41 protein-coding genes (1 of these 41 cut by a window edge) are annotated in these 46,871 nt (G+C 44.9%); 9 read left to right on the top strand and 32 right to left on the bottom strand.

Annotated features, from left to right (window positions below):
* Nucleotides 1–22: 22 nt before the first annotated feature.
* Both BW716_RS04995 and BW716_RS04990 read right to left on the bottom strand, forming a co-directional pair.
* Nucleotides 23–844, bottom strand: a complete 822-nt coding sequence (locus BW716_RS04995) for a prephenate dehydratase (RefSeq protein ID WP_083721423.1) — start codon at nucleotides 842–844, stop codon at nucleotides 23–25.
* 554 nt (nucleotides 845–1,398) lie between these two features.
* Entirely contained in the window at nucleotides 1,399–1,626 is a 228-nt protein-coding gene (locus tag BW716_RS04990) for a hypothetical protein (RefSeq protein WP_083721422.1), read from the bottom strand.
* 252 nt (nucleotides 1,627–1,878) lie between these two features.
* Between BW716_RS04990 and BW716_RS04985 the strand changes: the two genes are divergently transcribed.
* Together BW716_RS04985 and BW716_RS04980 are read left to right on the top strand one after the other, a co-directional pair.
* A complete protein-coding gene (locus BW716_RS04985) occupies nucleotides 1,879–2,448 on the top strand; it encodes an RNA polymerase sigma factor (protein WP_083721421.1) in 570 nt (189 codons plus the stop codon).
* A 35-nt stretch (nucleotides 2,449–2,483) separates the two neighbouring features.
* Nucleotides 2,484–3,563: a S1C family serine protease gene (locus tag BW716_RS04980; RefSeq protein ID WP_083721420.1), complete on the top strand. Its 1,080-nt coding sequence runs from the start codon at nucleotides 2,484–2,486 to the stop codon at nucleotides 3,561–3,563.
* Between the two features lie 127 nt (nucleotides 3,564–3,690).
* Here the strand turns inward: BW716_RS04980 and BW716_RS04975 are convergent, their stop codons facing one another.
* From BW716_RS04975 to BW716_RS04910, 15 genes are all read right to left on the bottom strand, one after another.
* Nucleotides 3,691–4,401 (bottom strand): carboxypeptidase-like regulatory domain-containing protein, encoded by a 711-nt coding sequence (locus tag BW716_RS04975; RefSeq protein ID WP_083721419.1) that lies wholly within the window; start codon nucleotides 4,399–4,401, stop codon nucleotides 3,691–3,693.
* Between the two features lie 105 nt (nucleotides 4,402–4,506).
* On the bottom strand, nucleotides 4,507–4,656 hold the full coding sequence (locus BW716_RS36040) for a lmo0937 family membrane protein (protein ID WP_143708720.1): 150 nt from the start codon (nucleotides 4,654–4,656) through the stop codon (nucleotides 4,507–4,509).
* A gap of 1 nt (nucleotide 4,657) precedes the next feature.
* The gene (locus tag BW716_RS04970) at nucleotides 4,658–4,843 is read right to left on the bottom strand and encodes a CsbD family protein (RefSeq protein ID WP_083721418.1); all 186 of its coding nucleotides are present in this window, start codon (nucleotides 4,841–4,843) and stop codon (nucleotides 4,658–4,660) included.
* A 68-nt stretch (nucleotides 4,844–4,911) separates the two neighbouring features.
* Nucleotides 4,912–5,862 (bottom strand): aldose 1-epimerase, encoded by a 951-nt coding sequence (locus BW716_RS04965; protein WP_179090995.1) that lies wholly within the window; start codon nucleotides 5,860–5,862, stop codon nucleotides 4,912–4,914.
* Between the two features lie 80 nt (nucleotides 5,863–5,942).
* Nucleotides 5,943–7,271: a xylose isomerase gene (gene xylA / locus BW716_RS04960; RefSeq protein WP_083721416.1), complete on the bottom strand. Its 1,329-nt coding sequence runs from the start codon at nucleotides 7,269–7,271 to the stop codon at nucleotides 5,943–5,945.
* Between the two features lie 45 nt (nucleotides 7,272–7,316).
* Nucleotides 7,317–8,783 (bottom strand): xylulokinase, encoded by a 1,467-nt coding sequence (locus BW716_RS04955; protein WP_083721415.1) that lies wholly within the window; start codon nucleotides 8,781–8,783, stop codon nucleotides 7,317–7,319.
* A 72-nt stretch (nucleotides 8,784–8,855) separates the two neighbouring features.
* On the bottom strand, nucleotides 8,856–10,553 hold the full coding sequence (locus BW716_RS04950) for a sodium/sugar symporter (protein ID WP_083721414.1): 1,698 nt from the start codon (nucleotides 10,551–10,553) through the stop codon (nucleotides 8,856–8,858).
* Between the two features lie 103 nt (nucleotides 10,554–10,656).
* Entirely contained in the window at nucleotides 10,657–11,766 is a 1,110-nt protein-coding gene (locus tag BW716_RS04945; protein ID WP_083721413.1) for an FAD-binding oxidoreductase, read from the bottom strand.
* A 10-nt stretch (nucleotides 11,767–11,776) separates the two neighbouring features.
* On the bottom strand, nucleotides 11,777–12,733 hold the full coding sequence (locus tag BW716_RS04940; protein ID WP_083721412.1) for an NADP-dependent oxidoreductase: 957 nt from the start codon (nucleotides 12,731–12,733) through the stop codon (nucleotides 11,777–11,779).
* A gap of 101 nt (nucleotides 12,734–12,834) precedes the next feature.
* Entirely contained in the window at nucleotides 12,835–14,091 is a 1,257-nt protein-coding gene (gene ilvA / locus BW716_RS04935) for a threonine ammonia-lyase IlvA (protein WP_083721411.1), read from the bottom strand.
* Nucleotides 14,092–14,153: 62 nt separating this feature from the next.
* The gene (gene ilvN, locus BW716_RS04930) at nucleotides 14,154–14,744 is read right to left on the bottom strand and encodes an acetolactate synthase small subunit (RefSeq protein ID WP_083721410.1); all 591 of its coding nucleotides are present in this window, start codon (nucleotides 14,742–14,744) and stop codon (nucleotides 14,154–14,156) included.
* A 28-nt stretch (nucleotides 14,745–14,772) separates the two neighbouring features.
* A complete protein-coding gene (ilvB, locus tag BW716_RS04925) occupies nucleotides 14,773–16,530 on the bottom strand; it encodes a biosynthetic-type acetolactate synthase large subunit (protein WP_306460908.1) in 1,758 nt (585 codons plus the stop codon).
* Entirely contained in the window at nucleotides 16,496–18,175 is a 1,680-nt protein-coding gene (gene ilvD / locus BW716_RS04920) for a dihydroxy-acid dehydratase (RefSeq protein ID WP_083721409.1), read from the bottom strand. The genes ilvB and ilvD overlap by 35 nt, the downstream gene beginning before the upstream one ends.
* A gap of 448 nt (nucleotides 18,176–18,623) precedes the next feature.
* A complete protein-coding gene (locus tag BW716_RS04915; protein WP_083721408.1) occupies nucleotides 18,624–19,529 on the bottom strand; it encodes a branched-chain amino acid transaminase in 906 nt (301 codons plus the stop codon).
* Nucleotides 19,530–19,945: 416 nt separating this feature from the next.
* Entirely contained in the window at nucleotides 19,946–20,848 is a 903-nt protein-coding gene (locus tag BW716_RS04910; RefSeq protein ID WP_083721407.1) for a sugar phosphate nucleotidyltransferase, read from the bottom strand.
* A 232-nt stretch (nucleotides 20,849–21,080) separates the two neighbouring features.
* Here BW716_RS04910 and BW716_RS04905 point away from each other — a divergent pair, with 232 nt between their 5' ends.
* From BW716_RS04905 to BW716_RS04890, 4 genes are all read left to right on the top strand, one after another.
* Nucleotides 21,081–22,424, top strand: coding sequence for an alpha-L-fucosidase (locus BW716_RS04905; RefSeq protein WP_083721406.1), 1,344 nt, complete (start codon nucleotides 21,081–21,083; stop codon nucleotides 22,422–22,424).
* A gap of 82 nt (nucleotides 22,425–22,506) precedes the next feature.
* Entirely contained in the window at nucleotides 22,507–24,783 is a 2,277-nt protein-coding gene (locus BW716_RS04900; protein WP_083721405.1) for a family 20 glycosylhydrolase, read from the top strand.
* Entirely contained in the window at nucleotides 24,783–25,670 is an 888-nt protein-coding gene (locus BW716_RS04895) for a 1-aminocyclopropane-1-carboxylate deaminase/D-cysteine desulfhydrase (RefSeq protein ID WP_083721404.1), read from the top strand. The genes BW716_RS04900 and BW716_RS04895 overlap by 1 nt, the downstream gene beginning before the upstream one ends.
* Before the next feature lie 106 nt (nucleotides 25,671–25,776).
* Entirely contained in the window at nucleotides 25,777–26,583 is an 807-nt protein-coding gene (locus BW716_RS04890) for a hypothetical protein (protein WP_083721403.1), read from the top strand.
* A gap of 137 nt (nucleotides 26,584–26,720) precedes the next feature.
* Here the strand turns inward: BW716_RS04890 and lipB are convergent, their stop codons facing one another.
* Nucleotides 26,721–27,434 (bottom strand): lipoyl(octanoyl) transferase LipB, encoded by a 714-nt coding sequence (gene lipB / locus BW716_RS04885; RefSeq protein ID WP_083721402.1) that lies wholly within the window; start codon nucleotides 27,432–27,434, stop codon nucleotides 26,721–26,723.
* 285 nt (nucleotides 27,435–27,719) lie between these two features.
* Here lipB and BW716_RS04880 point away from each other — a divergent pair, with 285 nt between their 5' ends.
* Nucleotides 27,720–28,808 carry an RluA family pseudouridine synthase gene (locus tag BW716_RS04880; protein WP_235643479.1) on the top strand — a complete coding sequence of 363 codons (1,089 nt, stop codon included), beginning with the start codon at nucleotides 27,720–27,722 and terminating at the stop codon, nucleotides 28,806–28,808.
* A gap of 125 nt (nucleotides 28,809–28,933) precedes the next feature.
* Complete coding sequence (locus BW716_RS04875; protein ID WP_083721400.1) at nucleotides 28,934–30,595, top strand: gliding motility-associated C-terminal domain-containing protein; 1,662 nt, start codon at nucleotides 28,934–28,936, stop codon at nucleotides 30,593–30,595.
* A gap of 57 nt (nucleotides 30,596–30,652) precedes the next feature.
* Here the strand turns inward: BW716_RS04875 and BW716_RS04870 are convergent, their stop codons facing one another.
* From BW716_RS04870 to BW716_RS04830, 9 genes are all read right to left on the bottom strand, one after another.
* On the bottom strand, nucleotides 30,653–31,579 hold the full coding sequence (locus BW716_RS04870) for a hypothetical protein (RefSeq protein WP_083721399.1): 927 nt from the start codon (nucleotides 31,577–31,579) through the stop codon (nucleotides 30,653–30,655).
* Between the two features lie 27 nt (nucleotides 31,580–31,606).
* Nucleotides 31,607–32,437, bottom strand: a complete 831-nt coding sequence (locus BW716_RS04865) for an anti-sigma factor (protein WP_083721398.1) — start codon at nucleotides 32,435–32,437, stop codon at nucleotides 31,607–31,609.
* A gap of 3 nt (nucleotides 32,438–32,440) precedes the next feature.
* On the bottom strand, nucleotides 32,441–32,992 hold the full coding sequence (locus tag BW716_RS04860) for an RNA polymerase sigma factor (protein ID WP_083721397.1): 552 nt from the start codon (nucleotides 32,990–32,992) through the stop codon (nucleotides 32,441–32,443).
* Nucleotides 32,993–33,208: 216 nt separating this feature from the next.
* Complete coding sequence (locus BW716_RS04855) at nucleotides 33,209–34,024, bottom strand: anti-sigma factor (RefSeq protein WP_220388713.1); 816 nt, start codon at nucleotides 34,022–34,024, stop codon at nucleotides 33,209–33,211.
* 49 nt (nucleotides 34,025–34,073) lie between these two features.
* Nucleotides 34,074–34,622 carry an RNA polymerase sigma factor gene (locus tag BW716_RS04850; RefSeq protein ID WP_083721395.1) on the bottom strand — a complete coding sequence of 183 codons (549 nt, stop codon included), beginning with the start codon at nucleotides 34,620–34,622 and terminating at the stop codon, nucleotides 34,074–34,076.
* A gap of 68 nt (nucleotides 34,623–34,690) precedes the next feature.
* Complete coding sequence (gene def, locus BW716_RS04845) at nucleotides 34,691–35,269, bottom strand: peptide deformylase (protein ID WP_083721394.1); 579 nt, start codon at nucleotides 35,267–35,269, stop codon at nucleotides 34,691–34,693.
* A 106-nt stretch (nucleotides 35,270–35,375) separates the two neighbouring features.
* Complete coding sequence (gene ruvX, locus BW716_RS04840) at nucleotides 35,376–35,786, bottom strand: Holliday junction resolvase RuvX (protein ID WP_083721393.1); 411 nt, start codon at nucleotides 35,784–35,786, stop codon at nucleotides 35,376–35,378.
* The gene (locus BW716_RS04835; RefSeq protein ID WP_083721392.1) at nucleotides 35,786–36,652 is read right to left on the bottom strand and encodes a UbiA-like polyprenyltransferase; all 867 of its coding nucleotides are present in this window, start codon (nucleotides 36,650–36,652) and stop codon (nucleotides 35,786–35,788) included. Before BW716_RS04835 ends, ruvX begins: the two co-directional genes overlap by 1 nt.
* A gap of 6 nt (nucleotides 36,653–36,658) precedes the next feature.
* Nucleotides 36,659–37,189, bottom strand: a complete 531-nt coding sequence (locus BW716_RS04830) for an RNA methyltransferase (protein WP_179090994.1) — start codon at nucleotides 37,187–37,189, stop codon at nucleotides 36,659–36,661.
* A 54-nt stretch (nucleotides 37,190–37,243) separates the two neighbouring features.
* Here BW716_RS04830 and mutS point away from each other — a divergent pair, with 54 nt between their 5' ends.
* Nucleotides 37,244–39,850 (top strand): DNA mismatch repair protein MutS, encoded by a 2,607-nt coding sequence (gene mutS, locus BW716_RS04825; protein ID WP_083721390.1) that lies wholly within the window; start codon nucleotides 37,244–37,246, stop codon nucleotides 39,848–39,850.
* A gap of 90 nt (nucleotides 39,851–39,940) precedes the next feature.
* On the opposite strand, the gene BW716_RS04820 is transcribed toward mutS, so the two are convergent.
* From BW716_RS04820 to BW716_RS04800, 5 genes are all read right to left on the bottom strand, one after another.
* Nucleotides 39,941–41,242 (bottom strand): cytochrome c, encoded by a 1,302-nt coding sequence (locus BW716_RS04820; RefSeq protein WP_143708719.1) that lies wholly within the window; start codon nucleotides 41,240–41,242, stop codon nucleotides 39,941–39,943.
* Between the two features lie 3 nt (nucleotides 41,243–41,245).
* A complete protein-coding gene (locus tag BW716_RS04815; protein ID WP_083721388.1) occupies nucleotides 41,246–41,800 on the bottom strand; it encodes a redoxin family protein in 555 nt (184 codons plus the stop codon).
* Between the two features lie 132 nt (nucleotides 41,801–41,932).
* Complete coding sequence (locus BW716_RS04810; RefSeq protein ID WP_083721387.1) at nucleotides 41,933–43,228, bottom strand: cytochrome c; 1,296 nt, start codon at nucleotides 43,226–43,228, stop codon at nucleotides 41,933–41,935.
* A 119-nt stretch (nucleotides 43,229–43,347) separates the two neighbouring features.
* Complete coding sequence (locus BW716_RS04805; protein WP_179090993.1) at nucleotides 43,348–44,922, bottom strand: SusD/RagB family nutrient-binding outer membrane lipoprotein; 1,575 nt, start codon at nucleotides 44,920–44,922, stop codon at nucleotides 43,348–43,350.
* Nucleotides 44,923–44,959: 37 nt separating this feature from the next.
* Nucleotides 44,960–46,871, bottom strand: partial view of a SusC/RagA family TonB-linked outer membrane protein gene (locus tag BW716_RS04800; RefSeq protein ID WP_083721385.1) — the 3' portion only. Its footprint extends 1,385 nt past the window's final position; only the last 1,912 of its 3,297 coding nucleotides appear in the window; its start codon lies beyond the right edge, outside the window; the stop codon is at nucleotides 44,960–44,962.

Here is a 46,871-nt window from a genome sequence, read left to right as displayed (position 1 = left end):
AATAAAGACTAAACAACTTCGATTATAATGTTTTGCCTTTTTTGTAGATACCGAGCACTTTCAGATGTTCAGTCAGCGGTGTGATTTTGCTGATGCCTTTCTGGAAAGTAGCCAGATCTTCGAATTCGAAATCGGCGTGGAAATAATAGTTCCACTCTTTGGTTGGCATTGGGAAAGACTGCAGTTTGCTCAGGTTAATACCTGTACTTGCTACCTGTGTCAGCACCTTTGCCAGACTACCAGATTCGTGAGATGTCTGGAAATATACAGATGCTTTGTTGGAATCTGCCGCAGGTTCTACACCATTTGGAGAAATAACCAGAAAGCGGGTATAGTTGTTTTTGATGGTATGGATGTTGGGTGCAATGATTTCCAGACCATAAATTTCAGCTGCCAGTTTGCCCGCGATGGCAGCTGTTGTTTTCAGTTTCTTGGTAGCCACATGTTTTGCACTCAGGGCGGTATCTTCAGTTTCCACCAGTTTCATTTGCGGATATTTATCCAGGAAGTCAGTACACTGCAACAGCGCCATATGATGACTGTGTACTTCTCTGATATCTTCCAATGGCGTACCGGGCAGCGCCATCAAATGTTGTTTGATATGCAGGTATACTTCTCCGATTACATGCAGGTTCGAGTTTTTCAGCAGGGTGTAGTTTGGAAGTATACTTCCGGCAATCGAGTTTTCGATGGCCATCACACCTGCATCGGCTACCTGCGTTTTTACTTTTTTAATCAATTCCGCGAATGAAGCACAACATTCGATCGTTATATCCTTTCCATAGTATCCTTGTGCCGCTATTTGGTGAAAACACCCTTCGAATCCCTGAATTGCGATGTGCATCTTTAATTTGATTTGTTTGTATTTGATAGTTGCTACAACAACTACCGGATAAAATGAAAAAGGGCCCCGGTTGAGCCGGGACCCTTTAAAGTGCAGTTATATGTTTAGTGCATTTTTTACAAGAGAGTCCCGGCCTTTACGACGTAAAAGAAAAAGTAAAAAAAGTAAAAGAAGTAAAGACTGAAACGGCGTAACATATATCGAGTTATTTGAAAAAAAGAAGGCCTCCCTTATCGGGAGGCCTTTTTGTTAGTTTCTTTTTATGTTTAAGTACTACAAACGACCTCCCTAATTCTGGTACCAGAAAAAGTAGAAACCATAAAAGTAACCAAAGGTTGTTTGCTGTATCATAATTTGCTTGAATTGCACGACAAAAATACATCAGGATTTGAATTGTCCAAGCACTTTTATGAAAAATTATATTCTATTTAATAAAAGGCCGGAAATTCAATGATTTATTCAAAAATGATGGCTCCACTACCCCTATAGGTAAAAAAAACCGCCCTGCGGTTGCAGAGCGGCATATAAAAAGCTTTATTGCTTGCGGAATAAGATTAGTGCTTAACTGAATCTTTAGCAGCAGTAGCGATAGAATCAACTGCAACCTTGCCTGAATCAGCCTTAGCAGTGATAGAATCGTTAGCAGCGTTTGCTACTGAATCGATAGCCTGTGTAGCTGCAGCTGTAGAATCAGTAGCAGTTTCGCTTGCGCCACCGCCACATGCAGTTACAAATACACCCAGTGCTAATGCTAAGAAACCAATTTTCAGTGCGTTCTTCATTTTTTTATTTTTTAGGTTTTTTGAAATATTGTTTCTTCTTTATACCAGGATGAAAGAAAGGTAACCCAGCTTTTCAGAAATATTTTTCAAAAAATCTATTTTTTAAATAAAACCAGCCATAGGCAAGGTTTTTAATTATATAAATTATAAGTTTATATGAAAAAAGATGGCAGTCTGCATCTATCACCTGGCTGAAAACTTATTTTTTTTCCCCTACTTTGGGTTACCAAAGCGATATAATAGTATTAATAAGTGAAGCATAATCTGAACATAGAAAGGGATCGGGAATTATTACTGGGACTTACCCGGAATGACGATAAAGCGCTGTCTACCATCTACGTGGAAAATTTTCCGGCCGTATTAAGAATGGTTTTACAGCATAAAGGTTCTGAGGATGATGCAAAAGATCTTTTCCAGGAGGCTATGATCGTACTATATGAGAAAGCACAGACAAGTGAATTTGATCTCTATAGTAAGCTCAAGACCTATTTATACGCCATCTGCCGCCACCTCTGGCTCAAAAAACTCCAGTCGGGCAGCTGGCAGCTCTCCCTGCCGGAGGAACTGGAAGCAGTAATACCGGCAGACAACCATATGGAAGACCATGATAAAAAGGACGAACAGTTCCGCATCATGGAGCAATCTTTGGGTAACATGGGAGAACCCTGCAAGACTATCCTGGAAGATTATTATATCAGGAAACTCTCCATGGCAGATATAGCAGAGAAATTCGGGTACACAAACGCGGAAAATGCAAAGAATCAGAAGTATAAGTGCCTGATGCGATTAAAGAAACTCTTTTTTGATAAATATAAATTATAGGGCCCCTACAGGACCCGCAAAGTGGTTTACAGGCGATGAATGATACAAATCTAATACGTGATATTGAACGCTATCTGGAAGGCGATATGAATATGCAGGAAAAAGCTGTATTCGAAACGCTGTGTCAGTCCAACCCGGTAGTAAATGAGCAGTTGAAAGCCCATCAGCACATTACGGCACAGCTGGAAAGTTACGGCCGCAGGTTGGCGCTGCAGGAGAAAATGGATCATATCCATGCCTCCCTCGATATGGACATACTGCGTGATGCAGCCACTCCTGCTCCGGCCAGGGTCATCCCTTTCCGCAGAAGGTTGCTCACTAACGTTGCGGCCGCTGCCTGTATCGCCCTCGTTACCTCGCTGAGCACGATCGCCCTTATCCAGAAAGCAAACAGACAAAAAACTACCGCACAATATGAGGATGTAAGACGGGTGCTGAACAATATCCAGCGCTCTCAGAACGCCCTCATCAACGATATTAATAATAAGAAGCGGGTACCGGCTAACCCCGGCACTTACGGAGGCACTGGTTTTGCCATTACCGACAATGGATATGTGGTCACTAACTACCATGTGGTAGCAGGGGCTGATTCTATCTATATCCAGAATACCAAAGGAGAAGCTTACAAAGCTACCAGCGTATTCGAAGACATCTCCAGCGATCTGGCGATCTTAAAGATCACTGATAGCTCCTTCAGAAGCCAGCCTATTCCTTATTCCGTAAAATTCCAGAAAGCCCTGCGTGGCGAGAAAGTCTTTACACTGGGCTATCCACGTGACGAGATTGTTTATGGAGAAGGTTATATCAGTGCACAAACTGGTTTCAATGGAGACTCTGCCGCTTACCAGGTATCTATACCTGTAAACCCAGGCAACAGTGGTGCACCACTCATGGATGCAAAAGGTGATGTAGTAGGTATTGTAACCGGCAAACAAACAACTGCTGACGGGATTGCTTTTGCAGTGAAATCAGCACAGCTGAAGCGCCTGCTGGAAGAAATGCCGAAAGAGAAGATGGGTAAATGGAATCACAAGAATCGCCTTGAGAATCTGACCCGCGTAGAACAGATCAAAAAGCTGGAAGATTTCGTATATATGGTGAAAGTCTACAACTGATAAAATATTTTTTCTATTGGCCTCTGCAACCAAAACTGCCACTCTGAATTCAGGGTGGCAGTTCTTATTTAATGCGTTTTTTTAAGCAAAAAACCTTTTCAAATTTTTTGTTGATTTTTCTTTTTCACTACTTCTTCCACGCTTTATACTTATCCGTAATCCAATACATCAGATCCTCTGTCGGCATCATTCTCAGCGTATCGTAATCCGGATAATTCTCCATCATAAACAGTCTCAGGCTATCTCCTTTTAATGTGGTCACCCTGCTCACAAATAATGGAGTATACCTTGAATCGATGTATTTGTCTTTTTCAGCCTTGGCATAAATCTTCTTGAACTCACGCTTCTGTTTCTCCCTTCTTGAATACCGGGTGAATGGACTAAATACGATCCCTGCGCCTACCGGTGTACTCCCACCTGCCAATGGCTTGTTAGGATTATCCAGTATATACCCGAACTGATCCCGCCTGTTGATGGAGTCCAGCTGATAAGGTGTGAACTTCGTGGTCACCTCTACCCCATGCAATTGCCGGCTCTCTACTACCAGGTGAATCTCCCTCGTCACGATCCCATCGTCGGCACTGACTAACAGGCTATCAGGATTGTACCCAAGAAAAGTAAATACCACCATGTCTCCCTTCCTCGCTGAAATCTTATAAAAACCGCCCTTATCAGAATAAGACCTTCGCCCGGTTGTCTTGTTTGTAATACTTGCGTATGGCAGTACTAATCCATTCTCCTTGTCTATAATCGTACCGGTGAGGGTAACCTGTGCCTGGCTCTTTTCTGCCAGTAGACTGCAAAGTACCAGCAGGAGCAATAAGGGCAATTGTTTCATATATCGGTTCTGTTTATTCCACCAAGTTCCTTAAAAAAACTAAAAATCCCCCCGTAGCCAGGAGGATTTTACATGATTATTTTGTCACAGTAAGCGAAAGATCACTCAACTGCCACCTCTTATCACCTGTAAAAGAATGGCTATAATCGCTATTACCAACAGAATGTGGATTAACCCACCTGCGGAATATACAAAGAAGCCTAACAACCAACCGATAATAAGTATTACTGCAATGATATACAACAGACTTCCCATTTTACACAGATTTTAGCATTTTAATAACTTCGTCCCTGCTCTTGCCCAGCTTTTGCTGAATTTTACCAATCAACCGATCTTCCTGTCCTTCTTCATACAGCAAATCATCGTCCGTCAGATCTGCGTATTGCTGTTTAATCTTGCCCTTAATCTCATTCCAGGCACCTTTAATTTGTAAAGTATCCATAACATTAACTTTTTAGGGTGAAACAATGCTTTACAAAATTCAAAGACTATGCCAGAGGAGACAAGTTACTAATATGCTATAGCTGTGATGGCTGTGCTGAATACCCGTTCTTCGCCGGGTTCCAGCGTCACCAGCCCCATGCCGTTATTAAAGGCATTCGGGGCACCGGTGAGGTGCTCAATCGCAATACTGTTGCGGTGATTAGGGATATAGATCTGTAGGATTGGATAACATGGTTCCGGGTAAAAATGGATCAATACCCGTTTCCGCGGATCCCGCAATGTAGCCAGGGCACTATGCCTGCTGAAATCCAACACAAAACTGTTGTCCAGCGGTATGCCTGCCAAACTTTGGGCTTCAAGGAACCTGTCGTAAGGCAACACATTGCCGGTTGGTATCAGTTGCGCATTAAATTCTACTATTTGTTCCGAAGCAAACTGCAATTCCAGCTCATCGACCGGGGTACCTGTACTAAAATAAGGATGCCAACCGTCCATAACAGGAATAGGCCTGTCTGCATTGTTCAGGATAAAAGTTGAAATACGTAGCTGCTGACCGGGTTCCAGGTGATACTTCACCTCACAGTCATAGGGGAACGGATATCCTGCATCATTCCCAGTATAAGTATGGCGCAATGTCAGCACCGCACCTTTTTCATCAGCTTTCTGGCTCACTACCTCAAACGGTACATCGAAGAGCAGACCATGAATGGCATTGCCGGAACTGAGTGTTTTCACAATAGTGTAATCCTGTTCTTCCCAGCGATAGGTGCCGGAAGGAATGCGACAAGCGAAAGGACTTAGCTTGGCACTCTTATAGTATTCCGGCAGGTTCAACTTGTAGTCGTCCAGACTTTCATAACTATCGATGATGTTCAGGAAATTTTCTCCATACGGTATTTTAAAGGCATGCAGCAATGCGCTGTGTGCCGGAATGATCTCTGCCCGTGTACCAGTGTCGCCGTCGATAAGAGCGATAATATCAAAGCCCGACTGATGATATGATTGAATGGAAAACATAGTGTAGAATTGTATACAATACCAAGTTACACAAAAAAGGCCGCTACAATGTAGCGGCCCTTCTATATAATCAGTTAAATTTAGATATACTGATTGATGATATTTTCTAACCATTCCTGTCTGCCACTGATCATCTTTGGCTCGCCATTCGCAATTGCAATGCTGCGCAGATCTTCCAATGTCAGTTTACCATCTTCAAATTCCTTTCCTTTACCGGTATCAAATGATGCATAACGGTCTTTACGGAATTGTTTGTAAGCAGACTGTTCCAGGATCTTTTCAGCTACAATCGCTGCACGTGCAAATGAATCGATGCCACCAATGTGTGCATGGAAAATGTCTTCCAGATCTGTAGAGTTACGACGTGCTTTCGCATCGAAGTTCACACCACCACCTGCAAATCCACCCGCTGGTAATATCACCAGCATCGCTTCGATCAGGTCATTCAGGTTCATTGGGAACTGGTCAGTATCCCAACCATTTTGTGTATCACCACGGTTCGCATCAATGCTACCCAGGAAACCACCATCAACTGCTACCTGCAGTTCATGCTGGAAGGTATGGCCTGCCAGTGTAGCATGATTTACTTCAATGTTCAGTTTAAAATCCTTGTCCAGACCATAGTGACGGAGGAAACCGATCACCGTAGCTGAATCGTAATCGTACTGGTGTTTGGTAGGCTCACAAGGTTTAGGTTCGATGAAGAACGTACCTTTGAAACCTTGTTTGCGTGCATAGTCACGCGCCATGCCAAGGAATTTTGCCAGGTGGTCCTGCTCACGCTTCATATCAGTGTTCAGCAGGGTCATATAGCCTTCACGACCACCCCAGAATACATAGTTTTCACCATCCAGTGCGATGGTCGCATCCAGGGAGTTCTTTACCTGGGTACCTGCATACGCAACTACAGAAAAGTCAGGGTTGGTGCTGGCACCGTTCATATAGCGGGGGTTGCTGAATACATTCGCAGTACCCCAGAGCAGTTTTACGCCGCTGGCTTTTTGTTTTTCTTTTGCATACGCTACGATTGCCTGCATGCGGCTTTCGTATTCAGCAATGTTTGCACCTTCGTCTACCAGGTCTACATCGTGGAAGCAGTAGTAAGGAAGACCTAGTTTGGTGATGAATTCAAACGCTGCATCCATTTTGTCTTTTGCACTCTGCACAGCATCTGGCGCTGTAAGCCATGGGAATTGTTTGGTGCCCGGACCGAATGGGTCGCCACCAGTTCCGCAGAAGGTATGCCAGTAAGACACCGCAAACCGGAAGAGTTCCTTCATGGTTTTACCACCGATCTTTCTGTTCTCATCATACCATTTGTAAGCAAATGGGTTGTTTGACTGAGGACCTTCATAGGCGATTTTCCCAATGCCTTTGAAGTATTCCTTGTTTCCAATTGTAATGCTCATTGTAAGTGTTTTTTTTGATCCTAACGTGTTATGTGTGTGTGTGTGTTAAAATTTCAATCCCTGCAGCCACTCTTCATAAATACCCTTATATGGATTATTCGCCTCCGGCTCTATTGTAGCCAGACACTCCATCCCCTTAAATGCATCCTCCACTGCATACAATCCAGCGCCCACACCCGCTGCTCTTGCAGCGCCCTGCGCACCATCTGTATTGTACAACTCAATCACCACATCAGCCGTATTTGCAAATATCTCTCTGAATAATGGACTCAGGAACATATTCGCATGACCGGCTCTCACCCGTGAAATATTCAATCCCATATCCTGCATAATATCCATCCCGTATTTCAGTGCAAATACAATCCCTTCCTGTGTGGCACGCAGCATATGTTCCCTGCCATGAATATTGAAGTTGAGTCCTTTGAACTCCGCACCAATCTCCTTGTTAGCAAGAATACGTTCTGCACCATTGCCAAACGGATAAATCTTCAATCCACGTGAACCTACAGGTGCTACTGCTGCCAGTGCATTCATCTCTTCGTAAGATGGTTTGCCTACCAGTTGTCGCATCCAGCTATTCAGAATACCCGTACCATTCAAACACATAAGTACGCCATTACGATGTGCAGTGGCTGTATCATTCACATGTATGAAAGTATTTACCCTGCTCTGTGCATCAAATGCAATATGATCATGTACTGCATATACCACACCCGAAGTACCTGCTGTAGTCGCAGCTTCACCAGGTTGTAATACATTCAGGGAAAAAGCATTATTCGGTTGGTCACCCGCACGGTAAGTGACCGGTGTACCTGCCGCCAATCCCAGCAACGACGCTGCCTGCGCAGTCACCTTGCCCTGTAATCCAAAAGTAGGAACCACATCTGACAACAGCTTCTCACTGATACCATAATGTTTCAGCAACACCGGCGATACCTGGTGCTGGCTAAAATCCCAGAAGATCCCTTCAGACAAACCAGAAATAGTCGTAGCTGCATCACCCGTGAGGCGCATAGCAATGAAATCGCCAGGGAGCATCACTTTGTCAATGCGCTCATAAATGGCAGGTTCATACTCCTGTACCCAACGTAATTTAGAAGCTGTAAAATTTCCGGGAGAGTTTAAGAGATATTGCAGACACCAGTTAGGGCCCAGTTTTTCAAAAGCTGTATTCCCTATTTCAACTGCCCTGCTGTCGCACCAGATTATTGCAGGACGCAAAACCTGCTGATCCTTATCCACACATACCAGCCCATGCATCTGATAGGCAATGCCTATACCAGCTACAGCCGATCCATCAAAAGGGTGAATTTGTTGTAACTTTTTCGTTGCATTTTGAACTTCCTGCCACCACATCTCAGGATCCTGTTCTGCCCATCCCGCCACCGGCGCATGCATGGGCATTTCCTGGGCAGGGCTGATAGCCGTAGCCACACATTTTCCTGTATCAGTATCCAGCAGGGCCGCCTTTACTGAAGACGATCCTATATCATAACCAATCGTATACCTCATAACGCTTGCAGGTTTATAAAAAAAGAAAGCTGGCTAAACAGGATGTTGTTAGCCAGCTTTGTCAAATATCTCTTACCAGAAAATGGTATATAATGCTACCAGGATACCACAGATCAAAATCGCTGTGATGGCAAATGGCATAGAAGTCCTGAACATAGAAGCATCCACTTCCAGACCTTTAGACTCATCTACCATTTCTGCACCCGCCACTTTCACCTTAGCAGGAGCTACCAGTGAAATCAGGATCATACCAATCACACACACCACGAATACAATACCCATACGATCCAGGAACGGAATTTCATAGATACCGTTTGCTGCCGGTACGGAGAAACCGATGCTATTCAAAGCAGAAAGATCCGCCCAACCTGGCAGGAACTTCAGGATGATAGACAGTGTAAAACCACCGATCATTGCAAACAGCGCTGCACCTGAAGTCGTACGTTTCCAGAAGAATCCCAGCAGGAACATCGCAAAGATACCCGGTGATACGAAACCAGTGTATTCCTGTATAAACTGGAAACCACCTTTCTTATCAATACCCAGGAATGGAGAAATGATAATCGCCAGGATCATCGCAACAACTACCACGATTTTACCTGTTCGTACCACATGCTTTTCATCCGCATTTTTCGCAAAGTGTTCTTTATAGATATCCAGTGTGAAGATGGTAGAAATACTGTTTGCTTTACCAGCCAGGGAAGCAACTACCGCAGCTGTCAGCGCAGCAAAAGCCAGCCCCTTCATACCAATTGGCAACAGGTTCATTAACACCGGATAAGCATTGTCAGGATTGAGTTCACCACCCTTCACCATTTCTGCCTGGAATAGACCGCGGCTATGCAATACATAAGCAGCGATACCAGGAATTACCACGATCAGTGGCATCAGGAGTTTCAGGAAACCTGCGAAGAGCAGACCAGAACGCGCTGTTTTCAGATCAGCACCCAATGCACGCTGTGTAATATATTGGTTACAACCCCAATAGTTTAAGTTTACAATCCACATACCACCTACCAGGATAGATAATCCAGGCAGATCCAGGTAGTGAGGATCTTTTTTGTCCAGGATCATATGGAAGTGATCACCAGCATGTTCTGTCATCAGGTGGAAACCTTTGAGCACACCAGTTGTGCCGAAATGCTCAGATACCAGGTTCAGGGCCAGGTAAGTTGTAGCCAGACCACCCAGGATCAGGAAGAATACCTGGATCACGTCTGTATAACCAATTACTTTCATACCACCCAGCGTGATAAACACGGCAAAGACGGCCAGCAATATCATACAAACATTAAAGTCAATCCCTGAAATAGTATTGATTGCCAGTGCTCCCAGGTACAGGATGGAGGTCAGGTTCACCACTACATACAGCAGCAACCAGAATACCGCCATAATGGTACTCACTGTCTGGTTATACCTGCGCAGCAGGAACTGCGGCATGGTATAAATCTTGTTTTTCAGGTAAATAGGGAGGAAAAATACCGCTACGATAATCAGGGTAGCAGCAGCCATCCATTCGTAAGTGGAAATCGCCAGACCTATATTAAAACCGGAACCGGCCATACCAATAAACTGCTCCGCAGAGATGTTGGAAGCGATCAGGGAAGCACCAATGGCCCACCATGTAAGGGATCCTTCTGCCAGGAAAAAGTCTTTGGAGTCAGTAGTTTTTCGTTTCTTTTTCTGGTAGATATATATACCGTAACCGGCAACTATCGCGAAATACACCAAAAAGACAACATAATCGAGGAATTGTAAACTCTTTTGCATAAAATCAACGTGGTATAAAATAATTGTTGGTCAATATAGTAACATTTTTATTAAACGTAAAATTTACATTTAAAAATTATTTCAGTGGCGGACTTGATCGTGATCATTCTTTTATAAGGATATCGGCTAATTGTGCCCCGATAGCGGTTCCAATTGCGACGCCCATGCCGCCCATTCTTACGCCCAGCGCGATTCGGGGTGAATGACGGCGGATAACCGGCTGCCGGTTCTGGCCAAAAGCCATAATGCCAGCCCAACGGTCAGCAATATTAAACGAAAAACCCGGCAAAATAATATGGCGTAAACGGTTTTCCAGTTCTGTATGAATTTGGGCATTCAATTCAAAAACAGTGGTAGCCTCCCCGGCAAAGTCCATATTACGACCTCCCCCGAATAGTACACGGCCTTCCAGCTCCCTGAAGTAATAATACCCCTCGTCCATATGGTAGATACCTTTAAAAGGTAATCCTGGTATAGGATCGGTTATTAATACCTGCCCCCTGCCGGGCACTACATCCAGGTCAGGGATCAGCTCACGGGTAAATGCATTTGTACAGATTCCTACCCTACCCGCCATAAAGGAATACTCCCCCACTGACACATATACACCACCATCAGACTCCGAAATACCTGAAATCGTACACCCCGTCTTAATCTCTACCCCATAAAAAAGCGCCAGGTCTATCAACCGGCGCATCATCTTCCCCGTATGTAACTCCCCCTCAAAATTATTCCTGATCAAAGCCTTTACATACGATTTATTAAATCCGAAATCACTGGAAACCAACGTAAACGCATCTCCCCCCAACAAAGGCCGCAACAAGTCATTCATGCCATCAATTTCCGACAGTGCAGGTAACTCCTTCTCTCCTATCAGCTCATAACTCCCATTCTCCCTGTAATCCATATGCTGATCACCCACACGATGCCGCAAGGCATGTAACCCCTGCCAACGCAACTCCAACAATGCCAATACTTCAGCAGCAGGCAATTGTCGCAAATCTGCCAGCAACTCCGTCAAACTCCCTATACAGGCAAACCCCGCATTCTTTGTACTCGCCCCTGTAGGCAATACTCCCTTCTCCAATACAAGCACACGAACCTGCGGCTGCGCTTCGCGCAGACTGATAGCCGTGGACAAACCCACGATACCACTGCCGGCAATAATGTAATCGTATTGAAGAAGGGATTGTTTTTCCCAGTAGCTGAGCATAATATATCTTTTAGATCACCAGCACGACTTTGCCGGTTACATGACCCGTTTCCACAGCTTCATGTGCTTTCCCCACATCTTCCAGTGGAAAAGTCTGATCAACTTTTACTTTCAGATCACCCACCGCCAGCAGATCGGCCAGTTGCTCCATTCTTTCACCAGATGGGGTTACCATCATCCATTTCACCATCACTCCTTTGGAAGCAGCTTTCTCCAGGATCGCCGGATCATCTTTATACATCGAAGGCAGGCATACCAATACGCCCCCGGGGTTCAATACATCTATAGAACGAAGTGAGTTTTCACCACCTATACCATCCAGCACCACATCCATATCCTTTGCTATAACAGTAAAATCCTGTGTGTTATAATCCAGCGGCAGATCCACTCCCAGTTCATTCAGCAGACCATGATGCTGCTGCGAAGCTGTACCTACTACATAAGCACCTTTCCATTTAGCCAGTTGTACTGCAATATGGCCAACGCCACCCGCTGCTGCATGGATCAATACTTTTTGCCCCCCGGCCAGCTGGCCATGGTCAAACAATGCCTCCCAGGCTGTGAGTGCCGCCAACGGGGTAGCTGCTGCTACCTCATTACTCACCGAAGCGGGTATCAGGGCAAATTCATCTTCCTGCACAATCGCGTATTCTGCATACGCATTCCCCGCATGTGGAAAATTGCTCATTCCAAACACACGTTCATTTCTGTCAAAACGGCTTACACCATCACCCAGGCTCACCACCTCACCGGCTATATCCCAGCCAAGTACAGCAGGGAGTGCCAGTTCTTTGGCAGCTATGCCTTTCCCATTACGGGTTTTATAATCAACAGGATTAATACCTGCGGCGCGTACTTTTATAAGTAACTGACCTGCCGCTGGCAGGGGTACGGGTATTCTTTCGATAGTCAGGTTACTGGCAGGGCCAAATTCCCGCAGCAGGGCTGCGCGCATGAGATTGCTCATCTTCCGGAATTATTTATCTAAATGTAATTAAAAGGGGCAAAATAAAACCTCCTGCGTAATACAGGAGGTTAATTTCTTGTTACCAGATATATTGCAACACCTTACACTAAGTAACCAAATAAGTCATCATCTTCATTCAGTGCAGTATAATGAATACCGTACTTCGAAAAATTGGCCACCAGGATATCATAATCCTCTTTCTTTTTTAGTTCCACACCTATCAGTGCAGGACCCATTTCTTTATTATGCTTTTGGATAAATTCAAATCTTGTGATATCATCATCAGGTCCCAGCACATGGTTCACAAACTCTTTCAGGGCTCCCGGGCGCTGTATAAAGCGGATGATAAAGTAATGTTTCAGCCCTTCATACAGTAAAGACCTTTCTTTGATCTCCTGCATGCGATCGATGTCATTGTTACCACCACTTACTATACATACTACTTTCTTGCCTTCGATCTCTTTAGCAAAATCGTCCAGTGCGGCGATAGACAGGGCGCCAGCCGGCTCCACTACGATCGCATCTTCATTGTACAATTTCAGTATGGTAGTACAAACCTTACCTTCTGCTACGGTGTGCATTTTATCCAGCACATCTTTACAGATTTCGAAATTCAGCGTACCTACTCTCTTCACGGCAGCACCGTCTACAAAGCGCTCAATTTCGCCCAGCGTTACAGGTTCCCCCTTTTCCAGTGCAGCAGTCATAGACGCAGCACCTTTTGGTTCTACCCCGATCACCTTGGTATGCGGACTGTATGTTTTAAAATAAGTACCTGTACCGGCAGCGAGTCCGCCACCACCGATGGGCACAAAGATATAATCAATATGAGACTGGTCTTCCAGTACCTCTACAGCTACTGTACCTTGTCCTTCTATGATCTTGGGGTCGTCAAAAGGAGCAACGAATGTCATACCGTGCGCTTTTGTATACGCCTGCGCTTCGGTAGAACAATCATCAAATGTATCTCCCACCAGTCTGATCTCAATATTATCTCCGCCAAACATGTTTACCTGGTTCACCTTCTGCTTCGGGGTAATGATCGGCATGAAGATGACACCTTTAATATCCAGCTGACGACAGGCATATGCAACACCCTGCGCATGGTTACCCGCGCTGGCACATGTTACACCTTTGGCCAGCTGATCTTTGTCCAGACTACTGATCTTGTTATATGCACCACGCAGCTTATACGAGCGTACAATCTGCATGTCTTCTCTTTTCAGATAAATATCGGCATTGTACCTGCGTGACAATGTTGGACTATAGGTCAGCGGTGTTCTGTTCACCACTGGTTTCAACTTCACCGCTGCATCGAGAATATTGAGCGGATTAACACTTGTTAATACCTGGGACATGTGATTGAGATAAGAACTAGGGCTGACCATACGGTCAGCCCTAATGAATTTTATTATAGTTATTAGATACTCTCTGCCTGATGTGAACCTGGCTGTCCGTGTGTATAATCCACTTCGGCCAGATCATCTGTCTCTTGTTCGGACAGATTTTTCAAATGATCATGGAAACGACGACTCCATTTCACGATCGCCACGCGACCGCTCTTGGAATACTCTATCAGTCCATAAGGTGCCAGTTTCGCCTGTAGCGCTATCAGCTCCTCCTGGTGACCGGTCTTCTCCAATACAAAGTATTCGTCTGTAATGGTCAGGATCCTTGCCGCATTTTCACGGATCAGCTTTTCGATGCTGCCATTCTTCAATGCTTTGGTTGAGATCTTATACAGTGCCAGCTCCTGGTATACCACTTCATCCTCTTCATGTACAAATGCACGGTGAATTTCCACCAGTCGCTCGATCTGACCAACTACTTTATCCAGTAGCGATCTTTCTGACAGTACAGTGATGATGAACTTGTAAACACCCTCAATCTCCGTTGGTGCGGTTGTGAGGCTGGTGATATTGATTCGACGGCGCGTAAAGATAACAGTGATACGGTTCGTGATACCGATCCTGTCTTCTGTATATACCGTGATTGTATATTCTTTTTGCATAAAAATTCTTCGTTGTTAAAAAGGTTTACTACTCGAGCCTGATATGAGCAATTGGAGCACCAGCTGGTACCATCGGGAATACGTTGTCTTCCTTCTCTACGACTACCTCCAGCAGGTAAGCACCATCGTGGGAGATCATTTCATCAACGGCCGCCACAATATCAGCACGGTCAGTTACCTTCTTGCCCGGAATGTAAAACCCTTTCGCAATCTGTACGAAGTCAGGGTTAGTCATTTCGGTGGAAGAATAACGCTTGTCATGGAACAGCTGCTGCCACTGACGCACCATACCCAGGAAGTTGTTGTTCAGGATCACGATCTTCACACCAATCTGTGACTGGTAAATCGTGCCTAACTCCTGTAAGGTCATCTGGAAACAACCATCCCCAATCACAGCTACTACTTCTTTTTCCTGAGCACCCATCTTAGCACCCATAGCAGCTGGCAGTGAGAAACCCATGGTACCCATACCACCACTGGTGATATTGGTATTTGGATCCTTGAAGCGGTAGTAACGGCTGGCAATCATCTGGTGCTGACCTACGTCTGTAACCAGTACTGCTTTACCTCCTGTACGTTCAGAGATGATACGTACTACTTCCGCCATTTTCAGGGCACCTTCTGTAGGGTACAGTTCACCACGGTTTACCTTCTCCTGTTCCTGCTTGTCTGCCTCTTTGAAGCCAGCAATCCACTCATCGTGTTTTGCTTCTTTCACCAATGGCAACAAGGCTTTTAGCGCAGTTTTAGCATCGGCATGTACACCTACTGTTGCAGTGATGATCTTGTTGATCTCAGCAGCATCAATTTCGATGTGGATAACCTTTGCCTGTTTTACATATCTGGTAACATCCCCGGTTACGCGGTCATCAAAGCGCATACCTACAGCAATGACTACATCACACTCGTCGGTTTTGATATTAGGTGCATAGTTACCATGCATACCCAGGAAACCCACATAGTTAGGATGATCTACCGGAACAGCAGAGAGACCTAACAAGGTGGAAGCGATCGGAATACCTGCTTTTTCAGACAGGGCGATCAGTTCCTTTTCAGCGCCAGCGAGCAGTACCCCATGTCCACACAGGATGTAAGGTCGCTCAGCTTCGTTGATCAGGGCAGCAGCAGATTTCACCGCTTCGATGTTCAGCTTTGGAACAGGGTGATAACTACGGATATATTCACACTTGCTATATTCAAAATCGAACTTGGCAACCTGTGCATTCTTGGTAATATCTACCAGTACAGGACCCGGACGACCACTGGCAGCAATGTAAAATGCTTTGGCGATAGCTCCCGGGATATCTTCAGCACGGGTTACCTGGATATTCCATTTAGTAATAGGAATGGTAATCCCGATCACGTCAGTTTCCTGGAAGGCATCGGTACCCAGCAGGTGAGCAGCCACCTGACCTGTGATACATACCATTGGAGTAGAATCCATATAAGCATCTGCCAGACCAGTTACCAGGTTGGTAGCACCGGGGCCGGAAGTAGCAAATACCACCCCCACCTTACCAGAGGTACGGGCATACCCCTGCGCAGCATGAGTAGCACCCTGTTCGTGGCGTACTAATATATGATGGACCTCATCCTGAAAATCGTATAGGGCATCATAAATGGGCATAATGGCCCCACCTGGATAGCCGAAAATGGTTTTCACATCTTCTGCAATCAGCGAGCGGATTACGGCTTCGGAACCGGTAATATGTAGTTTTTCCTCAGTAGCCGCTGCTGGCTGATTAGCCGGCTCAGGCTTCATCGGTAACACATCCTTCTGTTGCATTTGAAACAAGTTTTGCGTATTTATATAATACCCCACTAGTTACCTTCAGGGCAGGTTTTACCCATTTGGCGCGGCGTGCAGCGATTTCTTCATCGCTTACTTCCAGCTTAATGGTGTTGTGTTTTGCGTCAATTTCGATCATATCGTTGTCCTCAACCAATCCGATCAGGCCACCTTCTACCGCTTCAGGGGTAATATGACCTACCACGAAACCGTGGGTACCGCCGGAAAAACGGCCATCGGTGATCAGTGCTACGCTCTTACCAAGACCTACACCCATAATGGCGGAGGTAGGTTTCAGCATTTCAGGCATACCTGGTGCACCTTTCGGCCCTACGTTGCGGATCACCACTACGTCGCCGCTCTTTACACGGCCACTGGTGATACCTGCTATCAGTTCATATTCACCATCGAATACCCTTGCGGTACCACGGAAGAACTCACCTTCTTTACCAGTAATCTTAGCTACGGAACCCAGTTCTGCCAGGTTACCATACAGGATCTGGATGTGACCGGATTCTTTCAGTGGTTTTTCTACCGGAACGATGATGCTCTGGCTTTCGAAATCCAGGTCTGGTACGCTTTCCAGGTTTTCAGCAATGGTCTTGCCAGTTACGGTCAGACAATCGCCATGGAGCAGACCAGCTTTCAGCAGGTATTTCATTACCAATGGAACGCCGCCAATTTTGTGCAGGTCTTCCATCAGGTATTTACCGCTTGGTTTCAGATCGGCGATCAGTGGAGTGCTGTCGCTGATACGCTGGAAGTCGTTGATGTTAAACTTCACACCAACTGCTTTTGCAATAGCGATCATATGCAGCACGGCATTGGTACTACCACCCATGGCCATAATCACTACAGCAGCGTTTTCAAAAGCCTTGAAGGTCATAATGTCCTTTGGCTTGATATCTCTTTCGAGCAGCAGACGAATATACTGGCCTGCTACTCTACATTCTTCGCGTTTTGCTTCGCTCTGAGCTGGAGTAGAAGAACTGTAAGGAAGGCTCATACCCATTGCTTCGATAGCGGAGCTCATGGTATTAGCTGTATACATACCACCACACGCACCGGCACCAGGGCAGGAGTTCATGATGATACCTTTATAATCCTCGTCGTTCATATTACCCGCCATTTTCTGGCCAAGTGCTTCAAAAGCGGAAATGATGTTCAAATCCTGTCCTTTATAATGACCAGGAGAGGTAGAACCACCATATACCATGATAGCAGGACGGTTTAAACGACCCATTGCTATCAGGGAGCCTGGCATGTTTTTGTCACAACCAGGAACAGTGATGAGGCCATCATAATATTGGCCACCTACTACAGTTTCGATGGAATCAGCAATCAGATCACGGCTGACCAGCGAGTAACGCATACCTGGTGTACCATTGGTCATACCATCGCTGACGCCTATGGTATGAAAGGTAAGGCCGACCAAATCATTAGCCCAGACCCCTTTTTTGACCTCCTGTGCCAGTTCATTCAGGTGCATATTACAGGTGTTGCCATCATATCCCATGCTGGCAATGCCCACCTGTGCTTTCTTCAGGTCCTCATCTGTTAAACCTATACCATACAACTGTGCCTGGGTCGCAGGCTGTGTAGGGTCCTGAGTGAGCGTTTTGCTGTACTTGTTCAATTCCATCTTTCAGTAAATGTTTGTCTGGGTTCCGGTGTTGTTCATTCAACCGGTTCCCAAATGTTGAATATCATGTTAAGCAGGATACAAAGAAGCGGCTATATGCGCCAAGTTCCAAACCGACATTTAGGGGTCCAACCGGATTTCAAGCGTGTCCATTTTCGTCTCAAAACCGCTATGGTATTGAATAAATTGGACTCAAAAATCCAAAATCCAACTATTAAAAAAATCTTCTAATACGTACGCTGATCCTTTAAAATGGGAGTGGTCTGACGGCTGTCCGCCATCGGACCACTCACCTATTGAATATCAAAGCGAAGCAGTGTTCATTGGGTTTACCAGGCAATAATGCACCCGGTATGTTCTTATTTCTAAATTATATACAAAATACAACCTCTATTCCAGAAAAGATCCTGAAAATGATTCAGTTATATATTCTGAACACCTTAATCCCTTACGCCACTTTCACTGAAGAACGATCAAATTCCTTCTCCAGCACCTTAGCTTTATAAGCCTGCTGCAGCAGCTTACCCAGAGATGAAGCCCATGGCTTACCAAAACTCTGACCATCCAGTGATTCGATGCCGATTAGTTCAGCAGCAGTACCACAGAAGAATGCAGCGTCAGCCTGCTTCAGTTCGTCGGTAGTGAACAGTCTTTGTTCTAACGGAATGTTCAGCTCCTGACACAGTTCAATCACTGTAGCACGGGTGATACCAGGTAGAATAGCACCTGGAGGTGGGGTTACGAGCTTACCATCTTTTTCGAAGAAGATATTAGCACCAGGGCCTTCAGCTACATAGCCTTCCAGATCCAGCAACAGTGCCTCGTCAAAGCCTTTTGACTTAGCTTCCTGAGAAGCCAGGATCGAGTTGATGTACAAACCTGCCGATTTGGATTCAATCTTGAATGCCTTTGGATTTGGACGCTGATATGAAGATGTCATTACTTTCAGCAGCTTTTCACCCAGGTAAGCACCCCATTCCCATGCACAGATCATCACGTTCATTTCTGATGCAGCTTTCAGGGTCATGTTTGGTGGGCAATAAGCCAGCGGACGAATGTATGCTTCCTGCATATTGTTCAGTTCCAGCACCTTGTAACAAGCGGTGATTAACTCTTCGTTGGTGTAGTTGTAAGGCATATGAATTAACTCACAGCTGCGACGGAAACGATCGAAGTGCTCTTCTGCCTTGAAGATCTTCACTTCTCCACTAGCAGTCTTATAAGCTCTGATACCTTCGAATACGGCGTATCCATAATGTAATGACTGACCAAACAGGTCGATTTTGGCTTCGGTGGCTTTCTTATACTCCCCGTCCACGTAAATGATGGTGTTCTCGTTGTAATAGCTATACATATAATTCAGATATTAGAAATCTAGTGAAATAACAGGCATAAAAAAAGCCTCCCTCTGGTGGAGGAAGGCTGTATATTGATTTGGTTGTACACAGTTACCTATCCTCCATACTGGTGGCTAATAATGACAACGACGATCACAACGAGCGTAATAGCCCAGTTGAGCTGAGCTACGATGTGATTAATCTTGTTATTGTCTTTATTTACCCACATTGGAGGAATACTTTGATGTTTAACTGTACAAAAGTATTGGTGATTGAAGTAAAAAACAATACAATCAAAAAATTTAGTGATTTCGCAAACAAATCTTCCCTTTTTGAAAATATTGAAATTTAACCCCTTTTCTTTGTACGTTTTTAATAGAATCAGTAGAATTATTGTATAACGACTGACATCAATTAACACCAGATGGTAGTTTTATTTCCACAGGTTAGTTGGATATTCTCCTGACTCAACCAGTGCTGATAAACTAGCCTGTACGCCTGGTGCATCTTCCTTGTATGTAACACCGAACCACTGTGCACCTGTAGGTAATACATTAACCACACCCAGTTTGTTCTGAATGAAGTTGTCCACTACAATCGGAATAAAGAATTCAGACTTCGGCTTATCACCATCTTTCTCCAGGAATTCCTTGAACAGCTTCTGGCTATTCTCAAATACATTCTGGTGGAAACCCCAGAAATTCATGGATACCGGTGTTTCAGGTGCCAGTTCGTGCTTGCTGCCATCAGCATTTTCGTATACGATCTTATCGCCATCCTTATATACCTTGGTACGCTCGTTGATCTCAGCCAGGTTGCCATTGCTATCAGCGGCACATACCCCACGGGATACGGAACCATGCTCAGAAATGGTCTTGTTCAGCTGATAACCCACTACGCTATATACATCAGGTTTGCAGGAGTTTTCGAGAAATTTCGCCATTTTCTCAAACGAATCACGACCATAAAAGTCATCTGCGTTGATCACTGCAAATGGTTCGTTGATCGCGTTTTTAGCACACAATACAGCATGCGCAGTACCCCACGGCTTAGTACGATCCGCTGGTACCGGATATCCATCCAGGAAAGCATCCATCTCCTGATATACGTAATCAGTCTGTACGCGACCCTTCAGTTTAGGTTCAAAAATCTCTCTGAATTCCGCTTCAAAATCCTTCCTGATAATAAACACAATCTTACCAAAACCTGCTCTGATCGCGTCATAAATTGAGTAGTCGATAATAGTCTCACCGCTAGGGCCAAACTGCTGTATTTGTTTCAAACTACCATAACGGCTCGCCATACCGGCTGCCAGAATCAATAAAGTGGGTTGCATCTTTACTAGATTGTTTTAATTAATTTTTTATTGTAATTGGCGAAAATCCAGGGACTAAATTTACTGATTAAAACTATTTTCACGCTTTCTTTTTCAATAACATAGGTGTTTCTACTTTCGTAGCTCTAGCCATTAGAGTTACCTGTAATATTAGTCCTGTAGGTGGTATCAAACCAGCAAACACTATACCAACCCGGACTGTTACATTATTATTATCAATTTTTATCTGCCAATGAAAAGAATCTTTTTGCAGGCTGCTATTGCCTTTGCGTCATGTGCCAACGCCTTTGCCCAACAACATGTTCCTCCTTCGGAAATCGCTCAAAAGATGCAATGGTTCTCCGATGCGAAGCTCGGAATCTTTATTCACTGGGGTATATATTCCGTAAATGGGGTCGACGAATCCTGGTCATTCCACAATAAAAAAATATCATATCAGGACTATATGTCACAACTAAAAGGCTTTACTGCTTCAAGTTATGACCCTGTTGCATGGGCATCGCTCATCAAAGAGTCCGGCGCCCGCTATGCGGTGATCACCACCAAGCACCATGATGGGGTAGCACTGTGGGACAGCAAATTAAGTAAGCTGGATGCGGTGAACAGTACACCCGCCAAAAGAGATGTACTCACCCCCTTCTATGCCGCCCTGCGTAAAGAAGGCATTAAATGCGGTGCTTACTTTTCGTTGATCGACTGGAGTTATCCCGACTATCCCGGCTTTTTGAAAGACAGTTCCCGCTATAATGCCGCTAAAGATACTGTGCGCTGGCAACGCTTCCGCAACTTCTACGAAGGACAACTTAAAGAAGTAATGACCCAGTTCAACCCTGACCTCTGGTGGTTCGATGGCGACTGGGAACACAGCGCTGCTGAATGGGAAGCACCTAAAATGCGGACCATGCTCACCACCCATAATCCTAACACGATTATCAATGGCCGCCTGCAGGGATATGGTGATTACGAAACACCAGAACAAAACTTCCCGGTCACCCGCCCTCACTACAACTGGTGGGAACTCTGTATGACTATCAATAGCAACTGGGGCTATCACCCTGACGATACCAGCTGGAAAACACCTTATGAAATCATCACCATCTTTGCAGATGCAATCAGTAATGGTGGTAACCTCCTGCTGGATATCGGCCCTGATGCCGCTGGTCACATTCCTCCTGAAGAAGTAAACGTACTGAAAGAACTGGGTGCATGGAACAAAAAACACGCACCAGCTATCTTCAATACCGTCGGTGGTATACCACAAGGTCACTTCTATGGTCCTACTACCCTCTCTAAAGATTCTACAACCCTCTACCTCTTCCTCCCGGGCAGGATGAGCGGATCTGTAATGGTAAAAGGCCTTATGAACAATATCAGGAATATTCAGGTGGTAGGAACAGACGTTCAACTATCTCATAAAATCGTTGGTAAAATTTCATGGAGCAGTGTGCCCGGTCTTGTGTATATTGACGTACCAGAAAATGTTCAGGATAAATACATGACTGTATTAGCCCTGCAATTGGACAAGCCTGTAAAGCTGTACAGGGGTAAAGGAGGTTTCCTGACGAATAACGATTAATTTTTAATGCCGGCCGCAGGCCATCACAGCTTCTATATCTTTTGCCCGAGGCCAAAGTCGTAAAAGCAAAACAGCTTAGCATATGAAAAAACTAATCCTGTCAACTCTATCAGCGCTGCTGTGCCTTTATGGTACTGCTCAAAAGAAAACAGCTGACATCATGATCATCCCGGAGCCGAAGTCACTGCAAAGTGTACCGGGTAGTTTTGTGTTGAATGAAAATGCACTGATCCATTATGAAGGTACTGCCGCCAAAACTACCGCCGGTTTGCTCAACGCTTTTTTGCAAAGTGCTTATGGGTTTAAAGTAGAAGTGACTGATAAACCAGTGCCGAAAGTAAAGTCCACCGCCGTTATCGACATCAAAGAAACAACCGGTGCACCAGAGGCCTATACTCTCTTTGTAAACAATGGTACCATTGCACTGAAAGGTGATGCAGCAGGTTTGTTCTATGGCCTGCAAACTTTACAACAGTTATTACCTGCTGAAAAAAACGCAGCGATCCATATACCTGGTGTGGAAATTTCCGATGCGCCCCGCTTCGCCTATCGTGGTCTGATGCTGGATGTAGGCCGTCATTTCTTCCCACCTGATTATGTAAAAAAGTTCATCGATGTGATGGCACAGTATAAGTTCAACCGCTTCCACTGGCACCTCACAGAAGATCAGGGATGGCGTATTGAAATCAAAAAATATCCACAGCTGACTAAGATCGCTTCTCAAAGAAAAGAAACCGTAGTAGGTCATGCTGCACGCAGCAATACTTATGATGGTAAACCATACGGTGGATTTTATACACAGAATGAAATCAGGGATATCGTAAAGTATGCTGCAGACAGACATATCACCATCATTCCTGAAATAGAAATGCCAGGCCACTCACAGGCAGTACTGGCAGCGTTTCCCAGCTTTGGTTATGGCAAGCAATATGAGACCATGACCACCTTTGGTATTTCGAAAGAAGTACTGAATCCTGCAAATGATTCTGTATTCACTTTCCTGCAGGATGTACTTACAGAAGTAATGGACCTCTTCCCAGGTAAGTATATTCATATAGGCGGTGACGAATGTCCGAAAGATCGCTGGAAAGAATCGCCACAGGTACAGGCACTCATGCAGAAACTGGGATTGAAAGATGAACATGCTTTGCAGAGTTATTTCATACAACGAATGGAAAAGTTTGTAAATAGCAAAGGTCGCAACATCATTGGCTGGGATGAAATCCTGGAAGGTGGCTTAGCACCAAATGCAACTGTTATGAGCTGGCGTGGCGAAGCGGGTGGTATTGCAGCCGCAAAGGAAAAACATGAGGTGATCATGTCTCCTAATACTTACCTATACCTCGATTACTACCAAAGCCCTGAGGCGACAGAGCCAGGCAGAATTGGTAATTATCTTTCACTAAACACAGTGTATAACTACGAGCCATTGCCACCTTCTTTGAATGCAGAAGAGCAGAAATATATCAAAGGTGTGCAGGCAAATATATGGACAGAATATATGCCTGATCAGACTTATGTAGATTACATGGCCTGGCCCAGGGCATTAGCATTGTCTGAAGTAGCCTGGTCTCCTGCTGCTAAGCGTGACTGGAAACGCTTTCAGAAGAAAGCACCAACCGTACTGGCAGCTATTGACAAGCAGGGTGTAAACTTCAGAATACCTGAACCGGCACAGCTGAAAGATACGTTGATTGCGGTACCAACTACGACGGTGACACTTACTCCCGGCGTGAAAGGCGCCGCCATATTTTACACCATCGATGGTAGTGGACCAGCTATTAACAGCAAACGCTATGCACAACCATTCACCATCAGTGTACCTGAGAATGGAACGGTTGTATTGAAGTATATAGAAGTAACACCTGGTGGTCGTAAGAGCAATGTATATAGCACGACTTATACACGTAAGCCTTACAGAGAAGCTGCGAATGTAAAACCTGCAAATAACGGATTACGTTTCTCAGCAGTGTATAAGAATGTACCCAAAACTGCAAAAGAGCTACCTGAAAAAGGTGATAGTGCAGGTACGATTGCTGGTCTGGATTTACGCCCTTTCCTTACCACAAAGAAAGATTTCGGAATCACTTACACAGGTTATGTAAAAGTAGATGCGGATGCAATGTATACATTCAACCTGCTCTCTGACGACGGATCGGTTTTATACATCGATGATGAAGTAGTAGCAGATAATGATGGTGTACATGGTACGACAGAAAAAGTAGGCGTGATCGGATTAAAGAAGGGATATCATAAAATCAGGATACAATATTTTAATACTGGTGAAATTGGCTGGATAAATGTATTGCTGTCAAAAGGCGCACAAGCATTAAATTTGCGCAATAGCCTGTTTTATTAATGTTTGACTATCGTAATATTCAGTTACAAAATATCACACCAACATGGCTGCCCGGTACAATACAGGCAGCCATGTTGCGTTTAGACCTATTACACAGTGAAGTATCAGGTAATAAATGGTTCAAGCTGCAATGTAATATTGCGGCTGCTAAGGCGGATGGAAAGGATCATATTGTAACTTTTGGAGGTGCATACTCCAATCATCTGGCGGCCACAGCGGCAGCATGCAGATTGTTGGGTATGCGGTGTACGGCAGTAGTGCGGGGAGAAGCGGCGCCCATGTTAAGTCATACTTTAGCACTGGCAAAGCAACAGGGTATGCAGTTGCATTTTGTGACAAGAGAAGTGTATAAACAGAAAGATTCAATTGATTGGAAAGAGGTCTTTCAGGATGCTTATTTTGTACCTGAAGGAGGACATAATGCGGCAGGGGCGGAAGGGTGTGAAGAGATCTTATCCATGCACGATGTTTCCGGCTTTACCCACATTATTTGTGCAGTAGGGACTGGTACTACGCTGGCAGGGTTGATTAATAGTGCGGAACCACCCCAGCAACTAAAAGGGTACGTGGTTTTAAAAGGGGCGCACTATCTTTCAGAAGAGGTAAAAGCATTGCTGAAATATCGCAGTGCACCCCAGTGGGAATTGGTTCATGAACACCATGGTGGCGGGTATGCAAAGGTCACACCGGCACTGACAGAATGCATGAATCATTTTTATAATGAAACTAAAATACCATTGGATGTAGTTTATACAGGCAAATTGGTACAGGGATTTAAAAAAGACATAGAAAGTGGTATATATCCCCCGGGAAGCAGGGTTTTATTGATCCATTCAGGCGGATTACAGGGCAACCTTTCACTCAAACCAGGGTTATTACACTACTAAAAAAAATATCTTTCTCCTTCTGCCCGGTATATTACTATATTAACGAATATTTAAAAAGGCGTTTACTATATTTGAAGCTAATTGTAGTTATAGGAATCAGGAATTTATGAAGCAGTTGTCGCGAATTTTTATTGTCACAGTATTAGCACTATCAGCATTAGTATTTTCAGTACAGGCTCAACAGGTTCAACAAAAACCACTCCCGGTATTTCCGGAATTTTCGGCCCTGATTCAAACAGGGAAGAACCGTCTTGAATTTATATCGGGTTTCAGAGACGTGAAGTCGATCGGCGTTCAGCGTTCGCTGGACAGCGTCCTGAACTTTAATACCATTGGTTATATCGCCAATCCCGGCGATATCCGGTGTGCATACGACGATGGAAAACCTTTACCAGGCTCCAACTATTACCGTATGTTGATCATCTTCAACAACGGCCGTTACTTCTTTACCAAGGTAGTCCTGGCTGTACCGGACTCCACCATCGATGACAGGGAAAAACTGACCGCCGCCGATGTAAAAGCCGCTATTGCCGCAGCCAAAGCTGCAGGTGTAGCGACCTCCACCGCACCGCCACCCGTAGTGACCGACAAAGGAGCTGCCCCGGTAAAGGAAAAGGAAAAAGAAGCGCCAAAAGAAGAGAAGATCGTATGGCATCCTTCCAATTACATTTATACTACTGCTGATGGCAATGTGAATATCAAACTGCCTGAAGCACCCAATAAAAGATATGTAATCAAGTTTTTTGAACCGGATGGAAGCTTCCTGTTCGACATCAAGGAGGTAAAAGAGCCTTTCCTCATCCTGGAAAAAGCCATCTTCCTCCATGCCGGTTGGTTCAATTTTGAAATTGTAGAAGACGGAAAAGTGCTGGAAAAGTGGAATGTGTTCATCCCACTCAGCTATAGAAACTAAAAGAGGTTATCCAAATTTAAAGAGCGTGTATCAAAATAAATAAATAAACCTCCTCTGAAGTGCTTAAAGGACTACCTATCTCCATTAGGTACCCGAATAAAAGGAGGCCGTATCTTACTTACGATACGGCCTCCTTTTTATGCGATCACCGCGTCAAAGACTTCGGCAAAATGTTTTAATAATTTCTCCTTCACCTCTGCCAGGGGAATTTCCCTGCCCAGCTCTTCCTGCATGGCAGCTACTTTCTTATCCACAATTCCGCAGGGAATAATATTGCTGAAGTAATTCAGGTCTGTATTCACATTCAGGGCAAAACCATGCATGGTCACCCAGCGGCTGCAACGCACTCCCATCGCACAGATCTTGCGGGCTTTTTTAGGATCTTCAGGATCCAGCCATACACCCGTCTCTCCCGGAGAACGGTCTCCTTTGATGCCATAGTCCGCCAGGGTACGGATCACAACTTCTTCCAGTAAACGAAGGTATTTGCCTATATCGGTGAAAAAGTGTTCGAGGTCCAGGATCGGATACCCTACTACCTGCCCGGGGCCATGGTAGGTGATATCCCCTCCCCTGTTGGTGGGTACAAAAGTAATCCCCTTGTCCGCCAGCTGTTCTTCATTGAGCAGCAGGTTTTCCATATGCCCGCTCTTGCCGAGAGTGTATACAGGGGGATGTTCACAAAAGAGGAAGTGATTCGTTGTTTCTACTACGCCATCGGCGGGGAGCTCTCCCCTGCCTCTTGCCTGTTTGATTCTTACGTTCTCCTGTAGCAACTGCTCCTGGAAATCCCAGGCTGGTTGATACTCAATTACGCCCAGGTCCTGGATATGAATGGTTCTGTTGGTCATAACCGGGCAAAGTTACTGAAAATGTTGCCTTCCGGAAATGAAATCAGGCCCTGGCTACAACTCACTACCCACGGCCATTCCGAAGCGCCATCCGCGCTATAGCACTACTATAGCGCTCTCAGGGAGATATCCCGCCTATAAGCCGTATATAACCCGCCTGTAAGCCGCCAATAACCCGCATCTATAAAGAGGCGGGATATGTACGGGATATCTACGGGTTATTAACAGGTCAGGTATAAGATGGCCCTATGGTCATACTAATGAAAAGGTCAAAATGACATACCTTTGCAGAAATTTTTGAACTACATGACCGAAGATCTGATTGAACTGGATGATGAGCTGGAAAGCGGCGAAGGCAGTGAAGAGCTGTATGAGCGTGTCAATATTGTTGCCGACAAGGGACAAGAGCCTCTTCGTATCGATAAATTCCTGATGAACCGGGTAGAAGGTGCTACCCGCAACAAAATTCAGCAGGCCTGCGAATCAGGTTGGGTCATTGTCAATGATAAACCCGTCAAGTCCAACTATAAAGTCAAAGCCTTCGACAAGATCGTGGTAATGACGAGCAAGAATCCTGAGAATACAGATGTAATACCAGAACAGCTGGACCTGAACATCGTATTTGAGGATGAAGACATTATGATCGTCAACAAGCAGCCAGGGATGGTGGTACATCCGGGTTGTGGTAACTATACCGGTACCCTGGTAAACGGTCTGGCCTGGTACCTGGGTGGTCAGAACACTGAGGTCACGGAGCCTGAAATTCCCCGTTTTGGCCTCGTACACCGTATTGATAAGAATACCAGCGGTCTGCTCGTGATTGCCAAATCAGAAAAGGCGATGAACGACCTGGCCAAGCAATTCTTTGACCACACAGTACAGCGCCGGTACATTGCCCTCGTATGGGGAGATTTTGAAGAAGATGAAGGAACGGTTGAAGCACACGTAGGTCGCCACCAACGTTTTAGAAAGATCATGGATGCATATCCTGAAGGAGAATATGGCAAAGACGCCATCACCCACTACAAGGTGCTGGAGCGCTTTAATTATGTCACACTCATTGAATGCCGGCTGGAAACGGGTCGTACCCACCAGATCAGGGTGCACATGCAGCATATCGGGCATTCCCTGTTCAACGACGATACTTATGGCGGTAACCGTATTCTGAAAGGCACCGTTTTCAATAAATACAAGCAATTTGTGGAGAACTGCTTTGAGCTAATGCCAAGACATGCCCTGCATGCCCAGACTTTAGGCTTTATACACCCACGTACCCGCAAGCCTGTCCATTTTGAAAGTCCAATGCCGGAAGATTTTAAGGCGGTGTTAGAAAAATGGAGAAGATATATCTCTGCAAGACCGCTGGAAGATTAGTTGTTAATCAGGCATCCCGCCAGGCGGGATGCCTGATTAATATGGAATGAAGTTTACGTTTTCATTAAAAAAATACCATATATCATGAATTTCTGTTAATTTTATGCCTTACCCATGTCCCAAGCATGAGAAACCTATATCTAATTATCGTGGTTTTACTCGTTTTACTCGGTTCAACCACCGCGCAGGCGTCTACGCCTTTTACCTTCAACTCAACCTGCCAAAACGATAGTATTCGTTTTATCATTGCTACCGCAGACCGTGACGGCATCGACTCCGTCAAATGGTATTATGGCGATCCAGCATCCGGCAAGTACGATTCTTCCAAAGCTATCAACGGTGTTCACCTTTACAGCACCCTTGGCGACTATACCATCACCCTGGTGGCTTACCGGAGTGGTGTGGAAGACATTTCTACCAATACGGTCACCATCGTGGCACCCGTACCTTACGACTTTGGTCCTACCGACTCTACCCTTTGCGAAGGCACTACTATTACCCTGACCGCTCCTTATGTAGCCGGCGCCTCCTACCTGTGGCAGGACAGCTCCACCGGTCAGAGCATAGTGGTAGATACCATGCAGACGTACAAGGTAAAGATCAATGGTTGCCTGGTACCTGATTCCATGAACGTATTCTATACCCCTGAACCGGAAATAGAACTCGGGAACGACGTGGTGCTTTGCCTCAACGAATACCTGCAACTGGATGCCACCGCCCAGAACTGTACTTTCTCCTGGAATACGGGAGAAACCACACCGGATATCGTTGTTCATAGCGACACCGCCCGTGCGCCATTCATGTATATCGTGAATGCCAACGCCAAGGGTTGCGGTATTTTTAGCGACAGTATCACTATCTCATTTGCTGGCACTGAGCATCCATACTCACTGGGTCCGGATACTTTATTATGCCCTGACGAAACAGTGATTATCAATGGCAGTACTTCCGGGGCAACAGCTTACCTGTGGAGCACTGGTGCTACCACCCCCACTGTGTCTGCCAGCCGCCCGATAGATTTGTGGTGCTATGCTACAATTAATAACACCTGTAATGTGATCGATACCATCCGGGTACGTTACAATGCCCTGCGCAATGTAAACCTCGGTAATGATACCATTATCTGTAAGGGTGAAAAGCTTGTATTGACTGCCGATTTCGGCACCGGTACCTACCGCTGGCAGGATACCAGTAAGCAGGCCACCTATTATGTAACCAAAACCGGTTACTATTATGTGCGTGCACAGATAGGCAGATGTGTATCCAGCGATACGATTCATGTACAGATCGAAGATACCCTGCGCGTAAGCCTGGGTAGAGACACGGTGCTATGCAACGGAGAGATTTATACCCTGTATCCAAAAGGTGCGGGCAATAACTATAAGTGGCAGGACAGTAGTACAGTAGCGCTCTACAAAGTAAATACCGCCGGCATCTATGCCGTCGTGGCGCAAAATACCTGTGGTACAGCGATCGATTCTGTGGAAGTAGGGTTTAAGGATTGTGAATGTCAGGTATGGTTACCAAGTGGTTTTAGTCCGAATGGAGATGGGAACAATGATCTATTCCGACCGAAATACAGGTGCCCCCTGCAGTCGTTTTCGATTAGTGTATATGATAGATGGGGTGCGCAGATCTACTATACCACAGATCCGGATATTGGCTGGACAGGTACCAGGAACGGAACAAGGGTACCAGTCGGAACATATGTGTGGGTGATGGAGTATACGGTGCAGAAAACAGGAGAACACATTAGAAAAACAGGCGCTATCACAGTCATACATTAAAATAAATAAAGCCCCGTTCCGAGGAACGGGGCTTTATTTATAATGTCTTTATTTATTTTATCTGGTAAACTCGTGAAACTTCGCTATAAATATCGCCGTCTCTCTCTTTCTGAAAGGCACATCCCATGTACCTTCGTAGGTCACTAAAATCGGCGTCAACAGATTTTCTCTCTTCACCAGCTGCACATTCATCTTCACATTGAAATCAAATACCAGCGTTTTATAAGAAAGTGAATATTTCCTGTTGACAATGTCAAAGCTTTCTTTGGAGAAGTAAGTGATCAGCTCATTGATCACGATATCATTCTTATCAAAATACCCCAGGTTCTTTTTCGCTGTCGCAGAAAACACCCAGCAGGGTACTCCATTGAATTCCTCTGAGGTAATAGAGAAATCGTACAACCGCATCACTTCCGGATCAAATATGGCGACCTTACCGCCTACGATAGGTACGCCCTTGATAGGCTGACCAGGATTGAAAATCAATTGTTTGAGCTGGGCTTTGTGTTTGGCGAGGTTCCCTTTGGAGGATTCTATCGATTCCCCGTTGGCTTTGGCACACACGGTACCTTTGGTAAAGAAGAAGTTTGCATACAGTTCAGCAGTATAGTACTTATAATCTCCTTTGGAGGTATAAAAATCGCCACCCGTCTCTTCGTGGAGTACTTTCATAGTACGGCAGGTTCCCTGCATGGTTTGCACGGTCTGACTTTTCAGGAAAGCATCTACCTTTCCTTTCTTCCCATATATGCGAATATCATTGTCGGCCGAATAGCCCAATAAATGAAGGTTCCGAAATGCTCTGTAGAAGGTAGTATCTGTCTCTACCCGCCTGATGAAGCTATTAACATCAAAGCCCACCCGTTTGGCCTGAACCACTACTTCGTCAAGATTGACGGTCATCCCCCTATAGTTGGCCGTATCCTGGGCAATTGAAATGTTACTGATAAAAAAAGCAACAATGAATAACAACAATGATCGCATGCTGCAAAATTACGAAATACCGTGGGATTATATCTTACCGGCTACGTACATCTGATCTAAAGTTGGTTCCGGACTACCACCTTTTTTCTCCAAGGTTACGGCAAACATCTCTGCATTGCCAATAGATTTCATTTTTTGGATAATTTTGGCTTCGGTACCGGTTTCAAACACGCCCATGTCTACGGGTTTACCGTCTACAATGGCCCATAGCTGGTATTGCTTTTCAGAAGAAGGTTGTGGAAGGTTGTTTACCATTACGAAGACTTCTTTAGAAGCCTGGTTCCAGTATATGGTAGCGAGTGCTGTCGGGAACGATTTGGTACCCGGCATCTTCACTGTCTTCATGGAAGGATCCTGTACAATGTGCAGATCTTGTTCTGCCTGTTCCAGTCGGGTACGGTATACATTGGTTTCGGCAGCTACAGAAGTATTAGCCGCAGCCATTGCTTCGTATCGCTGTTGTAAACCATTGTACTGTGTATACTGGTTATAATTTAAAAATGCACTACCTATGAGTAAAAGGATTGAAGCAGCAGCTACCCAACGCCATGTGCTGCTTACGAGTATTCTGCGTACGGGTGTTTCCGATATATTGTCTTCATCGACGTAAGTACCGTTTGCACGTGCAGTTTCTTCGGTATCGAGCTGTGTAAATAATCTCTCTTTTAAATTGGCAGGTGGCGTGACTGATTGATAGATTATATATTGCTCCATATCCTGCTGGCAGCTTTGGTACTCTGCCGCAACCTCGGGGTATTGTGCTATTGCAAGTTCCAGTTCCTCCCTTTCACTGGAGGAAGCCAGTCCGCTGACATAAGCTTCAATAATCCCAGAAGATATGTAACTTTTTGAACCCACTTCTTAAACTAATTTTAACAGGTTTCTTAATTGAATGATCGCGTTCCGCATCCTTGTTTTCACCGTACCCAAAGGGATCTCCAGCACCCTGGAAATTTCTTCCTGTGTGCATCCTTTGTAGTATGCCAAATCAATGATGATACGTTGCTCTTTTGTCAGTTTTTCCAGAACCTTAGAGAGTCCGAGATGGTCAACGGAAGGGTGTACGGCTAAGTTGCCAGTATATAGATGTACGTCGTCTCCGATGTCCTGGATTTTCTGATCCATTTTATGTGCCTTAGAACGAAGCGTGTCAATGGCTGTATTACGTGTAATATTGAGCATCCAGGTAAACAAACGACCTTTACCTTCGTCGTAACGATCAATGTTTCGCCAGATTTTCAAAAACACTTCCTGCAAACAATCACTCGCATTGCTTTCGTCGTTGAGCACTTTCAGCGCCACGCCGTATAAGGCCGGTGAGTAACGGTCATACAGGTAGCTAAATACCTTTTGGTCTTTAGCCTTTAAGCCCTGAATCAGCTCAGATTCCGTATATGTGAACGCGGATTCCAAAACAATTAAAGAATTATGTTAAAAATTACTTTTCACGTGTGCTCCCACATCATAGCCGTAAACGCTACAGAAAAAAGTACCCGTGATCCGGTACAGCTGCGTGTGATTACAATGAATACAAATAATAATTAATGGTTAAAAGGAATGCAATAATAAAGGAAATATAGCAATTATTACGGAATAATTGAAAATGAGAGAGTAAGATACTTTTTCATATCATCCAGCTACCTTGCCAGCTACAAACATCTGGTCTAGTGTAGGAGTTGGGCTACCGCCTTTCTTTTCGAGGGTTACGGCAAATGCCTGTGCATTGACAACGTCTTTTACCTTTTGCATGGAGGCTGACAGATCGCCGGTAGCGAACACACCAGCGTCTATACATTTACCATTTACAATGGCCCATAGCTGATATTGCATGTCAGGCGGAGGTTCTGGCAGTTTTTGTGCGAGAATAAAAGTTGCTTTTGATTCGGGATCCCAGCAAATAGTGGCTACATTTCCGGTATGCCTGGGCGTTCCCAACATTTTAATCCATTTAAATGCAGGATCTTTCATCATCGTCAGTTCTTCCTGGGCATGGTGCAATTGTGCCGTCAGGGAGTCCTTTTCGACAGTAAAAGCGGACTGACTACTTTGAAGGCTGGCGTACTGATTCCGGGAATCGTTGTATTTGGTATAATAAGCAATGTTCATGACAGCACTGGCTACAAGCAGGATAAATGCGGCAGCGGCACCATATTGCCATATTCTTAAAGGAGAAACTGTTTTTTTAGGGGCGTAGTCGATTACAGGAATTTCCTCTTCGCCTGCAACGGGTTGGGCCACGGGAATATCCGGCTCATTGGCAACGGTATCCTGTTTTAATTTATTGAGGATTTGCTTTTTCAGATCAACGGGTGGCCTTTTCGCATACATCATCACGTACTTCTCCATATCCAGCTGCACAGCATCTACAGCAGCCTTTACTTCAGGATGCTGTTGGATCGCGGCCTCCATTTCGCGGTTTTCCGCTTCGGAGACTAAACCGATCACATGGTTTTCAATAATTCCGGATGATATGTAACGTTGAACATCCACTTGCTTACATCTGTTTTAGTATATTCCGCAATTGTATGATCGCATTTCGCATTCTGGTTTTGACTGTACCAAGTGGGATATCCAGTATTTTGGAGATCTCATCCTGGGTACAACCTTTATAATAAGCCAGATCAATGATAACACGCTGTTCCTTGTTCAACTGTTCCACCACTTTAGCCAATCCCAAATGATCAACAGACGGGTGTACCGCCAGTTGATCGACTATGTGGGAATTGTTTCCTATTTCCTGAACTTTCTGGCCCAGCTTGTGGCCTTTGGAGCGGAGGGTATCGATAGCTGTATTGCGGGCTATGTTCACCATCCAGGTGAACAGACGACCTTTTTCTGTATCGTAACGGTCTATACCTCTCCAGATCTTGAGAAAGATTTCCTGCAACACATCGCCGGCAAGCGTTTCATCAACCACTACTTTGAGGGCGATACCATATAATGCCGGTGAATAATGATCATATAAGTAACCGAAAAACTTTTCGTTTCTGGCTTTTAATCCAGTTACCAGTTCGGCTTCAGTATATGTAAGTGCTGCTCCCAAATATAGTTGATTAGTTTGCAGGCACTAAAATAATAGGGATTTTTAACATTACAAAATTTTCACACGTTTTATTTGTGAAATATCATCTTGTAATCAACCTTGATTTTTCCTTTGGAGATATCGTCCAGCTTGCTTTTAATCATTCTACGCTTAAGTGGCTTGAGATGATCGATGAATAACTTACCATCGATATGGTCGTACTCATGGAATATAACGCGGGCTGTGACGCCGGTAAAGGTATCTTCGTGAGGCTGGAAGTGTTCGTCCACATAGCGGATGGTCACAGTTTCAGGACGGTAAACGTCTTCTCTTACTTTAGGGATGCTGAGGCAACCTTCGTTGTAAGGCCATTCTTCACCACTGGTAGCTACGATATGCGCATTGATGAAAACGCGTTTTACACCGGCATCGCCAGGGTATTCGTCTTTTTCATCTTCTTCCAGGTTATTGATAATTTGTTCGCTATCTATTACGAAAAGGCGGATGGGCCTGTTAATCTGAGGTGCTGCGAGGCCTACACCACTGGACGCGTACATGGTTTCCCACATATTAGCGATCAGCTTGTCTAATTCTGGGTAATCTGGTGTGATATCTTCACACATTTTACGGAGGACCGGATGGCCGTAGGCAACGATTGGTAAAATCATTCTATGGTATTGTTTTAAAAATGCGAAGTTACGAAAATGACAAAAAAATCGCTTTGGCCATAGGCAAAAGCGATTTTTTGTTCAGGCAAATGCCCAAATGGAATGTTTATTTTGAACGCAGGTATTCCTGTAATATAATGGTGGCACTGATCTCATCGACCAATCCCTTGTTCTGTCTGTCTTTTTTCTTCAACCCACTATCTATCATGGTCTGAAAGGCCATTTTAGAAGTAAACCGCTCATCTATCTGCTTTAGCGGCATATTTGGGAAGTTCTTTTTCAAAATACGTACACATTCTGCTGCTAAAGCCGTCGCATCTGTTTCGCTTCCATCCAGGTTCTTTGGTTCACCTATCAGAATAAGTTCTACCTGTTCGGTTTCGAAGTATTTTTTCAGGTAAGGAATCAGCGTTTGAGACGGTACTGTAGTAAGACCCGTTGCTATTATCTGCAGGGGATCTGTCACTGCCAGTCCGGTCCGCTTCTTTCCATAATCTATTGCCAGTATTCTCCCCATTATGCTAAAAATAACATGTCAGCAATTGCAAATATTGCGAATACTACACTTGCAATACCATTTGTGGTCATGAAAGCGATATTCACCTTACTCAGGTCATTGGGTTTTACCAGCAGGTGCTGAGAGATCAGCATGATGATGAATACTGCCGCTCCAATGGCATATAACCAATGGAACTGCCCCATTAACCCAATCGTAATAGCCAGTGCACCCGCTACTACATGCAATCCTTCAGAGAAATGCAGGGCGCCTGCCTTTCCTAACCAGGTAGGCACAGAATTCAGGGCCTGAGAACGGTCAAAATCTTCATCCTGCAGGGAATAAATGATGTCAAAACCAGATACCCAGCACAGCACCAGGCAGGACAGCAATACCGGCAATGCCGCAAACTGCCCTGTTACAGACAGGTACGCTCCTATTGGCGCCAGTGACAATCCTAAGCCCAGTACCAAATGGCACAGCGCCGTAAAGCGCTTGGTATAACTATATCCCAACACTACGATCAGTGCGACCGGTGACAGGATAAAGCAGATCATATTAATAAAGTAAGTAGTGAGGATAAATGCGCCACAGTTCAAAATGATGAACAACAGGGCGTTGTTCTTCGTAATCACACCAGCAGGAATCTCGCGTTTAGCAGTACGTGGGTTGATCTTATCGATATCCACATCCAGCCAGCGGTTAAAGGCCATGGCCGCACTTCTGGCAAAGACCATACATAATACCACCAATACGAACAGCTGCCAGCTGAAAGAGTACCCTGCCCTGGCAGTGGCGATAAAGAAGCCCGTCAGCGCAAACGGCATGGCGAATATGGTGTGGCTGAATTTTACAAGCGAGAGGTATTTATTTACAGTCGTAATCATCTCCTGTTACTTTTTTAACTTTACAAAGATATCCCAAACTACGATACCTGTGCTAACAGATATATTCAATGAGTGTTTCATCCCAAGCTGCGGAATTTCAATACATCCGTCCACCTGCTTCATCACTTCTCCATCCACACCAGACACTTCATTGCCAAATACCAGTGCCAGGGGCTGATCGCCACCAGGCTGGAACTGGTCCAGCATCACACTGCTTTCCGCCTGCTCAATGGCCAGTACGCGGTATCCCCCTTCTTTTAAAGCAGCTACAGCTTCGGTAGTGGTGGCATAATATTGCCAGTGCACCGTTTCGGTAGCACCCAGGGCGGTTTTCTGAATATCGCGGTGAGGGGGAACAGGCGTATACCCACAGAGTATAATGCCTTGAATCAGAAAGGCATCGGCCGTTCTGAATACGGAGCCTACATTGTGCATGCTCCGGATATTGTCCATGACTAATACCAGTGGTGTTTTTTCGGCGGCCTTGAATTCTTCGATCGTTTTGCGGCCTAGTTCGTCCATGCTCAGTTTTCGCATAGCGCAAAGTTATAGCAATTGCTAAATAAACCACATTTTCTATATTTTTGCCGAATGGCGAAAAGCAAATCGGAAGAAACCCCACTAATGCAACAGCACAAGGCAATTAAGACCCGTTACCCGGATGCCGTGCTTTTGTTCCGCGTGGGCGATTTTTATGAAACTTTTAATGAAGACGCAGTCATTGCCTCCAAAGTATTGGGGATTGTTCTGACCAAAAGAGCTAACGGCTCTGCCTCTTATGTAGACTTAGCTGGTTTTCCACACCACTCTCTGGACACCTACCTCCACAAACTGGTCAAAGCAGGCTACCGCGTGGCCGTATGCGATCAGCTGGAAGATCCCAAAACTGTAAAAGGTATTGTAAAACGCGGCGTAACCGAAATGGTGACGCCCGGAGTTGCTGTGAATGACAAGATCCTCGAAAATGCCAACAACAACTTTCTGGCAGCTGTACACCTCCAGGATGATCATGCCGGCGTTGCGTTTCTGGATATCTCCACAGGGGAATTCTTTGTTGCACAGGGCACCATCGAGTATGCCGATAAACTGCTGCAAAGCTTTAAACCTGCTGAAGTACTCTACGCCAAGCAACAACAAAAGAATTTCCGCCAGCACTTTGGCACTAAGTTTTACACATACACCATGGATGAGTGGATCTTTACTGCCACTTATGCACATGAAATACTCCTCAGGCAGTTTGAGACACATAGTCTGAAAGGCTTTGGAGTAGATGGTCTCAATGATGCCATCATTGCCGCAGGCGCTGCCCTGCATTACCTGCGGGATACCGAACATCCTCACCTGCAACACATTACTAACATTCAGCGCATCGAACAGGATGACTTCCTCTGGATGGACAGGTTTACGATCCGTAACCTGGAATTGTTAGGTAGCAGTGTGGAAAACGGGAATACCCTGCTCACCACCATTGATACTACTGTAAGCCCAATGGGCGCCCGCCTGCTGAAACGCTGGCTCATATTCCCCCTCCGCGATATTAACCAGATCAATGAAAGACTGGATGTGGTAGAGTACTTTATCAAAGAAACAGATCTTGCAAAAAACCTGGTCCACCACCTGAAACAAACCGGTGACCTGGAAAGACTGGTGTCCAAGATCCCTTTGAAGAAGATCAACCCAAGAGAGGTGATGTCCCTCGCCAAAGCACTGCAACAGGTATGTGCCGTGAAGACCCTGCTGGAAAAAGTACCACATCCATACCTGGCAAAACTGGCCATGACCATGGATGGATGTAACGAAATCCTGGACAGAATTCTGCGCGAAGTAACGGAGACACCACCGATCCTCGTGAGCAAAGGCGAAGTGATACAGATGGGTATTCATACCGAACTGGATAACCTGCGTAAAATTGCACGCTCCGGAAAAGATTACCTGTTACAGATCCAACAGAAGGAATCTGAAATCACGGGCATCCCTAGTCTGAAGATTGCATTCAACAACGTATTCGGCTACTACCTGGAAGTGACGAATGCACATAAGAATAAAGTACCTGAAACCTGGATCCGTAAGCAAACGCTGGCGAATGCAGAACGATATATTACACCTGAGCTGAAGGAATACGAAGAGAAGATTACGGGGGCGGAAGAAAAGATCCTCGCACTGGAAGCACAGTTGTTCGAAGAACTATTGTCTGCATTGCAACCTTATATCCGGCCGATACAACAGAATGCACAGGTGATAGCGAAGCTGGATTGTCTGCTGAGTTTTGCGAACAATGCGGTACAGTTTAAATATCGTCGTCCGGGTATTACGGATGGTTACAATCTTGATATTCGTGAAGGACGACATCCTGTGATTGAAAGAGGATTGCCACCGGGTGAGAGTTATGTAGCGAATGATATCACGCTGGATAAAGAGACCCAGCAGATTATTATTCTGACGGGTCCGAACATGAGTGGTAAGTCTGCATTGTTACGGCAGACGGCATTGATTACGCTGATGGCGCATATGGGGAGTTTTGTACCTGCAGCAGCGGCGGAGATCGGATTGACAGATAAGATCTTTACACGTGTGGGCGCTTCGGATAACCTGAGTGGTGGTGAGTCTACTTTCATGGTAGAGATGAATGAAACGGCGAGTATTATTAACAATATTACACCGCGTAGTCTGGTGATACTGGATGAGATCGGGCGTGGTACCAGTACGTATGATGGTATTTCAATTGCATGGAGTATTGTGGAGTATCTGCATGATATGACATCGGCTAAACCCAAGACGTTGTTTGCCACACACTATCACGAGCTGAATGAGTTGGAGAATAAGCATGCGCGCATCAAGAATTTTCACATTACGAATAAGGAATCGGGGAATAAGGTGATATTTTTGAGGAAGCTGGCGCCGGGGGGTAGCAGACATAGCTTTGGTATTCATGTGGCAAGAATGGCGGGAATGCCGCCTAAGTTGATTGAAAGAGCGAATGAGGTATTAGCGCATTTGGAGGAGAAGCAGATTGATGGGCCAGTGCAGGAGCAGGTGAAGAGTTTGGGCGGACCTGCACAGAAGGTGCAATTGAGTATTTTTGATACGCATAGTGATACGTTCAAGACGATAAGAGATATGTTGGAGAATGTGGATATTAACAGGCTGACGCCGGTGGAGGCGTTGCTGAAGTTAAGCGAGATAAAACATTTGCTGTAGGCGCAAAAAAACGCTTTTACCTTCGGTAAAAGCGTTTTTTTTAGGTCTTGGCCTGCGGCCGGCTTTATTATTAAAGAGTTGTTTTCGGCTTTATTTCAAAGAGATATTTTCGTCGCCGTCTTTATAAGGAAGCGTTACTATTACCAATGTCATCATCTCATCCTTTGTGTTCATATTTTCCATGACCAATGCTGGTGGCAAGTTTGGATTGTAAGGATTATTGATCGTGTTATCATAAGTGGCTTCTATGTGAATAGTCGATCCTTTCGGAATCTTCACCATCTTTGGAAACCAATAGATCTCCTGCCAGTTAAAATCCCACACAGGTATATATACTAACGGGATCGTGTCTTTGTCTGGCTTGATGGCATAGGCTTTAAACACCTGCCCAAGCAAATGCATATGCGGCCATACATACAGCAATGACCTATCCTCCTCTATCTTTACATCCAACGAAAAAGTACGCACTACATCAGGAGGCAGATAAAAGAAAGGCTGTATCTGTTTTTGCGACTCACTACCAGATCCCAGGCTCTCGTTTTTGATCCGCCTGGTAATATTTGATTTTGTCGTCCAGATCTGTATACCACTAAGCACATCTTCTGCTTTGCCTAACGGTGCATAATGCACTGTCAGTAATATCACCCCTCTCTTTGGCATTACCCAACCAATATGTTCCGGATAAGACTCCATAGAAGCACCCGGTATCCAGCCACCAAAGTACATGATCCGCTTACGATAGGATACATAGTTTTCAAAGTACTTTACCTTTTCATTGGTATAATCCACAAAGTCCGCTGTATTATATATATCCATGCCTGGTACATCATCTATCTCATAGTTGGCATGATGGATCACCTTACGGTTATTGGTGATGAATTCTACTCCTTCCACATTCATAGAATCTGCCAGCTCAAAAGGTATTTTGTATACGATGTAATGGTCTTGGTTATCCCCTTCCAGGCGATAACTCTCCTTCATCTTCAACACCAGATCAGGTGGACGATTGTATACGGTACCGGGCACAAAGTTCTGTTTGTCTTTTGCATCCCCCGCATTGCCTTTAGGCATATCATGAGTAGCCCAGTTGGCGATCATGGAAATCTCTTCATCAGACAATCGTCTTTCATTCGCATATTGTACATAGTGCGGATCTGGTTTCCAGGGTGGCATATACCTCGCTTCCGTAACCCGTTGAATCATGGAAGCACGTTTTGCTACATCCTCATATGTAACAAGGGGAAAAGGCGCTGCCTCGCCTGTTCTGTGACAAGGTGTACAATTGTTGTGAATGATGGGCGCAATGTGTTTATACCAGGTGATATCCTGTGCCCTCCCCTTTCCGCAAATAAATAACGATAACATCAGGGTTATCGCAACGACAACACGCATACTTTAATAATTACTGATCAGACAACCTATCGGTGTGGTCTTTGTAACAGTGGGCACACCTGCCACCAGATTCTGGATAGACTGATCCAGGTATAGCTGCGTAGTTTTTGCACGCTTGGTACCAAGACCTGTGATCCAGTCATCTATCAAACCACGATAATATTCTTTGCCATCACTTCCTACCAGCAGCGCTTCGGGCGTGACAGTTGCTTTCAGTGAATTGGCAACTTCCTTATCCGTATCTATGAGGACGGGGAAGGTGAGATTGAAATCTTTTACATAAGCGCCGATCTGCCCTTTGGTAAAGGTGCGGCCACTGATGATGCCGTAGAATTGTACGCCTTTGTATTTTTCTGACAGCTGTTGTACGATAGGTGCATAGTTTCTGCACAATGGACATTCAGGTGAGAGAAACAGATACACAACAATCTTTCCCTGTGGCCTGATGTCATAAGCTTTGCCTGTATAGTCCTTTAATCGCTCAGTAAAGGAAGTACCATGTGGATGCCCTATCGACTGCATAGTTATTAGCAATGACAGGAGTAGTAGTCTTGACATAACGACTCGTTGGTTGACAGTGGTAAATTACATTATATCTATTATTTATTTCAGTGATATATGTCATTGCGGTTTTAAATATGCCTAACGGCAGGTTTTCACCTGCAGCGGGCTTGCGAAAAACCCGCAGGACTATCGCTTAATTTCCATCTTCTCATCCCCCTTTTCATAAGGCAAATAAATCATCACCAGCGTCATCATCTCATCAGTCGATTTCATATCGCCACTACTATAAATGAGTTGAGGAGGATTATTCGGATTAGCGGGGTTTTCAGCAGTGTTATCATACGTCCCTTCTACATAAATAGTAGATCCTTTCGGTAGTTTCTTCAATGTAGGGAACCAGTACATTTCCTGCCATGCTACATTCCAGTCAGGAATAGACACTAAGCGTATCGTATCATTCGCAGGCGTTACACTATATGCCCTGAAGATCTTTCCCAGGTAGTGCATATGTGGCCAAACGTATAGCAATGACTGATCTTCGGGCACTTTTACTTTCACCTTGAATGTCTTCACTGCATTGGCAGGGATATAAAAGAACGGATCAATATCCTTCTCTCCTACACCACCGGAGCCGATGCTCACAGCACGAATGTCTCTCTTTACTTCATTCTTTGTGAAGTATAACTGTACCCCGCTGATGCTTTTCTCTTCCTTACCTACAGGGGCAAAGTGCAGGGTGAGCAGGATCACTCCTCTCCTGGGCATCCGCCAGCCGATACCGGAAGGATACGATTCATACAAGGCGCCTGGAATCCAGCCTCCGTAATAGATCATGCGCTTGCGGTAGGGTACGTACTGTGTATATTTATTACGATCATCTTCCGTGAGGTTGATGTAATCAACAGTGTTGTATAGATCCAGCTCTGGCACATCATCTATTTCATAATTCGCGTGGTGGATCAGTTTGCGGTTGTTTGTGATGAAGCGGATGGCTTCCACATTCATAGAGTCAGGTAGTTCAAATGGGATCTTATAAACAATGAAACGTTCTACATTATCTCCTTTGACTACGAAGGCTTGTTTCATAGTAAGCTCAAGATCTGGCAGGCGCGAAACTTTAGAAAAAGTAATAGTGTCTGGTTTGCGATTATCATTTTTCCCTATTGGCATCTGGTGATCTGCCCAGTCAGCGATCATGGCAATTTCTTCGTCGGTGAGGCGGCGTTCATTGGCATAGCTTACATAATGTGGATCTGCTTTCCATGGTGGCATGTACCTGCTTTGTGTTACTTTCTTCACCATCGCGGCGCGCTTGGCTACATCTTCGTAAGAGATAAGAGAAAAAGGGCCGGCTTCTTCCGGGCGATGACAGGGTGTGCAGTTAGTATGAACAATGGGTGCGATATGCTGGTACCAGGTAATGCGCTGCGCGCTGGCAGCAAAGGACAGTACAATCAAAAGGAATAGGAATAGGCGTTTCATACTTAATTACCTAAAATAGATAATTTTTTCTCAAATGTATAATATTTTGACTTTTTAGTTAAAAACAAAAGGCCCCGGCATAAATGCCGGGGCCTTTTCTATAAATTATCTAAACGTTATTAGTTAACGTCCCAGAAGATTTTAGTGTTGCGGGTATCCTTAGACTGTACAGCGCTGTAGTTAGCAGTGTTATACAGTGACTCGTTTGAAGGATACAGGAAACGTACAGGAGGATTAGCCTGAATACCGTTTGAAACTGGCAGTTGAATAGCAGGATAACCTGTTCTTCTGTATTCAGCCCATGCCTGGTTTGCCTGCATGATGAAGAAGTTCACCCATTTCTGAGTATAGATTTTCTCCAGTTTTTCAGTAGTAGTACCACTGTAAGCAACAGCGCTAGCTGCTTTCCACAGTGCTACAGTATCAGTATTTACAACCTGTATAGCCCATTTGTACTGGGTAGAACGGTCGCTAACTTTTTTGTTCAGCATGTAGAAGTATTCAACAGACAGATCGAGACCTTCTGTGTATGCAGTAGCTGCAGTACCCAGGCCCCATCTTTCGTAAGCTTCAGCTTGCAGGAAGCTAGCTTCAGCAGCTGTGAACAGTACACCTGGCAGGTTGTAGTTATAGAAGAAGGTAGCAGAATCGTAAGATGCATACCCACCATTGGAAAAATCGTTAGAAGTTCCATTGTAAGGGAAACCTTTGTAACCATTAGTAGAATCCGGATCGAACATTACTTTGGTACGAGGGTCATTGTTAGCAACCAATACATCTTCCAGCAGATACTGAGGAGCGTAAGGGAAGCTGGAGAATGCACTCCACAGGTCACTAACCAGGTTGGTTGGGCTTTCCCACAATAATGCATCCTGATCGTTTGTTGTGATCAGCGGATAAGTGCTGGGATTGTTCAGCATAGTAGTAACTGCTGCCTGTGCTTTAGCTTCGCTTACGTTAGAAATACGCATAAGAAGACGCAGACGCAGAGAGTTTGCATAACGACGCCACAGGGTGAGGTCACCGCTGTAAATTCTGTCATACAGTTTCAGGTTACCGCTTTCTGTAGCTACTACAGATGCAGTAGTCAGGAAGGTATTCACCTGATCCAGGTTATTGATCAGTGTATCGTACAGTGCAGCAGCATCGTCATATGCAGCATACTCGATAGCACGGGTAGAAGTGTTCAGGGAGTTTGCCTTTGAAAAAGGAATATCGCCCCACATGTCAACCATCTGAGCTGCCTGATCTGCTACAATTACCTTAGCCAGGTTCATGTAAATATCCTGTGCTGCCTGGTCAGTTGCAGACAGTGCATTGTAAGTAGACTGCATCTCACGATAGTTGTTCAGGATACCAGGACCATTATAGTTATAGTCAGTACCGGTAGAACCGTTATAGAAGTCAGTCCATTTACCATCAGTATAGCTGGAGGTAGTTACATACATGGTACTGCTTTGTACAGCAGGAACGATACCAGAGAAAGCACCGCTATAAGACTGAAGAATAGTATAATAATCCCAGTATGAAGGGTGAATTCTTTTGTTGAAGAACATACCGGCAAACAGCTTACCTATGTTACCTGAGGTAGTCAGTTCCGGGTTTTGGTAGTCTTCATCGATCTTTTTCTTACAGGAGCTAAAAGAACCTGCCAGTAAGACCAGAAGAGCTGCGTTTATAAGAAGTTTTTTCATTAGTTTTCTTTGTTTCGTCATTGAGCAAATAAATACATTAGAAGCGAGCACGAACGCTAGCACCAAGGCTTCTTGTAGGAGCCATACCACCACTGTTCATACCCTGATCAATCCAGCGTGAGCCAGTTGCAACTTCCGGATCCAGGCCATAAGGCAGGGATTTGTAAACGTAGAACAGGTTACGGCCGATCAGTGCTACCTGCAGACCCTGGAAATGTAATTTGTTAATGATGCTCTTAGGCATGTTGTAAGTCAGTGCAACTTCACGCACTTTGATATAGCTGTTGTTGAATACTGCCTGAGAGTAGTCACCAGAATGCCATCCGTACTGTGCATCATAATAGATACCAGCGGAAGTTACTTTTGTATTTTTAGTACCGTTATCATCAGTGACACCATCCAGGATCAGACCATTGTAACGGGTTGCGGTTTCACCAACGGCAGTTGCCACATAATTAGGAGGAAAGCTGCTTTCATCACCAACCACATTATAACCAATACCGCCATGAGCTGCATCTCTATATTTGAGAGTGCTCTTGTACATACCAGCACCAACTGCATAGTAAGAAGGAATGGATACCAGTTTACCACCTAAACGGTAATCCAGGGTCACATCCAGTGAGAATGCTTTGTAAGAGAAAGTGTTTGAGAAACCTCCTACAACCTTAGGCATCATGTTACCAACCTTGATGTAAGCATCGGTATTGTAAGTATACAGACCGTTACCGTCTACTTTGTAGTTACCGTTTGCATCCATGTTGTGTGGGTGAACGTAGATGTTACCCAGGGGATCACCTACTTCTGATCTTGCGATTACATAACCACTTTCCAGATCGTTAGTGATGTTAGGTAATGTAGAAGGCAGGCTAACCAGTTTGTTACGGTTCACTGCAACGTTCAGACGGGTATCCCAACGGAAGTCTTTAGTTTGAACCGGAGTGGCGTTGATTGCACCTTCAAAACCGAAGTTTGCCAGGTCACCAGCGTTGATGTACTGGGAAGTAGCACCTGCTGTCTGAGGAGTAGTGATCTCAAGGATCTGTTGCTTTACTTTGTTATTGTAGTAAGTCAGATCTACACCAACTTTACCGCCAATGATTCTTGTTTCCAGACCAAATTCAAACTCTCTCTTCTGCTCAGATTCCAGCTTATCGTTACCGAAGCTGCTACCCTGAGCTTGTTGATATACCAGGTATTGACCATTCAGGGAAACACCATACTGGCTGTAAGCAACTGGTGCTACGAACAGGGTTGGGTGGTTACCGGTTAAACCGTAAGAAGCTCTCAGTTTACCGTAGTTCCACCAGGATGGTAATTTGATTACATCAGAGAATACGAAACCTGCGTTTGCAGAAGGGTAAGTATAGCTATTTCTGCCTGGAGCCAGGGTAGAAGTCCTTTCAGAACGACCTGTTGCTTCGAGGTATAACCAACCTTTGTAGCTTACGTTAAGGATACCGAAACCAGCAACGTCGATCTGCTCACCACGATTAGATACTGTATACAGAGTACCTGCAGAGTTGTTCAGAGAGAACCAGTTTTCACTGGCCAAACCTACAGTGGTAGTGCTCTGCTGATACTGGAAGTTTTGTTTTCTGGCAGTGAAACCACCGGATACACCCAGATCCCAGTTCTTACCAATCTTAGAATTGTAAGTCAACAACGCATCTCCGTACAGGAGGCTGTTTGTTCTCTGTTCGATACCATATTTACCACTGGTACCTACATAAGTAGGCTGGGTATTATGTTCTTTATTTTCAGCTTTCCAGCCAGTGTAGTCATTACCAATACGACCACGGAACTTCAGATTATCCAGTATAGAATAGTTTAAAGTTACGCTGTTGATGAAACGGTTTTGGTTTTCATCGTAGTCGTTTTTCAGCTGTGTCCACATATAGTCCATCAGCTGAGTAGCTCTGATCGGATAAAGCAGTTTCTCGCTCTGATCG

The sequence above is a fragment of the [Flexibacter] sp. ATCC 35208 genome (assembly GCF_001975825.1).
Classification (GTDB): domain Bacteria; phylum Bacteroidota; class Bacteroidia; order Chitinophagales; family Chitinophagaceae; genus Chitinophaga.
The sequence above is the reverse complement of the archived record's forward strand: the minus strand, read 5'-3'. Positions and strand labels throughout refer to the sequence as shown.

Bases quoted from the DNA above. Each gene is read 5' to 3' on its own strand.
- ilvB (WP_306460908.1), bottom strand. From the start codon at position 16,530: ATGCAACAGAAGGATGTGTTACCGATGAAGCCTGAGCCGGCTAATCAG.
- ruvX (WP_083721393.1), bottom strand. From the start codon at position 35,786: ATGGGGAGAATACTGGCAATAGATTATGGAAAGAAGCGGACCGGACTG.
- BW716_RS04890 (WP_083721403.1), top strand. From the start codon at position 25,777: ATGAAGCAGTTGTCGCGAATTTTTATTGTCACAGTATTAGCACTATCA.
- BW716_RS04965 (WP_179090995.1), bottom strand. From the start codon at position 5,862: ATGTTTTCCATTCAATCATATCATCAGTCGGGCTTTGATATTATCGCT.
- def (WP_083721394.1), bottom strand. From the start codon at position 35,269: ATGATTTTACCAATCGTTGCCTACGGCCATCCGGTCCTCCGTAAAATG.
- BW716_RS04970 (WP_083721418.1), bottom strand. From the start codon at position 4,843: ATGGATACTTTACAAATTAAAGGTGCCTGGAATGAGATTAAGGGCAAG.
- mutS (WP_083721390.1), top strand. From the start codon at position 37,244: ATGGCGAAAAGCAAATCGGAAGAAACCCCACTAATGCAACAGCACAAG.
- BW716_RS04915 (WP_083721408.1), bottom strand. From the start codon at position 19,529: ATGTATAGCTATTACAACGAGAACACCATCATTTACGTGGACGGGGAG.
- BW716_RS04980 (WP_083721420.1), top strand. From the start codon at position 2,484: ATGAATGATACAAATCTAATACGTGATATTGAACGCTATCTGGAAGGC.
- BW716_RS04820 (WP_143708719.1), bottom strand. From the start codon at position 41,242: ATGCGTGTTGTCGTTGCGATAACCCTGATGTTATCGTTATTTATTTGC.
- BW716_RS04815 (WP_083721388.1), bottom strand. From the start codon at position 41,800: ATGTCAAGACTACTACTCCTGTCATTGCTAATAACTATGCAGTCGATA.
- BW716_RS04910 (WP_083721407.1), bottom strand. From the start codon at position 20,848: ATGCAACCCACTTTATTGATTCTGGCAGCCGGTATGGCGAGCCGTTAT.
- ilvA (WP_083721411.1), bottom strand. From the start codon at position 14,091: ATGTCCCAGGTATTAACAAGTGTTAATCCGCTCAATATTCTCGATGCA.
- ilvD (WP_083721409.1), bottom strand. From the start codon at position 18,175: ATGGAATTGAACAAGTACAGCAAAACGCTCACTCAGGACCCTACACAG.
- BW716_RS04810 (WP_083721387.1), bottom strand. From the start codon at position 43,228: ATGAAACGCCTATTCCTATTCCTTTTGATTGTACTGTCCTTTGCTGCC.
- BW716_RS04835 (WP_083721392.1), bottom strand. From the start codon at position 36,652: ATGATTACGACTGTAAATAAATACCTCTCGCTTGTAAAATTCAGCCAC.
- BW716_RS04830 (WP_179090994.1), bottom strand. From the start codon at position 37,189: ATGCGAAAACTGAGCATGGACGAACTAGGCCGCAAAACGATCGAAGAA.
- BW716_RS04895 (WP_083721404.1), top strand. From the start codon at position 24,783: ATGTTTGACTATCGTAATATTCAGTTACAAAATATCACACCAACATGG.
- BW716_RS36040 (WP_143708720.1), bottom strand. From the start codon at position 4,656: ATGGGAAGTCTGTTGTATATCATTGCAGTAATACTTATTATCGGTTGG.
- BW716_RS04950 (WP_083721414.1), bottom strand. From the start codon at position 10,553: ATGCAAAAGAGTTTACAATTCCTCGATTATGTTGTCTTTTTGGTGTAT.
- BW716_RS04940 (WP_083721412.1), bottom strand. From the start codon at position 12,733: ATGAGCAATCTCATGCGCGCAGCCCTGCTGCGGGAATTTGGCCCTGCC.
- lipB (WP_083721402.1), bottom strand. From the start codon at position 27,434: ATGACCAACAGAACCATTCATATCCAGGACCTGGGCGTAATTGAGTAT.
- BW716_RS04875 (WP_083721400.1), top strand. From the start codon at position 28,934: ATGAGAAACCTATATCTAATTATCGTGGTTTTACTCGTTTTACTCGGT.
- BW716_RS04990 (WP_083721422.1), bottom strand. From the start codon at position 1,626: ATGAAGAACGCACTGAAAATTGGTTTCTTAGCATTAGCACTGGGTGTA.
- BW716_RS04955 (WP_083721415.1), bottom strand. From the start codon at position 8,783: ATGAGGTATACGATTGGTTATGATATAGGATCGTCTTCAGTAAAGGCG.
- BW716_RS04805 (WP_179090993.1), bottom strand. From the start codon at position 44,922: ATGAAAAAACTTCTTATAAACGCAGCTCTTCTGGTCTTACTGGCAGGT.
- BW716_RS04870 (WP_083721399.1), bottom strand. From the start codon at position 31,579: ATGCGATCATTGTTGTTATTCATTGTTGCTTTTTTTATCAGTAACATT.
- ilvN (WP_083721410.1), bottom strand. From the start codon at position 14,744: ATGCAAAAAGAATATACAATCACGGTATATACAGAAGACAGGATCGGT.
- BW716_RS04905 (WP_083721406.1), top strand. From the start codon at position 21,081: ATGAAAAGAATCTTTTTGCAGGCTGCTATTGCCTTTGCGTCATGTGCC.
- xylA (WP_083721416.1), bottom strand. From the start codon at position 7,271: ATGAGCATTACAATTGGAAACAAGGAATACTTCAAAGGCATTGGGAAA.
- BW716_RS04945 (WP_083721413.1), bottom strand. From the start codon at position 11,766: ATGCTCAGCTACTGGGAAAAACAATCCCTTCTTCAATACGATTACATT.
- BW716_RS04995 (WP_083721423.1), bottom strand. From the start codon at position 844: ATGCACATCGCAATTCAGGGATTCGAAGGGTGTTTTCACCAAATAGCG.
- BW716_RS04975 (WP_083721419.1), bottom strand. From the start codon at position 4,401: ATGAAACAATTGCCCTTATTGCTCCTGCTGGTACTTTGCAGTCTACTG.
- BW716_RS04900 (WP_083721405.1), top strand. From the start codon at position 22,507: ATGAAAAAACTAATCCTGTCAACTCTATCAGCGCTGCTGTGCCTTTAT.